This window comes from Burkholderia sp. Bp9143 (genome assembly GCF_003853645.1).
Classification (GTDB): domain Bacteria; phylum Pseudomonadota; class Gammaproteobacteria; order Burkholderiales; family Burkholderiaceae; genus Burkholderia.
On the sequence record NZ_QTPO01000049.1, the window covers coordinates 1 to 54,163 of the forward strand.

Sequence of the window (54,163 nt, forward strand, 5' to 3'; positions counted from 1 at the left end):
GCGGCCAGTCAGCAATCCTGACTCCAGAAAGACAAAACCCCACGCTTCGAAAAACGTGGGGTTCGTCAGCAGTCTGAAGCGCCCAGTTGGGCGCTTTTTTGTATGGACCGGTTGGTACTTAGCTGCCGGTCGTGAAGCTGAAGTTGCGAGAGAAGGCCGTGCCATTGACCGTACCATTAAGCGTGACGCTGTATGTCGTGTTCGGAGACAAAGGCGACGTCGGATAGGCCGCTGCTTGGTAGGTTCCCAACTCTTTGTTCGGATCGGTGCTGGCGTTTAGCACTTGAACGGCAACAGCGCCGGACGGCCCGGTTACAGATGCTGATTGCAACACTACCGCATCAGTCAGATTGCCCATCACTGCGATCGGCGTACCCCACCCGGAAGCGGAAATATTCGGCGGCATCGGGATTTCACTCGCCGCTTTGTACGGAACACCCGTAACACCTTCACACGGGAAAGTCGCTGGCGAATTCGCGATCTTCTGCATTTGGGTATTCAGGAGACTGAGCGACATCCAAGAGTTCGTGAACTGAAAACCGCCGCTTGAGGTCTGCGTTTCGCCCTCGCCGACCCCGACGGTATCCACTGGAAATGCAGCTACATCCGAGTGATAAACGCCGGCGAGCAGCGAGTACACTGCCTGCTGACCGAATTGCGTTGCGGTGAAGTTGCCAGTCCCCGTCGCAACTCCAACGCTAACGCCAATTCCGGTTGCACTGCTCGGGAAGCCTGCTGCGACCGCCCGATCGATGTAACTGGCACCGGTATAGCCTTGGCTTCCTGAGACTTCGGTATCGACCACTGCATTGTTCAGGCCCATGTACTTCGCGTGATTCTGCGCGGCCTGGTCAAGCACGGTGTTCTGTTTGAGAGCCGGGAAGCCGCATTGCGTGCGGTACTGGTTCAGCAGATTGAACGCGGCGAGCTGCGCGCTGCCTTGCGCATACTGCGGCGAATCGAGTGTCCCCGTAACGGCGACCGGCGTCGATCCGCCGCCCGATGTGCCGGACCCGCTGCCGGTCGAGCCCGTGGAGCTACTGCCGCCGTCACCGCCACCACCGCAGGCTGCGAGCGCCAGAAGTGCCGCGATCGAAAGGGCCGAAAGGGAGGTGGTCTTGATTTTCTTCATTCTGTTCCTCGTTTTGTTGGGCGTGCCCCTTGCACACCCTTAATTTCAACTTATCGACCGCCCGACGAAGTCAAGTCTGCGCCGCCGATCGTCGATTCTTGGTGCGGCCAGGCCGAGCCAAAAGATCGCCAGTTCCTGATATCGGCCGTTTTGGGTTAGGACTTGAATCGCGCGTACGGCGGGCACCATGGAATCCAGTGGCCCGTAGGACTTCGCCCGCCATGGTATCGCCAGACGCTCGAACCAGCATGCCTGTCTTGGCAAAATCACCCGCCTTTCGGGGTGCGTCCAGACCGGGTCGGTGCCAAAGTGGTGTCCAAGAAAAAGCCCGCCATAAGGGCGGGCATCAGCCGGATCGGTCACCTTCGTTTGCGGTGTCGCCAGTGGAAGATCCGAAGACCGACAAAGGTCGCGCCGAGAAGTACGGTACTGGCGCGCGGTGCCTGTCCCGCCATCGTCGGAACGAACTGGGCGGCCATGTACACGCAGAAAAACGCGACGAACACTTTACCGATCACGGGTCTGGCCAATAACGCGAGCAGACGCGGAGGCTGGCGTTGAACCCACGCGACATATTCCTCGTTGGTTCGCTCGAGATCGAATCCGCCGGCGCCGCCGCCGCACTGCGCGCGATAGAACTGCTCGTAGCGCTCGAAGCGCCCGTCACCTCGCCCGGAAAGCCACGCGGCATTGCTTTCGGCCACCAGATAAGCGTAATCGTCCATCGCGGAGCTCCTTCAGTGCGTGCGATTCGCCGCCCACGGCACCGCGCCGACCGCATCCCGTATCACCTCACCGGTTGCCTCGGAGAAGTACTGCTCGGTTTCAGGATTCAGCCAACCGAACTCGGCACGGCCGTCCGCACTGAACACGACGAGGCCGGCAGGCAGCGTCGGCTCCTGCTCATGACTTTCCATGGCCGGCCCGTGCACGTGCGTGACGCTTCTTCTCGCCGAGCTGCCGGTTGCAAGCCGGGCAGTCGAAGCTCTGGTGCATCTCGATCTTGGCGTCGTTGTTGCTGACCACATAATGGGTTCGGCACGAGCGGCACGGGGCAATCGTGAGGCGCGAGTCGGCCGCCATCGAACGGGTCAGGTTACAGCCGCGGTCTGCTGAAATTTCCGGCTTGCCGCCGAACAGTTGCTGGTAAATATCGTTTGTCGCGATCAGCGCCTCCGGCGCGTTCCCACCTGCAGCGAGCCCCGCGCGGTACAGCCACGTGTAGAAAGTGGCGTGCAGGCGGTTGTGCGGCGTTTCGACGAACCACGTCAGCGACGTCGGCACGTTCCCGCAAGGGGAGCTGACGCCGTGCATCTCGAAGTAGCGCTGGCGCATGGCGTTCTGGTTCAGGCGGAACAGGGCCGCAGCCGTCGACGCCCGGCACCGGTAGGCCATCATCGCGTATGCATAGGTTTCGTTGCGTTCACGCGGCAGGCGCAGCTCGCTCCAACCCGCCTTGCTGGGCAGTTCCCCGACGCGTATCGGCGAGGTCTCCATGATCAGGTGAGCGACCATTTCGTCGGTCAACGTGCTTGCCGTGAACTGGTACCAGAAGGTCGGCGCATTGAAACGCCAGCGGAAGAGTGGCAAACCACGCATACGCCCAAGTGCAAGGCGCAGCTTGTAAGTCGGCACCGACACGAGGTAGGCGGCCAGCTCGGTCGTAATGCCGAGCAGGGGCGCTGCGAGTACGCTCATGTGGATCACGCTCGTGACGAGGTCCAGGAACATGCGGTTGTGCTGTTGCACGGAGTACGTCGACAGCGCGTCCAGCTCCGGCAGTTTGCGGCGCAGCTCGTCAACCGCGACGGTGGTCGCGGTCTCGTCGATGAAGCAGCGCCAGTCCTCCACCGTTTGCAGCGTCGGCGCGACCATCAGGAACGGCGTGTGGAGCAAGTTGCGCAGCGACGACTCGTTGTGCTTGAAGTGGTCGATTTCCTTGCGCTCGACCGCGAGGATCTCGTTAAACCGAACATCTTTCTGGAGCAGCCATTTCATGTGGTCGACCAGATCGAAATTCGTGACCTGGATTCGTTCCGTCAGCCATTGAGGCACGTAAAGGCGTTCGACGGACCGGTAGGTCTCCCGGGCATTCTTTTTTTCCATTTGTAGTCTTCTCGTTTCCCTGCCATTTCGGGAGCGGCCGCTCCCGAACCATCATGCCGCGCGTGTCGCAGCCATCACTTCCCCGTGAAACTTGCCGATCAGGTCGCCGAGCGCCACAAACAGCGGCTGGAAGCGCGCGGGACGGCCGTCCGCGGTCGCCAGCAACTGCGCGCTGTGGTAGTCCTGAGCGAATGCGCCGAACTTCTCGATCAGCGCCCGAATCTTCTTTTCCAATGCTTCACCAGCCTCGAGCGCCGCTTTTTGCTGCTGAAGTTCGCCTTCGAGCGCCTGCTTTTCCGCCTGAATGGATTCGAGACTGGCGCGGGCTTCCTTTACTTCAGCGAGCTTGGTTGCGAGCGCATCTTCGAGATTCGTGAATTCGTCAGGAACCGTGGGGACCGGGACCTGTTCCTTCAACGGATTGGCCTTCAGGTGGGCAAGATCGTGTGTGATCTGCTTGACTTCATGCTCCCGCTTCGCCAGTTCGTGTTGCAGCGTGCTGACCTGCCTGCTCACGTTTGCCAACTCGACGGAGGTGGCTTGCGAGCTCTCGCGCTCGCGGGCCTGCTCTTGCCGCGTTCGATCAAGTTCCGCCGCAAGGCGATCGATTTCCGCCTGGGCGTCATCAAGCCGGCCGACGGTATTCGCGAGGTCGGTCGTGACCATTTCAACCTGATTGGCCTTCTCGGCGAGCTTGTCCTGGTAGTTCGCGATCAGCTGCTCGACTTGTCGCTTGCTCAGGTTCGGGTTCTCGCTTTTGGCGTCGATGACCATATCGACCACCTCGTTGCCAATGTCGTTACCGACCAGCAGCGCCATGTCGCTGTGCGAGAGGATCTCGACGGCGCGCATGTTGTTCGCGAACTTCTCGTAACAGCGGATGTACAGCCGAACCGACGACTTCGACTTGCGAAACACCTTCGTCAGATAGTCGTAAACGAGTTCCTTCGCGCGGTTGCGCACGGCGACAGTGTCACCTTTGTGCGTCACCTCATGACCCACAACGCCCGTGAGAATGTGCACGAAGTTGCCGCCGATCCGCATGTGCTCAAGCAGGATCTTGCGTGTCGAGTGCGCGACTTCCTCGCTTTCCTCGATGATCGTGCGGATCAGCGAGTCGGGCAGGCCGGCGAACATGTCGCGTGCGGCGGTGCCGAGCTCGAGCTGGGTCGGAATGTGGGCGAAGTTCGCTGTCAGATCGGCACTCGATTCGACGTCGTCGGCAGGAGTGCGGCCGCCTTCAGGAACGGTCGGGTTGAAATCGTCGTCGGACTGGATGGGTTTGGGCAGATTCTTGGACACGTGTTCACCCCAATGCGATGTTGCTCGCAAACTTCTCGTAGCAGCGGATATAGAGCCGAATGGTAGCGTTCGGCTTGTGGAATTCCCTCGTCAGAAAGTCGTAGGCAACTTTCCGCGCGCTTTCGCGCGTCGCTGGGGTATTGCCATGTTGGGCCACGTAACCATTGACGATGGCATCACGGATGGCGGAGAAGTGATAGCCGATGCGCAGGTACTCCTGCAGCTTGCTGCCTAGAATCGACGCCACTTCCTCGCTATGACGGATTACGCCGTTGAGGATATCGGTGGAGAGACTCGCCAAAGACGGGCCGGCGGCCTCTTGCTGTTCGCGCTGTACAGCGGCGTCACGACCCGATCGGAGGTCGAGGGGACTGCGCGCGTCGTCTCGGGGCGATGCAAATGCCTCGTCGAGGCGGGGTTTCTTGGACGGAAGGTTGGACACGTTTCCTCTCCGAAATGTCCGGTTGGGGCCATTGCCCGCGCAGGTCGGATTCCTCGGCTGCGCGTCAATGGCGACAAGTAGTTGGGGCGGGTGGCGAACCCAGCATACGCCGCGTTTTCACGTGGTCCCGGCGAAAAGCTGCACGAAACCACCCCGCTTTTAAACGGACTCGAATTGTTACGGATTATGAATTTGTCGGCAGAATTGACCGAAACATTAGGAGGATTCCCTCAGGTAGGTAAAGATTGCTGAACTTTGCGGCGATGGATTTCGATAGCCGCCCCCGTGGGATCGTCAACGCTGAGTCGGCGAATGGCGTCATGGGCAAGCTGGACCTTGATTGAAGGCCGGCCGGACAGCGCGTGGCGATTCTTCTTTTCGCGCAGCCAGTGACCCAGGTCCTGCGCACGAATGAGATCGATGGGCAGCGCCGGCGACAGCGTGCAGACGTCGCTAGAAAACACGCCGACACCGTGAACGTCCCACATAGCGGGCAGCATGCCGCGCAGGAACGCAACCTTTGACCGGTTCTGGTTCAGCGGCGAGCGCCGTTCCTCGAGCCTGCCGCCGGGCAGATGGCACAACAACTTGGTCGCGTCGCTGCCCGGTGCGATGCGAGCGGCCCAGTGTTTAGTTTCCACTACGAAAATTCCGAATGGCGCGATAACGAGATGGTCGACCTCAGCGGTCGGAAAGTCCGTACCCGGCGCGTGATTCAGCAGCAGCGCCGTCGGATGCACGTAGTAGTCGTCGCCGCAGAGCCACGCGAGCACGCGTTCGAGTTCCGTGCGCACGCGCGCTTCGCCGGCGTCGCCCGATGCGTGGCTGCGCGACACGGGCGGCTTGCTCGGTTGAGTGGGACGCCGCTTGCGAAACGCCATGTAGAGCGAGCCGCCGATGAACGCGAAGATCAGAATGGAAGACATTGATGAGCGCCTTGAAGTGAAGTGACGCTTTCAGTCTGCCGCGCGATTTGCGAAGTCAAGTCCGCGGAACCGGCAAAAGCTATACGATTTTCTGGAGCTTTCCGGGTTAGGCCCGTCAACCGGTTGAAGTGGACGCGCTCCGCCAAAGCTGTACGCGATTGCCGATCATTCGGGCGACCCGCCGCGTACGAAGCCGATACGCTAGGCCTATTACGCGTTTCCCCGACGCATCGACCTTCCGGACCTAACGGTCTCGACTCTTGCGGCCTGCCCGCATCCTTTCCTGATCGACGCCGAGCATTTTCGTGCGCGGGCCCGACGGCCGCGGACGAAAGCGCTTCGCGCCGATTTCCTTGCTCGCCTCGAGCATCGAAACCGCCGGACGTTGTCCGGACATCCTTCTGTAAATAACCTTTCTGGAGAGAGAGATGTTGACGCTACTGTTCAAGGGCGCATTCAAATCGCCGTTCAAGTTGCTGGCGCTTTGCCTGGTGCTGTATATCGCGACCATGTCGTTCTTCGTCGCCGGCATTGTGATGCTGGTCGTTGCCCATTGGGCGAAGACGGAATTCGACAAACGTCGCCGCGCGGCGCAAACGCCTGAACCTGCCGAACGTCCGGCTGGGTCGGACGCTGCTCAACAGTTGCATCGCTCCGCAAAAGTACCTGCGGCGAACGACGCGACCGAATCGACACCGAAGCGGCAGTACGCGAAATCGGCTGTCGTCATTCCCATCAAGACGGGCACCAAGTAAGTAAGGCGCCTGCCATCCCGTTGACCGTGCGAAGCAATTCGCGCGGCCAACGCCTCACCCCCGCCGGGAACCCCGTTCCCGGTTTCCGGAGATGAGGTTGCCCGGCACGACCGGAGCATTCTCATGGAACCGCATGTGGCTGCCTGGCAGCTCGACATGTTCGGCGACGCATCGCCGATCGTTATCCCCCCACCGAAACCCGACCCGCTTCCCGACCCATCCCAGTGGACACCTCACGTTCGCGAGCAGCTCGCCGAAGCGGTGTTCTTCCTCGCAGTCGACAGCCGCCACGGTGACAGCGTGCCGGAAGCGCTGATGGATTGTGCGGAGATCCTCCGGGATCGACTGTGCAATCGTCCGGTTGACAAGGCCGACTACTACGCGACGCTCGGATGGATCATGGAACTCTGGTCCGGTGCGATCCCGTATCCGCTCGTCTGTTCGCTCGGCCGGATTCGGTCGCGCTCGATGCAGGACGTGATCCGAGATAACCCGTTGCTCAACTTCGACTACATGCGGCTTAACCGCAGGTGTAGCGGGCAACTGTCCCTGGAGGCGCAATGGCAAGCGTAGCGATGTTCATCACGCGCGTGCTCGCAAATGCGTTCCCCGGCGAAGGGCGGAAGACGACCAACCAGTCGTCTTCGGGTGCGTGCGCAACGGACGGCGAGCGCGTGGTCGGAAAGGGCGCGTCGAACGAGACCCACGTCACGATCGACGGCATTCCCCACCTGTTCGTTGACGAGGGCGACTGTATCGTCGAATTCGAACCGGCTTTCGACGATCACACCGGCGACACGATGTTCGGTCTCAAGATCCTGCCGGACCTTGAACCGCACTGGGCGATGCGTGCTGAGCACCGGTCCGCGCTGAAGGATGCTATCGCAACCGCCATTCGGCGTGCGGCCGGCGTCCAAATGCCAACCGCCTCCAATGTGTCGTCAGTCGAGGCGGAGCCGATGGAAGTGGCGCCGGCCGATGAGCTTGAGCGCCCGGGCGACTCGTCTCGACGTCCGGCGCGATCGCGCCGCGACGAATCTACCAAGTCTGCGGCCGTGGTCGGTCGCATCACCTGGTGGGGCGAGGACGAATTCCCCGACCGTCGTTCGAACGGCTCACGCTTCTACAAGTCCTTTGCGATCCGTCTCGATACGTCGTATGGCGAACGCACGCTGCAAGGCGAAGGCTTGAAAGAGGCAATCTCGGAATGTGGGTGTCGCCTTGGCGACACCGTGAGCGTCAAACGTCTCAGGAAGATCAAGGTGCCGGCCATGCGGTCGGATGGTTCACCCAAGATCGTGAATGGCCAGCAAGTCATGTGGGACAAATGGCTCTGGTCGATTACTCAATAAAGGAGTTGTACATGGCATCTGTCAACAAGGTCATCCTCGTCGGCAATCTCGGCTCTGACCCGGAAGTCCGTTACCTGCCGAGCGGCGACGCCGTGGCGAACATCCGTCTCGCGACGACCGATCGCTACAAGGACAAGGCAAGCGGCGATTACAAGGAAATGACCGAATGGCACCGAGTTGCGTTCTTCGGCCGTCTCGCGGAAATCGTCAGCGAGTACCTGAAGAAGGGTTCGTCGATCTATATCGAAGGGCGCATCCGCACGCGCAAGTGGCAAGGCCAGGACGGTCAGGACCGTTACTCGACCGAGATTGTTGCCGACCAGATGCAGATGCTCGGCGGCCGCGGCGGAAACGCGCAGCGTGACGGCGGCGACGATGGGTTCGAGCAGGGCGCGAGCCGACCGGCTCCGGCCAATGCGGCGCGCGCGCCGGCTCGCGCGAATGGCTCGGGCCCGCGGCCTGCGGCTCCCCCGCCGGATCAGACGAGGTCGTACGGTGGTGGTGGCGGCTTCGACGAGATGGACGACGATATACCGTTCGAATCGTGGTACCCGCGCAAAGCGTGGGCCGCGATCTGATCCCGAAAACCCTCACTGATCCTCTTCGCGTTTCCCGTTTCCTCTCACCTTCGCGTGTGATGTGCCTCGCGGCACATCACACGCGGACCTTCTCCTCCCACCTGTTCATCCCACGACGTTGCTGAACCAAGCCGACGCGCCCGCGCGGCTTGGTTGAGCAAGCGTTTCCACGCCTGTCTCAGGCATCGACCAAAACCGCAATCCAAACAGGAGAGCAACTGATGAATGTGAAGTGGTTTCACCTTTCGCGCAGCGCAGTGCTCTCCATGTCACGTCGATTCGACGCGACGGCCGGGGGCGTGAAAAGCGAGAGGGCGTTTGATCCACCGGTGCTGGCTACCACATCGATTGATGGGGCTGCTGCTTCGTACGTTTTTGCCACAGCGCAAAAGGAGGCTGAATCATGCGAGAGCTGAAGAAGCTGGTTCTCGAGGACCTGAACTGGTCAAACATCTTTCCGCATTATCTCGATAGTCGTTATCTGGGGGACGCCAAGAAGCGTTGGTGGGCGTGCCCACTGTGTGATGGCGAGGAGACGTTTCGGCTCTATTCGCCCGAGAAGGATCCGAAGGGCGGCTGGTACTGCGCCCGCTGTGCGAAGGGCGGTACGGGCGTGCAGCTCATCCGTGAGGTGACGGGCAAGCCGTATCGCGAGATCTACTACGAGCTCGAGACCGGCAACTACAACGGTGGCATTCCCGTCGAGGTGGCGCGCAAGGTGAAACCTGTCCCGGTCCGGCCTGAGAAAAGCGACGAGCAGAAGTGTCGCGAGATGCAGGTCGCATGGGATGGCGCCGGGCCGGTCACGGCGGAGTCGCCGGTATGGACGTATTTGTCGACGCGAATCCCCGGGCTGCAAATCGAATGGATCGGGAAGGATGTGCGCTACCACCCTGGTATGGAGTACGTCGATGCATGGGGAAAGAAGCAAGGAAAGTTTCCCATCATGCTGCTGCGTGCGCGTTCGCCGGCCGGAAAACCGCGTCGCCTTCATCGAACCTACCTCGCGGCTGATGGCACGAAGGTTCCCTTCCTGACGAAGAAGGGGAAGCCGCGAGCCAAGCTGGAGATGAGCGCGCCGGACGGAAGTTTTGGCTCGTCCGTGTTGCTCAACACGACACGGTCGCGGACTCTCGCGCTGGTCGAGGGTTCGGAGACGGGGTTCGCGGTGGTTGCGCGGTATCAGAATCGTATCGAGGTTCGCAGCCTGCTGAACTGCGGCGGCCTTGAGCGTGCTGACATCCGTTGGGACGAATACGACCACGTGATTATCTACGCTGACCGTGATCGGGTCGATGTCCGCCACGGCTATCGGCCCGGCGAGCATCACGCCCAAATCCTGGCCGATCGCCTTCGTCGCCTCGGAAAGCGCGTCTCGATCGTCCGTTCGGTGGTCGAAGGCGTGGATTTCTGCGACGTGTGGGCTCAGCAGTACAAGCGCAGGACGCAACGTTACGAGCGAGCGTCCGCGAGACGGGCGATGCGTGATGAAGCGCGCCGGCGGAATCTCGCGCTCGTACATGGCAGAGGGTGCCGTGTAGTTTGAACTGAACGCCGGCGATCGCCGGCATTGCTTTGTTTGCCCGGTGGGGATACGTCCCCGCCGGGCCGTATTGCGCCGGGCCTCATTCGGAGACTGATGATGGCCTTTCGTATGTTGCTGGGGGAGTTCGAGATCGTCGCGACCACGGGTGCGGCGAATGGCAGGCAGCCGACGGTGTTGTCGAAAGCGGAAGCCTTCGATGTCATCGACCGGAAGTGCGAGGGTGAGGCCCGTTATGTGTTGCGGGACGAGCCATTCGAACCGGCCGTGGACTTCTGTATGGCATGGCTCGCGCAAAAGGCGGCCAGTCGTAGACATTGAACTTGAAGAAAAGCGGCTCACCATTTGGTGAGCCGCTTTTTTTTCGCCCATGGATTCCGCATCGGCAACGGCCTCCCGGAGCCTACAGCACGATCCGCAGGATCAGCAGGAAAAGCTTATAGGCGCCCGAAGCCCACACCGCGCCAATCGCTCCACCGATGAGAAACGGCTCGGCCAGACTCCCATAGTGGTGCGCATGCAAAACGATGCCGAAGAGCCAGACGAAGGCGAAGGCGTATGCCAGGATGAAGCGTCGGACCAGGAACGGCAGGCGCTTGTACAACTGGTGAGCTTCCGTCGCGATCGCTATTACCTTGTTGTTCATTCGTGGTCTCCAGAAACATGTTCCAGCTTGGCGAGCCCCGTGAAGAAGTATTCGATCGCGATGCGCATTGCAACGAAGCTGAGCCAGAGGTACGGCGACGACAGCTTGTGGATCAGTTCGCCGTGGCGAATCCAGTCGATGAGTTCCAGCATGGTGTGCATCCTAAATGCACCGGTGCATAGCGCGATGCGCGCCATGAACACCGGTGTTATGTATCAATCTTCGCAGTTCCAATCCAAAGTCAAGCTGCGATAGCGTGCTGCGGCGGCCCTGTCATTCGAAGTAGCCCGCAAGTTGTCCGCCTAGCTCGTCACCGAAGCCACTACTTTCGTGACCCGAGTCATCCACCCGAAGCACCTGGAATTCCTCGTTGTCGACCGCCGCCGGCGTGCGCGCCGCTGCCGCCGGAGGAGGCGAATACGCTTGCGTCGTCGCCTGAGCAGGCGCGCGTGCGTATCCGGTCAGCTCCTGACGGAGCGTTGCCTCCGCCAACGACCTCAGAATCGTGGCGCGATGGCGGGCTGATGTACACGCGCTCAGTCGCTCGAAGAGCAGCGGCGACACGAGCGGATTGATCGTGACAGTCATCTCGATCTTGTCGCTCATGCCGTCTCCTTAGCGACGTTCGCGAGCAAGGCCCGCTTCCCCGACCATCAGGAAGCCGCGCACGTTGGCGAGGCACGGTGCGTCGATCACCTCAATGAGAACGCGAGGAAACGCGCGTCGGATGACCGCCGCATAGAGCGCTGCGCCGCCGCCGGAAAGAATGATCGACCGCACGTTCGGCAAGCGGCCTACGTTGTTCTGCATTTCCTTGACGACGCCCGAAATGAGCGGTTGGGCCTGCTCAAGGTACGGCGCAAGATCAATGTTGGTTCCGTAGAAGAAGAACGGTGTCTGCTCCCGCAATGCCTTATCGATACGTTCGATGTCTTCGACTGCGTCGCCCTGGTCGCGCGCGACGAGGTTGGCGATGCGCTGGTAAATCTGCGATGCGCCGCCCGGCATGCCGCCGCTGCGGTTGTCATCCATCGTGAAGCCGTTCGCATATACCCAGTCGGTCGTGAAGTAGCCGACGTCGACGACGAGGTGGGCGACGTCTCGCCCGAACTCGTGCTGGCGATTGCTCGACGCGAGTACCAGCGAGCCGAGCGGCTGTGGGATCACCACGACCTTATCGACCGTGACCCGGCCAGCCCCGAAATCCAGTTCCCCAGCGAAGCGTTCCTTCAGCTCGGCCGAGTACTTTTTCATGTTGTGGACAGGCAGGCCGAGCACCAACCGTTCAATGTGCGTGACGCCAGAAAAGTGGATCGCGCCAAACAAGAGGGCGGCATAGTTGTCGGACAGCACGTAGTCGTCTGCCAGTGCTCGGCCGGTATTGCCGTAGGCTGCGGTAAGCGGCACATCGGGCCCGACTTCGTATTCGACCTGGTCGATGATGATCGTCGAGACCTTACGCGCGGTCAGTACGCTCTCGCCGTATCCGGATAGCGTGCGGCTCGCGGCGAGGGGAGTCAGCGACGGGAACATGCCGGTCGCGATCGTTCCACTTGCGGCGCGGTGAGCGTATTTCGTGTTGCCATAGCCGACATCGACGGCGAAGACTGCGGTTTTCAAAGGCGACTCCTATGGGATCGAATGGGGCGGTGCCACAAATCAAAGTCGGACTTGAAGTCGGACATTGAGCGCAGCGGGAAAGCGAAGTCGGACATGAAGTCGGACTTTGTCGAATGAGCGTCGCCAAAGTCCGACTTGATCTGGGGGTTTGCGCAGTGAGCCCCGCACAACTCCGAGTTGAAGTCCGAGATTGCTGAACCCAGTCTATCGAGCGATGCGCGAAGTCAAGTTGCGCAAAGCGCGCCGGTTCCCGTCAGCTTTCGGCCGGCGAGTCGGCGCAAATCGCTCTATTCTTCTTCTCACCTACCGCGTCTTCGACGCATCGAAACCGAGTGCAAGGCACTCGCTCGTCCTCTTGGCCCGCAACGGGCCCCAAAAAGCAGTCAAGTGTTCGGGCCGCACAACGAAGCGGCCTTTTTCTGAATCAGATCAAGTACACAGCGGTCCACAGTGAGGACCGCTGGACAGTGCGATATCCATACGATCGGCGACGGTTTGTCGCCACAGGACAGCACGAGAACATGTGGAGCCCCGGACACCGGACGCTCTACGGGTGCTCTGCATGTCTGAACACGCCCTTTCAGCGATCGATGCTGGGTGCACTCAGGAAGCCCGATACACCGCGGCGGACATGAGTGTGCTTGGGGGCGGGGGAAATCATGCGACCGGCAAAGGCCCGGTATCGCGATTCCCTGACAGGAAGAAAAAACGGTCTGAGCCGCCGTACCCGAAAGGTCTCACCAGGAATTACCCGGCATTCAGCCCGGCGTGCGCATTCGCGAAAGCAGCGGGTGTGGCGACGCGAGCGCGCTGGCCTGCAGGGTAGCCACGAAGCTGTACCCGCGCGGAGCTTCTTCGCGCAGCGCGACCGATGAGGGGGCGCACGAATGACGGCGTTTTGCGCGAAGCGCGGGGCGCGTTGTTCAGGCAGCAGGTTGGACAGTCGGCGTGCATGTACTTCCCATGCACCGGGCTGATCGGATGGACATCGCTAAAGGACAGGAAGACGCAAGACCGAGCCGGCGGAATCCGACGAAGCGGGATGAGCTGCAACGTGATCGCGCACGGCGTCAGGTAGGGGCGTCGCGAACGCGCTGCGGCAACGAATCAACGAAGGTGCGGCCGGGGCCGCAAGGAGCAAATGCATGGCAGTGATCCTCAACGTTCGAGCGGTTGTGGGCCGCTATCGACTGTCGCCCGAGTTTCGCGACGCGCTGCTGGTGCTTTTCGATCAGCACGTTGCAGCCATCCATAGCACCACACGCATCAGCACGCGGGCGCTCTCGATCAGGACGCAGGAAAACCGTGCGGCTGCACTGTGCAAGGCGTTCGTTGAGCTGCGCGAAGGCGGCTTCGCGTTGCAGAGCCCGTGGTCGCTGAAGGAAAAGCACGTGAAGTATCTCGTCACGCGGTGGGTCGATGCGGGGCAGTCGGGGGGGCGGATTGAGAACAAGCTCACCTACCTGCGCGCGATCGCCCTGTGGATGGGCAAGACCAATCTGGTCGGCACGCTCGGCGATTACGTGGACCGGCAAGCCGCGGGCCTGGTGCGCAGCTATGTGGCGACTGAGGACAAGTCGTGGGTCGCGCATGATGTGGACGCTGTAGCGAAGATCGATGAAATCGCGTCGACCTGTCCGTATACGGCGGTGCAACTCAAGCTGCAGGCAGCATTCGGGTTGCGGGTCGAGGAGAGTTTCATGCTGCGACCGCTCGAGGCGGTGCGCAATCCGCAGACACTGGCCGTTACGCGTGGCACGAAGGGTGGTCGGCCGCGTGAAGTGCCGATCGAACGGAAGATTTCGATTCTGGAAGAGGCGGCTCGGCTCAATAACGGCTCATCGGGTTCGACGATCCCGGCCGGCCGCACGCTCAAGCAATGGCGAGACTGGTACTACTACGTGCTCGGCAAGCATGGGGTGACGAAGACCGGGCTAGGGATTACGAGTCACGGCTTGCGGCACGAATACCTGCAGACGCTATACGAGCAGGTTGCCGAGGTGCCGGCGCCAATCAAGGGGGCATCGGTCCGGCCCGATCCCCAGGCGCACGAAGAGGCGAAGCGCCGCGTCGTGGCCGCCGCCGGGCATAGCCGCGAATCGAAGGCGAATGCCTATCTGTCGACGTTCGCGCGGCAGGAGGCAATGCGCAAGCAACTGCCCACTGTGGATGCGGTTGAGGCCGCACTGCGGGCCGCCGCAGGCAACAAAAGTCATGCAGCCGCAGCGCTCGGTATTTCGAGGCAAGCGCTCTATCGGTTGCTCGCGTCGGCTCAGGATCGGAAGTAAGCGGCGAAGAGGGCATCGTTCGACAGAATCGCATGCACGTCGAAATGAGCGGTGAAATGGGGCATGTTATGCCCGCTCGGCCGATGGCTCGTTCGGTAAGATGGACTTGTCTCTCAGGTTCTAGCTCGGCCCTCGGATATGGCTAGAACTCTTTTGAAGCCGGCTCGCGCCGGCTTTTTTTTCACCAGCGATCCCGATCGGGCATCGCGTCAACGGCCATCGCGATCCGGTCTTCGAACAGGAAGTCCATGTGTTCGGAAGGCGATGGAATCTTCGGGAACTGCACGTAGTCGTGGCCGTCGATTTCCATCCACTTTGCGAGCTGGACGAGCTTCCGGTATCGCGCGGCGTCTTCGAGCACCGGGGAGATCGGCCACGTGTCGATGGTGACGACGGCAGCGTCGACGATGCGTTGCGCGAGCATCTTGAAGACGGGGCCGAGCGTGGCCCAGTCGCCCTCAGCACGAGACAACAGGTCGAGGACCAACTGCGCATCGCATGCGCCGAGCTCGCGTTCGACAAGCGTTTGCAGATCGTTCTCGCCCGCTTTCGGGCGGCTCAGGCGCCGGTTCCACGTTTCCGCGCAGCGCGTCTTGGCCGCGATCTCGTCATCGCCGATCGGTTCCCACTGCGTCGACAAGCCGCACCCGGTGCAATGGATGCAGACGAGCTTTTCGGTCAGCGGTGCTTCGGGCGGGCGCGGGAGCACGTCTCCCAGGCATGGCGGCCCGCCAAAGCGACCGAACTGGCTGAAATCAAACGCGCGGTTCTCTGGGCAATCGATCAGCCGTTGCGATCGCCCGATCGTCGGCCGCCCTCCGCAGTGGTCGCAGGGATAAAGCTGCTCCAACATTTGTAATATGAAAATAAGGTCGTGACCGGCGCATTATTGCCGCTTTTGTGTGACAGACAAAGGGGAATTAAACAGAGAATGTCCCCATTATTAGATTCACGACTCGGTAACTTGCTCTCTCAGGCGGCTGCAGGCGACCAGACGGCCGTACTGCGCGCGGCGGCTTCGACGCGCTCCAGATACCGAAGATAATCGTCGGTATCGTGTCGGGTAACGGTTGTCGGAATGACGCTCACGGTGCGCTCGTCGCTCGGCGCGCGGGTGAAAATCCGGCGGATCGAGTCCGGCTGATCGACGATCCAGAAATTCCACTGGCGGACAAAATGCCACCAGGTGCGCGCCTGCTCCAGCTCGGCCCACGTCGCACTGAATTCCAGCACCGCGCCGAGGTTCGTGAAGAAGGTGCATCGAATGCCGTCATCGTCGGCGGCCGCAACTACCACCTGGCGGCCGCACGAAATCGAGCCGGCTTCGCGGCATGCCATCGACAGGGCGGGAAAGCGCGGCGCCCAGTCGTGGGAACGGGAGACTGCGCGGTCGAGAAAGAGTGACTTGCCTTGCATTTCGGCCTCCATGGGCATTGAGCATGCATCCATCTTGCCGGTCGCTACGGAATGTCAAGGTTCGTCGCCGCCGGTAGGCTAAAGCGTGCCCGTCGCGATGCCGTAATCACAGGACATTACAACCGCTTGCGCCTCCTCCATGAAGCCGAAGTCCGCGATTCGATCCAAGTCCGATCTGTTGCCCATCCCTGCCGCGGATCGTGACCGGATTGCACTTGAGTGCTATCTCGCGCTGAGCACGCTGCGAGCGGGTCAGGGCGATCGCCATACGCTGGCCGTGCTGACCCATGCGCTTGTTGCGACGTACTTCCTGTTGGAGGCGGGGGTAGGTGACGGAAGCGAGAGTCGAGCGACGTTAGCGGGCGCGCAGGACGCGATCAATGAAATCGACTCGGATGCGGCGGTCGCTGGACGATGTGCGGTGACGACGGGTTCCTCGGCAGGTGCGATCGGCGGGTTGCTGGCGCTCTACGATCGGCAACTGAGACGGGCGCCGCGCGCGACGGTAGTCCGAATCGTTGCGCAGGTGAATGCATATTGGCGCGAATCGTCCGGGGCGCTGAGCGAGCAGGAGCGGCTCGCGGCCTAGCAGCACAATGACGGGGCGACGCGCGGTGGTTCCGCATGCTCAAGGTCCCGGATACCATGCCGTAAGCCCGGTTGGAAAATTGGATTTCTTCTCCTCGTTGTGCTCCACCTCGCCCCGCACTTGGTATCCAAGGCGGGGTTTTTTTTGGTTCATCGCGGAATTCCGGGGGAACGCCGGGGAGGAACGTCGGCGTTCGGCCAGAAGGAGTTTGTGGCAAACGGCGGCTTTCGGGTACGCTAGCGCCATGCCGAACATTCCTGTTACTGACACGGTCGTACACGCATTTACCCAGTTGGTAGACGACTCGGGGAACAGCGGAAGCTATCGAGAGCCATCGCATTCGGACATCGAATTTCAAATCAACGCGTCCGGGCTGAGAGCCTTCGATCCCAAACAACAGGGGCAACTGATCGGGAAGGCCAAGCGGGTCAGGGCTGTGCTGTACGAGGCGATGACGGCCAATCCCACCGCCGCCTCGCAGTTCGCCATGGGTCTCCTGGGAAAGATTCGTGCGTGTGGCGGCTTCCGCGCTGGTGCACCAAACTTCGTTGGTTCCGAGGCGATTGCGAACGCCAAGTCGGCCTGCGACAGCGTTGGCTTTGTCCTCGCAGACGACGGAACGCTTGCCCCGAAAGTGCTCACAGCTCTTCGTGGCCCGGAGCTGACTGATGCACTGCTGGGCTACGCGCGGCGTGCACAGCGAGGCGCCGAGGATGCGGCCCTTGTGGCTGGAACGGGCAAGGACCTGCTTGAGGCCACTGCTGCCCACGTGCTCATGACAATACGGGGCAGCTATCCCACGGGTGCCAACTTTCAGGCTTTATTGGGCATGGCCTTCATTGCGCTGGACCTTGCGGTGCCGGAGATACCTGAAGTTCAGGGCGAGTCGCCTGTCCGCGCGATGGAGCGGGGCCTGTTCGCCACCGCGCTCGGTGTTAACCGCGTCCGGAACAAGCAGGGCTCTGGCCACGGCCGCCCGTGGCTACCGACGCTCACAGATCCTGAGGCCAAGGCAGCGATTGAGTCTGTTGGCACGGTCGCCAGCTACTTGCTAGCAAAGTTGGCGACACACGGAAGGTAGTTTCTACCATTAGGCCATGATTGACCTGCTTCCCGTCCTAGTTCAAGCCACTGCGACAACGCGATTGCAGCTGAAGCAGTGGTTCGCTCGCTATCCAGCTGGCATGCCATGGTCAGTGGTCTCGGACTACTGCATTGGCGACGTCAACAAGGGGAACGACGTCTTCAGCTTTGTAGTCGTCGCCCCGCACGACAAGGCCGAGAACATCTGCGAGTACATAGCCGGCGCGGCGCCCAAGGACCTGAAAAATACAAGCAAGGTTCCGCTCGGCCTAGTCCAGTACCTGACCTGCGAGGTGCCTGTGACGTTCAGCGTCTCGTTCCTCTTGAGGCGGGAGGCTGCGCTGCTGCGCGACTACCTGAGCGTAGACGCCATGAGCGCGCTGGTCGCCGGAGCCATATCCTTCATGGATGACCGCCTTTCGCTCTACCAGGATGCGCGCGACATCGACTATCACCAGAGCGCCATCAAGCGGCTGAAGGCCTTCGAACGAGACCTGGGCCACAAGGGCGTGAACGCAAAGTTAGCCAGGCAGATTCATCTGGTGGCTGCGATGGTGGCGACCCTCTGCAACATGCTCAACCAAGCGGTGAGCGCCAGGGCAATCCGTTGGATTTCTGATCGGGATGCACTTTTTGAGCGCCATGACGCCGTGGTGTCTGACCTGGCGTACGTCTACTACCTGACCCAGGCAATCGAGTTCGCCACACCTGAGCAGCGGGAGGCTCAGAATCTTGGCGCATCTCTGGCCACCCTTGGCTTTGAGATTCCTGAGAAGACCGGCAAGCACCGCTTCGACGAACTGGTCAGGCTCCCGGACTACCTAGCTGGCACGCTGGCTGACCTGAACAGCGAGACCATGGCCGTATCCAAGGAAAAGTTCGACGTCGTGCTGAACAACGTCTTCGTCAACTCCAATAACAACTGGCTGGTGCAGCTGCTGTCAACCGGTGAGCGCATCACGGCGCGCTCGGCCCTGTTCCGAGGCTGGAACTAGCAGCGGAAACGAAAAGCCTCCAAAGAGTCTTGATGTCATGGACGTCCACTTCTTCCTCAAGCAGCGCACCGCCCTCATCCGTCACTTCTACGATGCCGCCTCGGCACCGTTCGTCGAAACGAAGCGGTGCATTCAGAACGCACTCCCACCATTCGACGATCCGCCATACGACGACAGCGGAGAGCCGGCGTTCCTAAACGAATGGTTGCAAGCTGACGTCGAGCATGAGTTGGTTGGTCGGGCGGCAGTCTCGATGCTGTCCGAGGCCTTGAAGCAGTTCTTCGTCACGTGGGAGCGACGCACGTGGACCAAGCCGCCGTGCGCGAAGTGCTTCAAGAAAGCCTTCGAGTCCGGCTTCATCGCCGGCTATGTTGAATGCTTCACCGAAGGTTTCGAACTCGACTGGTCCACTTGCCCTGCCGACCTGGACGTGCTGAAGCAAGTTGTGCTGGCGCGGAATCGGGCGCAACACTCGGATCTCGTTCTGGATCACTTGACCCACGACGAGAAGTCACTGCAGGCGTATCCAAGGCCGTTTTTCGTCCGGCCTGAAGACGAAGGAATGGACCCTGCGGCCACCAGCTTCCTCTCCCCGACGATCCACATCAGCCGCGAGAAGCTGTTGGAGGCGATTGACCACGCTGAACAGCTGGCATCCTGGCTGCAGCAGAAGCTCGAAGAGCATTGGCACCTCAAATGGACGAACCGTCAGGCGACCTGAGCCTCAACCCTGATCTAGCAGAACCACGTGATGTGCATCGCACTGCTACCTCAAAGCAGGCCTCGATGGTGCGAATGTCAGCTCAAGGAAGTCCAATTCGATAGGGCGACTGTCGCTCTTGGCTCGGCAAGCGACGTCCACGGAAATCCACGAAGAACCTTTTTTTTCGGAGGGGCCGTGCTCAGGCGGCTGGGCGGCGTTGCGCGGTCGGCGGGAGTGTTACCGACGAGAGCGGGTCCTCGACGCTCCATTCGACGGCCGGGATCCCATCGCGCAGTCGCCGCGCGCGCTTGACTGCCTTCCGCGCTTCGTAGTCCGGCTGTCCGTTCATGCCGTAGACTTCAAGGTGGGTCGGCGTCGGGGTGTCCGTGAGCACGAAGTCGGGCAGCATCGCGGCGCCATCTTCCAGCCGGATGGGTTTGTTGAAGGCGCGGTGTTCCGCGACCAGGCGATTCGCCATCGCCACCTCGTGGATGGAGTCGCAGGCGATGTAGGTCGACGAGCAGAGCATCGCGGCAAAGTCCAGCACCACGTGGTGGCCCTTCGGCGTTCGCTCGATGGCAAGGATCGTGACGACTCTTGCGTTGCGGTCGCCCAGGGCGCGCCACGCGTGCGTAAATCGGTTCTGTGCGAAGGCGACCAGCTCGCTGCTGACGTAATAGCGTTTCGCGCTCTGGCGCAACGTAATCGAGCGTCCGTATGGTGTCGTGCCGATCTCCGCCATTTCTCCGACGACGATGCCGCGATGGTTCGCGCCGTCCCTGTGACCCACGCGTGAGAGGAAGGCGTCGAACTCAGCATTGATCGCGTCGCGGTCCGCCTCTTGAAAACGGCGCATCACGTGGAGCACCTGATCGGCAGGTTCGCCGTTCACAACCGCGTCTCACAGTCCGGCGAGGATGCGCGCATTGCACACGCCCCAGTTGCGTGCGCGCTCGGTACCGGACCAACGATTTAGTCCAGCGACTTGCCATAGCGTCTGCAGGAAGCCGAGGAGGGGCGCGGCGCGTCGCGAGGTGCCGGGCGTGCTGCCGCTTCTCGCCGCTTTCGATCCCGAGCTGACCTCGCGCTGTATCAATGCGACGTCAAGCTTCGCACGCAGTCCCGTCGGTGTGGCGACGATACCGGGCAGAGTTTGGCCGCCGTCAGCTCCGCCGGCGGTCGGATCTTTGTGAAACGGGCACGACGATCGATCGTGCAACGGGCCTTCCTCCGGCCAGCCGGCGAGATGCAGCAAATTGCCATACCGTCGGATCTGAAGTCGGAGGGGCGAGCCGGTGCCTTGGCAAAGACAGTGCGCGTGCCCAGGATTGATCTTGGCTTGCTCGAGGCGACGAACGAAACTCGCGGGCTGTTCCTGCACATCCTCGAGTGGCACGGTCACACCGGCGAAGGAAACATTGCTCATGTTCAGCTCCAGTTCAATCGGTCATCACGCATTGTGCGTGGCCGGCTCGGACGGGTGGTATTCGCGTCAGGTCGCCTTCTCGGTCAGAAACCAGTGGCCGCTCGACAGGCGTGTGACGTGGCAAAAAGGGAAACGCTGTTCCATCAGCATTTGCTCGTTGGCGTCGCGTTGGTCGCGCCAATGTCCAATGAGGCGAAGAATTTCTCCGATCGCCCACCCGCAGGCGAACAATCCTGCCAACGCGCATGCGCAGATCATCCTGGTGTGGGGGCTGAGCCGCGTGACGACCATCAGAAGGTCGACGATTAGCATGACGATGATCGTGATTGGAACAAGGCGTTGCATGATGGTTTTGGGCTCGGATTGGATGTCCCCGAAAGGCAAGCAGGCTGGCGTGAGGACCAGCCGGGCTTAGGAAGGCGGGGGCTTTGCCTGTCTAGTGGTTGCGCACCTGCGTCGCGCCGTCGACCGCGCAGTTCACGCGCTGTCTGAGCAGGCGGTGCAAGCGGTTGCGGAAGGTGTTCGGGATGAATTTGGCCGGCCAGAAAATTGTCAGTACGGCTGTTGCCAGCATCCAGATTGCTACGACGCATCGCTGCGTGGCTTGCGCGAACAGTTCGAACATCTCTTGCAACGCGCCGTGATTGGCGAGCGATTGAACCGTGCTGCTAAGGATCGAAACGGTCTGGGCCGCGTGGTGCGGGTCAATCCACACATTGAGGACGACCCGCCAGAAGATGGCAAGCGGCACGACGATCGCAGTGACCACAGCGCCGTGCAGCAAGGTTTTTCCGACCGCCAGGAATTGCGATACATACACGGCCGGGTCGAGTGCGACGCGCAGCTTCAACTCCGCGACTTCGCGTGCCGGGAGCGTGCCGACCTGAATCTCGTTCACGAAGATCCGGCGAACCGACGTCGCGTTGGCTGATTCGAGCTCACGCTCGATCCTTTCGATTTTTTTTCGGCGGATGAAGTCGAGCACGAGCGCGAAAGTAGCCGCGAGAATGACGCCGGCGTAGAGGTAGGCCTGTCCGCCCCAAAGGGCTAATAGGCACCACACGACACTCGTCACACTGGCGACGAACGCGATACTTCCGAGTTTGCGGGGATGGGACATCGAATGGAACATGGTTTCTCCTGAGAACGAAGCGCTGGGGCAACGGGCCGCCAGTTCGATTGTGGCCAGTGGCCACCACGTGCTCAGTCGGAAAGCCGTGTCAATTCGGTGAGCTTTCTCGCTACCGTCATAGCATCCGTCAACCGGTCGTCGAAGCTGGAAAAGCTATACGTTTTTTTCGAGCTTTCTGGGTTTGCCCCCTCAACCGGTTGAGCTGGATGGCGTCTTGCCTAAAAAATGTGCACGAGGCTCTCCGTCACGCCCGGTGCGGTCTTGCGGGACTTTTCCACAACGTTGTTCAGGGAAATTGTGAGTATCTTGCTCGCGCTGCCCCACGCGCGGCTGGCAAAAGCTCGTGCGATATCCCGCCCATTGCCCGGCCAGTGATGGGCGACCACGCGATACGATCTTTCCACCTACCGCGTCATCGACGCATCGACCAGAGTCCGCCGCCGGCGGCCTCCCATATCACCCAGACGGGACCACTCCCGTCGGGCGTGCTCTCCCGTTCATCCTGGAGAGCATCATGTCCCATCTGCATATCGGCGCCTGCGAGGTGCTTGCATGAGCCGCAAGAGCGCAGAACGCAAGCACGACCAGACCGCGGATCCGTATCAACGCGAGTTTGTGCAAATGATGAAGGCTTTCTCGTACGGCCAGCACACGCACACTGTGTTTGCCGACTTCGTCGAGTTGGCCGCGCTGTCGATCAGCAACAGCGTCGATCGTACGCAGTTCGAGGCGCGCGAGAAGCGTTACCTGGAAATCGTTGGGAAGTACGAGCGCGAAGACGTCGAGCGGTTTCCCCGCATGCTTGGCGCACTGACGCTGTCCTTCGAGCATCGGATGCAGGTGTGGGAGAAGGCCGGGGCGTACGCGGTACCCATCTTTGACGGTATGACCGACGTTCTTGGCGAAACCTACATGATGCTGGACCTGGGGAATGCCCGAGCCGGGCAGTTCTTCACCCCGTACCACGTGTCGCGCCTGATGGCGATGCTGACAACCGGCGACGGCCAGCCGCACATTCAGCAGCATGGATTCCTGCGGATGCGGGAACCGGCGTGCGGTGCCGGCGGAATGGTCATCGCGACGGCCGAGTCGCTCGCGGCCGCTGGTCACAACTATCAGCAGACGATGCATGCGACCTGCATCGACATCGACCCCGTCTGCGTACACATGACCTATCTGCAGCTGTCGTTGCTGAATATCCCCGCGATCGTCGTGCACGGCAACACGCTCACCGGCGAGGTATGGGGCGTTTGGTACACGCCGGCTCACATCATGGGTGGTTGGCGCTGGAAGCTTCGTCGACGCGAGTGCGAGCTCGCCAAGGCGGCGCTGGCTATCGAGGTGCCGACGGCGGACACCCCGCCGGCCGAAGACGTGCTCGAGCCTGAGGCGGCGGATATTGAGGCACTCGAGTCCGCAGCGTCGCGGCAACGGGTTGGTGACGACGTCGATGTTGCCGTCGCGGAGCCGGAAGTGATCGCGCAACCCATGACCGAACCGACGTCAATCTCCGACCTGTTCGAGGACGCAGTCGTGCAGACCAGTCCCGCCGCAATCTTTGCGGCAATCGACCAGATGACCTTGTTTTAGCAACTATCTCTTGAACCCAGCCCGATCTTCGTGATCGGGCTTTTTGTTGAAAGCTAGGCTGAAATTTAGCGCTTTCCTGGCACTCGCCCGTTATTCGAGCGGTATCGTTGTCCCATCCATCGCGTCTCTGACGCATCGACTCAGCCAGCATCGCTGGCATTCCTTTTAAACCCCATCGGGAACCACTCCCGAGCGGGGGCAGGTTCCCACATCGGAGAACCTGACATGCAACACGCACACCTGCAGCAACCCACCGTTAAGCTGGGTCGGATCAAACTCGGCCGAAACCCCCGAGTCTACTTCGACGACGCTGAGATGGAGGAGATGAGGGCGTCCGTCCGTGAACGCGGCGTCGACACCCCTGTCATCATTCGGCCGCTCGACGATGAGTACTTCGAGCTGATCGCCGGCGGGCGTCGCTACAAAGCCGCAATGGAAACGCGTGGCGAAGATTACGACATGCCGGTCACGGTGAAGGTCGTGGACGACGCCGAAGCGGAAGAAATCGCTCTCATCGAGAACATCCAGCGCGCGAACCTCTCCCCGGGCGAAGAAGCCGTTGACGCTGCCAGGCTGCTCGGACGGTGTAAGGGCGATCGGGAGGAGGCGGCCAAGCGGCTTGGCTGGAGCGTTGCCACCCTTAGCAGTCGCCTGGCCCTGCTCAATTGCAGCAGCGAGGTCCTCAATGCGCTGAACACGCGACAGATCTCTCTGGGGCACGCCGAGCTGCTTGCAGCGTTGTCCAAGGAAAATCAGGACCGTGTGCTCCCCGTGATCGTTGCAGAGAAGAAGTCTGTCGCGGATGTCCGGAAGCTTGTGGAAAGCGCGGCATGCTCACTGAGCGCCGCAATCTTCGACAAGACCGACTGCGCAGCCTGCCAGCACAACTCGGCTACGCAGGGTGAGATGTTCGGCGAATCGATCGCGACCGGGAACTGTACCAACCGCACCTGCTACAACGAGAAGACCGAGAAGCAACTCGAAGCGACGGCCGACGGCCTGCGCGACGAGTTTCCGCTCGTTCGGATCGTGCGCCCCGGTGATAACCACACGCGCGTGCAAATTGCGGTCGACGGTCCCAACGGTGTGGGCGAAGACCAGGCGAAGGCCTGTCACTCGTGCCAGAACTATGGCGCCGCGGTGAGTGCGTTGCCTGATTCGATCGGCAAGGTATTCCGCGGTCAATGCTTCGATACCGTGTGCAACATGAACAAGGTTGCGGCACGGATTCAAGCGGCGAAGGCGGCGAAAGAGTCAGCGGCAACCGCGAAAGCGGGAGCCGCGCCCGAGAAGGGCGCCGCAAAGGCAAGCGGCTCGAAGTCCGAGCCGGCAGCCGTCACGGTCGTCGCGGAATCCGACAAGGTGAAGCAATACCGTGTCGCGGTCTGGCGCAAGGCACTTCGCCGCGATATCGGGACCAACGGCATGCTCGCACGTCAGTACCTGATCGCGATCGTCCTGGCCGGATACGCTCGGCAGATCAAGGATGACACCTTCCGGCTCGTGTTCGAGAAGATGACCGAGGAGAAGGTGCCGTCTGGCGATCTCGCGAAGGCGATCGATCTGGTGCGAGCGACGAGCGAGCAGCAACAGGCGGATCTCGTGACCGGCATGCTGCTTTCCGCGATCGAAGGGCTCGACGTGTCGTACCTGACGCAGCTTTGCAAGCAACACAAGCTGGATCTGGCGAAGCACTGGAAGCTCGACAAGACCTTCCTCGAACTGTTGACCAAGGCCGAGATGATGGTCGTGGCTGACGAAATCGGGCTGCGCATCGCGATGGGCGACGACTTCAAGAAGGTGTTCTCAAAGTCGAAGTCAGAAGTAATCGAGGCGCTGCTCAACGTCAGCGGTTTCGATTACGTCGGCAAGATCCCGAAAGTTCTCAAGTTCTGACATGCGGGGCGGCCGTGCGCCGTTCCCGTCGTTCATTTGCGCCGCCATCGTGCGGCGCTTTTTCATCTTCCGGAGATTTTCATGTTTCAGGCACTCGAACCGCTGATTCGTTCGGCTGAGAAGTTGACGCTGTCGCTCGCAATGGACGGCGACAACGTAGTGGTGTTCCTGACGCCGCAAGGCGGGAAGGACGCCACGCTGCGTCAACCGCTCATTCTGAAGGCGACGGCTGCGGAGTTGGACGAAGGATTCGCCGCGGCAGTCACCTCCTACTCGACGGCGCACAAGTCGCTCGAGGAGCAGGTGGCGGCAACGAACGCGATCCTGGACGAGCAGAAGGCGACGCAGGTGACGAAGGCGCGGAAGGCCCTGACCAAGGGTTCGAAGGTACCGACGGCCGGCGCAGCAAGCGGCACGCAAGACGAGGACGACGACAACGACGACGGCACTCAGCCGACACCGTCCGCGCCGCAGGCCTCCGATGCCGAGTCGAAGCCGGCCGGCACCGATCTCGCGTCCTTGCTCATTTAGGAGATATGTCATGTCGATCAGCATCGCAGCGGTTGTTCGTGAATTCCTCTACAACGGCATGGCCTTGATGGATCCCGGCGCGGCGTTCTCGCCGGATCAGGTGCGGGATCTCTACACCGCCCAGTATCCGGAACTGACGACGGCCGCCGTCGACGGCCCGCAAATCAAGGGTGAGGTCATGTCCTACACGTTCGTTCGCGCGGCGGGCGCCAAAGGCGCCCATGCGTAAGGACGCTCTGCTCAAGGCCCTGTCCGATCCGGATGGTGGCTTCAACCAACAGGAACCGGCCGAAGGGCCGGTTTTTTTATATGACGAGGAAATGCGGAAATGTTCTTCGATCCTGCACTCCCTGATTCAAGCATCGCAGCAGGCTCGGCCGCGACCTGGCAACCGCCACGCGCTGCCGCTGCCCGACGTCGACCTGCCGCTGATCTTCTGACGCTTCCGTCGTTCTCGACGGAGGTGCCGGGGGCGGTGCGGTTGAAGTGGCGCGACGACGTGTACCTGTCGGATCTGGTCTTGAAGCATTTCCAGTACGGGCCGTTACGCGCAGGTGACGTTCATGATCCGGCCGACGCCGGCGACGCGTTCCAGCAGGCGTTTCATGCGTGGACGCAACGCCAGTATGGGCCTCTTTCCCGGCTCCGATTTACGCCGCGTCTGTTTGACGCGCATGCGGTTCGTGATGTTCTCGATGGCCTCGGTAACGGGAACAACGATGACGACCCTACGCCGCTATTCTTCGGGTTCGGTCTTGAGGATGAGTGGGTGTACTCGCTTGAAGGAGCGATCGAGACGCTTCGGTCCGTCCACCCGTTGCTCTTCCGGACGGTGATGACCGCGTTGTACCGCGCATCGGCTCGGACGATGTTCATCCGGCTGCCAGACTGGTTCATGTACGAGTTTTCGTGCTGGTACTGGGACGGCGATCCGAACATATCGGACGAGGATGCCGACGAAGTGCTGAAGGAACGCTTCGAGGACGACACCGCAACCCGTTCTGCGTATCTGCCGTCGGTTGTTCGGCCACAGCTGTGCCCCGACGATGCCGACCCGAGTGTGTTTAGCGGTGGCAAATGGCGTGAGCGACGCGCCCTGACAGACCCGAAGCTGCTTCGGCTTCGAGCTCGCAGCAGGGGCATGTCTCGGCGCGTCTGCACCGAGGTGCTCAAGCTCCGCGCGCTGATGCGCCGTAGCCGAACGCGAGATCTCTTTCACGTGAGCTACTCCGCAAATCCGGTTTACGCGCTTTGCTCGGTGATCGTCGAGGACAACCAGTTTATCGGCGACCTTCTCGATTGTCATTTCGACAATGAAGCCCAATCCGGTGATGCGACCACCTACAGCGGGTTCTCCCGGCTGGCGTTGACCCCGAAGGCTATTCGCCGCCAGTACGCCGACTTGGCGCTGGCGTTTCGCATTCTTACTCACCTTGACCGGCTTCTTGCGCTGGTGAGTCATCCCACTTAAAGGAGTTTTCATATGTCGGGTATCTCGGCCGGTCGCACCGGTTCAGATGTCGCGTTGTCGCAAGCGTTGTTGCTCTATACCGGCAAGGACGGTGCGCACTTTGCGACAGCCCACGCTGTCATCGCTGACCGCCAAAGCGGTCGGCCCATCATTGGCGCCGGTCGGCCGCTCGACCGGAAGGTGCTTGTTCAAACGCTTCAGCAGCTCGCGGAGCACGTCGCACCGCGGGCGGAGTTTTTGCCTGCAACGGTGCTCGGGGCCTCGCCTGATGCAGTTACGTGGTGGTGTCCGCCAGCGATGCGACGGGTATTCTTCGAATGCGCGAACCTGGGTAAGCGAAGCGCCGTGGTGCCGCATCCTGGGCTGGTGTTCCAGGCCTCGAATCAAGGCTTCCGCGTATTCGCGGTGGCATGCAGCGTTCGCCCCGTTCGCGAGACGCCGTTGTTCGAACCGCCGTACTTCAACACGTGGGACGTCGGCGCGATCTGTATCGGCAGCGCACGCGTGCCGAAGCGGGTCGATGTGGCGTCGATCGATGGCTGGGAAGCCGGATTCTTCAACTCGGCTTTCACGCATCCGAACGCCGGCGGCAAACGGATCGAGTACAAGGACGGCGAGTACGCGTTCTGGCGCGACATGCTCGACGGCAAGTTCGGCGAGACGTTTCCGCTCAACGCGCTGGTGCCGATGAAACGGACGGTCGAGCAGCTGGTAAGCGGCCAAATCGGGAGGGGCGAATGAATCCGCTCGATACCGTTCTCCAGCAGTCGTTCCCGTCGGTGATCGTTCCGTCGCGGGAGGCTGTTGTCCCGATGACGCGTTCGGGTGAGCGCCTGCTCATCGCATCGGACGGCGTCTATCTCGAAGTTCTGCGTCCCTGGGTGCGCGTGGTGCGTCGCATCGCGCAGTACCAAATCTCGACGGCTGTCCCGTACGGGAAGGCCGAAGAGATGACGGCGCTCTTGTGCGGGCAGATTCCGGCCACGCTCGTCGCGGAGTTTCTTGCGATGGCTCGGGCGGCGTTGCCAAACGAAGTCGGCGCGTGGATCGTCTGGCACAGCGTGACCTGTGCCTTCCGCATCGTTGCGCTGCCTTCGCTGTCGCACGGGCCAGGGCATCTGGTCTATGAGCGGCCGCGGCTTGCCGATGGCGAATGGCTGGTGGTGGATTGCCATTCCCATGGCACGGGCCCCGCGTTCTTCTCGCGCACGGACAACCAGGATGACCAGCATGACGTGAAGTTGGCGCTCGTGCTCGGCCATTGCGATCGTACGCCGTCCGTCGCGCTGCGGCTTTGCGCGAAGGGCATCTTCGAGAAGTTCGAACGCGCGCCGGAGTCGTGGGCGGTGGCGCTGTCGATGGAGGTGGTGTGATGAGCGAGGTGATCACTCACAGTATTCCGGCCGACATGATCCGCCGGTCGTGGCGCGTCGTGGTTGTCGGAGCCGGCGGGACCGGGAGCGCGTTTCTTCCCAGTCTCGCACGGCTGCATCACGCCATGATCGAGCTCGGCCACCCGGGCGGGATCGAATGCACGGTGTACGACGACGATATCGTCAGCGAGACAAATGTCGGGCGGCAGGGGTTCTATCCCAATGACGTCGGGCATTACAAGGCGCTGCTGCTCGTGAATCGCCTCAACAACCTGATGGGGACCAACTGGGTTGCGGAGCCGCGACGCGTCGATTCGTCGGTGCGGATCGTTGCCGACATCGTGGTGGGTTGCGTCGACTCACGTCGCGCGCGGCACGCCATCGTGCAGGCCGCGAAGCGGGGGAGTTGTCGTTACTACCTCGACTGCGGCAACGAGACCGACCGTGGTCAGGTCATTCTCGGGGAGTTCGGCAAGGCCCGACACGACCGGTTGCCCCTCGTGGGCGATCTGTTCCCGGAACTGCTGAACGCCAAGAACGACAAGGGCGACGACACACCGTCCTGCTCGATGGCCGATGCGCTGCGCAAGCAGTCTCTGGTCATCAATCAGGCGATCTCGGTGCAGGCCTACAACCTGCTCTGGACGCTGTATCGGACGGGGTCGCTCAAGTATTCGGGCAGTTTTGTGAACCTGGAAACGGGTCGCACAAGCCCGATACCGATCGATCCCGCCGCGTGGGCGCGCTTTGGCTACGACGCGCCTGCGCCGAAAAAGCCGAAGGCTCGCAAGAGCCGGAAGGCGACTGCAACAGATTGACTTGGCCGCCTCATTTTGAGGCGTTTTTTTCATCCAACGGGTGGTAGCCCGTTGGGCGCTACCCAAGTTCAAGGAGCATTACTCATGGGACGCTCGGGTACCGAGACCGTGCGGGACGTTGATTTGACGCATGCGGTGATACGCTTCAAGCGTGCGGTTCAGTTTCCACGGTTCAGCATGGCAGAAGGGGAGCGATGGGGGTTCGTCGTCTTCGGTAAGACGGCGGACCGAATCGCTGCGATCAAGGCGGGCGATCGATTCGATTTCGCAGGGGGCCAGTGTCTTGCGATCGACGTCGACATCATCTACGAATGGCCCGGCAACCTCGATTTCAGCCGGGCCGCAGGATACATCTAGGCAAGCCGCATTTTTCTGGTACCAGCGCCTCCCGAGTGATCGGGCAGGCGCTTTTTTTTCGTCCCGAGGAAAGCGGGGCGGTTTTCCCGACGATTTCGGCTGCCGCCGCGCGGCCACGCCCCTAAACTGGATCCACTTCTCGCGCATTCGCGCATCGACCTAACCGTACCGACTCAATCGGCACGTTCCTCGTTTCAACCCGTTCGGGAGTCCATCCCGTCGGGATCAGGCTCCCTCAATTCACCTTGGAGCCCTTTCATGAACACCTACCAACTTTCCGCACGCGGCCGAACGACTGGCTGGAACCCCTCGTGCAACGACGTGAACACGCGTAACGCCTTCCAGATGCTCCCGATCGAAGTCGCGGCGCAAGCGGCTGACGTTGACGAGTTTCGCGCGATCATGAACGACCCGGCGTTTGATCCGATCGGTGCACGGCCCCGCTTCTTCGCAGAGGTGGGTCGTAACGACCCGGATGACGAAGCCAATGCGCGCTACCAGCGCCTCGCCCCGTTGCTCGACGAATATCGTCGGCGCTTCCACTGATCGGCTCCTACCGATCTGTAACCCGTGAGCGTGCGGTCCAACGCACGCATGTAGTCGGATAGGCACGTCGCCTACCCATTTCTCCCGCTAGGGCAACTGCCCTGTCGGGCCGGTTGCCATTTCACTGAAGAGGCAACCAGCATGTTCAAGATCTTTATCTCCATCGTGATTCTGTCCTGTCTGAGCGCATGCGCGTCGGTGGACTTCGGTTCGCCGGACGTCTACCAGCGCTACGACGTACAACATGCAGGAACGATCGAGGTGGCCACGGTCGTCAGCGTTCGCACCATCACGATCGACAGCGGGTCCGATAACTCAGGCCTGTCATCGCTGCTCAGTGCAGGCGTGAGCGCTTTTCTCGGCTCCCGCACGATCGGCGGCGGTAACGGCCGCTATATCGCCGGCGCCATCGCCGGCGCGAGCGCCGGGTTTATCACGCAGAAGGTATCGGCTGTCCTGCAGCGTCACGCAGGCGTCGAGATCGTTGTCCGTACCGGCGCCGGCCGAGTGCTGGTTGTCGTGCAAACGGACGACCAGCGCTTCACCACGGGCGACCGTGTGATGCTGGTCAGTAGCAATTCCGGGCTGCGCGTCACGCGCTGAGCCCATTTTCAATTCCGGCGATCGCCGGCTTTCCCATGCATAGCGAGGCACTCCGAGAGGGGGCCTCGCTTTTTTTGTTTCGAGGGCAACATGTTCAAGGTACCAAAGGTTCTCTTCGCCGATCGGCGCGCGGCTGGCGCCGCGTCCGACCCGGCGCTGACGCACCACGCGACCCGAATGCTGCATCGCGTCGCGCGCGAGTTGCGGCTGCGTGCGGGCGAGCATGAGGTGGTGGCGGAGCCGGCGAACGCCGGTCGCGGCTGCCGTGTCACCCTGCGCACCAGCAAGATGATGCTCGAGGTCGCGGATTCGGCTTCGCGCCAGCGTGTCGCGATGTCGTTCCGCACGCGGCGCGGACACCGTGACCTGTCGGGTGGCGGCGATAACGCCGTCGTGCTCGCGCAGCTGGACACGGACGAGGGCTACCAGGCGTTGCTTGGGGGTTTGCGGCTCGTAGATGGCCTCGATAGTGATCGACGATAGGAGGCGCGATGCAATTCGTTGACGTTTGCATCGAGTTTCCGTCAGGGACGACGATCATCGATCGCGGGTCCTATGACGATCAGCTGGGCATGGTCTATGTATCGTCCCGCGTTCGCGCCTGCCTGGCAGTCGCGCAGGAAAGCGAATCTCCGCCGGAGATCACTGCATCATGGGACGGGTACGAGGCCAAGCTCATTCACTCGACAGGCGGCAGCTTCGCAGTCGTGTCGGTGGTGCCGCCGGCCGCCTCGCCGCGGTCCCGATTGGGGGCGCGGCTTGTCCGGGCGTCCTGGTCGAAGGACCAGCGGCAGCAGTTCGGGCGGTTTTGCCATACGCTCACGGTCTCGTCGATCGTGGGTGTCGTCGGCTACGTCCACGCCATCTCGGAGTTCTCGATCTGGGCCGCGATGAACGTTGCTGCCCTGGTCGTGATTGGTGTGATAACGTACGTTATAGGCATGGATTCCATGAACGGAGAATGAATATGTACTTCGGTCCTGTTGCACTGCTTCTGACGCTGATGTTCTGCGGCTACGGCATCGTCGCATGCGAACGCGGTCGCAAGGCGGAGCGTGACCAACGTCGTTCTCTGCGTCACCACACGCACTAAATCGTACTGACTGCCGCCGATCTCGGCGGCTTCTGTCCAATTAAGGGCTGCACCTCATGGTGCGGCCCTTTTTATTTTGAGGTTTCCATGTTCGAAGTTATGGAGCAGCCGGTATCGCGGCCGCTGGAGGCGCATAAATTCGCCGGCAAGACGGTGGAAGAGGTCGCTCGTTACTTGGAGCAGGCGTTACGAGCTGCTGGTCTTGAGCCGGAATGGGTGATCGTTGCCAACCAATCGAGGTATGCGAACGAGGCCGTTTTTGGTCGAAAGCCGTGGTCCAAGTGGCCGGTTGACGATGAGAATCGGCGGCGCAGTTCCGTGTCGATTCGGCGGGGTATGGTGGAAGGGTGGATCCTGCATATCGACACTATTTGGCGTGATGCAGAACTCGGCGTCGGCCACTGGCGAACTCAACCGCTCATTCGCATCAAGACACTGACGCGTTCCCATGGCTGGGCCGTCGCGGCGGTGGTGTCGAACCTGCTCGATATCGACTGACGTATCACCTTCTATTTTTCCCACTCTGGGGCAACCGCCCTGGATGGAGTGGTTGCCCCTTTCAGGAAGGACAACCACTGATGTACACGATCCATACCCCGAACGAAGCAATCCAGGTCGACACCCTGGCGCACGTGTTCCACGTCTTTTTTCACGACGCGTCGCTGTCCGCGTACGAAACGATGGAAATCTCGTTGACGCGTGGTGGTACTGCGCTGCCGATCCTGCGCTACAACGGGATCTTGACCGTCCGCCAGCCGGGCACCGCGCACGCGATCTTCACGTCGCTCTTTACCGAGCTTCGAGACCGCTGGTTCAGCAAAGACGGGAAGCAGCTGCAGCCCTGGCAGATCACGCGCAAGCGCTGGGAGATTTTCCAGTTCGTGTTCGAGCTCGCGTCGAGACCGGCGTGGCTGCTGTCTGGCGACCAGCTCGAGGCGGAGGTAGAGGCAGCACGAGCCGCTGGCCACCGCTTTCATCTGGGCGATGTTTGCGACCAGGTCGCGGACAGGCTGTTCGGCTACACGTCGCAAGGGCCGCGGCTCTCGCTCTCGGGTGGGGTCAACGGCCGGCACGAAGTGCATGTCGCCCATGCGCTGTTTCAGGATCAACCGATCCCGGACACGGTGCTCGCAGACTACCGCGGCGATACCAAGCACTTCCGGTACGACCTGCAGTGGTTTCCGGTTCTCCTGGACGGGCCGGCTCTTCGCAACTCGCTTCCATACGATGTCATGCAGCACGCGGTGGCGATCTTCCGGCACGAAAAGCGGCCGATCGACAGCGAACTCGGCACCGGCATCGTCGCGACGCTGCGGTCTGCACCGACTGGCATCAGCTACGTCGACGTGGACGATCGTTTGTTCGCTGCGGGGCTCCTGGGCAAGCTGGACCTTCCGGCGCAGTATCAGCGCCCGGTGGATCTTGGTGCTGCCGTTTCCCCCGTTGCCGAACGGTTGCGCGAGCTGATCGGGGATGCTGTCCTGAAGAAGTCTCTGGACAGGCTCGAAGCCGACCGCCGGAAAGGGCTCATCTCGCAGCGGCAGTATGGCCTGCAGACCGCTATGGCGGCGCTGGATCGAGGGCGTACGACGTTCGAATGGCCGAACCAGTTCGCGGCCGCGGTCGAAGCCCGCGACGTTAGCACCCTGCTGACGGTCGTGGATCACCCTGATGGCTGGAACGACCTCAGCAAGCAGGTACTGCGCGAGCAGTTTGGACTGTCGTTGCGTGGGTTGAATTCGGCCCGCCGGCGGCGCGCGATCTTCGCGTTTTGTGGGTACGACGAGGCGGCACTAACCGAGTGGGAGGCAAAGCAAGACGCCGCCCGAGCACAGCGGCGTGCGCAAGAGGCTGCGAATGATGCCAAGGCAAAGGCGGAGCGCGCGCGGTATCGCACGCCCGATAATGCGGTGATCACGGGCGTCGAGCATGTCGATAGCGCTATCGCTGACGGGTATTCCGAGATCCGCAGCTTTCGCCATGGCGCGGCGACGCGCTACGCATTGGCAAAGCCGGGTTCCACCGAGGGGCGAACGCTCCACGCGAAGAACGGTACGCTGGACTATGCGCGTTCCCGACTGACGCCACTTGCGGCTTGATCGAGGAGTGGAACATGCGATTCGATCGAACGGTGCGTTACGAGGCCTGCATCTGGACACCTCGAAAGGAGCAAGCGTTTCTTAATCGGCACAAGCGTGTCGCGCGGAAGCTCGAGCGCGAGTGCCCGTTGTTCGCAGACCAACTCGCGCCGCGGCCCGAAACGGACATCGAGGCTGAGAAGGCGCTGCGGATCGCCAGAGCCCGGAAGGGCGAGCAGCGAATGCGCGACCACGACGCAAGCGTTTGGCGAAAGGGGCGTGCGTCGTATTTCGCGTGCGATCTGGAGATGCGCGCGCGGATCATGGCTGAATGGCGACTGTGCCCAGGGCCCGCGAAACCGCTGTACTTTGTCTACGTCGTCGAGAAGCACAACGGGGTAGGCGACGAGCGAACGCGCAGAATGCGTGAGCGGGACGCCGAGCTCCGCGAGCGGCATCTCCCCATGTTGGACCCCCAAGGCGATCTGCTTGGGACATGAGGGCTGGAGCTTCAGCCAATTTCAAACAACCGGCGCCTCGTGCGCCGTTTTTTTCGTCCATTCGCGGTGTGGCTGATTCAAAGCCGCTTGCTTTTCCCGACCTTTCCGGCCGGCGTATGGCGCCGGGCCGCCTACACTGGCTTGACTTACCGCGTCATCGACGCATCGAACCCGCCGCGAAGCGGCCTTTTCGTGCCCCAGGGGATCACGTCCCTCAGGGCGTTGTTCACGGGGCGACACTTTCGATGTCACCCGTGAACCAACCTGACGTATCGACCCGCCTACCACCGGACGTCGTCTCGATCGCCGAGATCGAAGGCGCGATCAACGTGTGGCGCAATCGTTCGCCGGCGCCGGTCGGCCCCGACGAGCTGCTCGTACTTTGCCCGGAAGCCCGCGTGCTCGCGGACGTCTACGGGGTGATGATCGTGACGCGCGCGAAGTGCGTGCCGCGGTCATCGTTGACGGAAAAGCAGACCGCCGCGCTCTCGCGCGCGCACGCTTAAGCATCAAACAGCGTCTTCGGACGCATCGACACGCCGCATCGCGGCATCTCCAATCGCCCCGCAGGGTCACGTCCCTGCCGGGCGCGATCCCGTGGGGCCTTCTTTTCAAGGAACCCCCATGAAACTCTCTCCCGCGCAACTCACCGAGCTGCTCAGCGTCTACATTCCGCAGCGCTTCCCGGTGCTGATCAGTGGCCGACCTGGCATCGGCAAATCCGACATCGTCGAAGCTGCTGCGGCCGCGACCGACCACGATCTGCTCATCAGTCATCCGGTGGTCGAAGACCCGACGGACTCGAAGGGGCTGCCGTTCCCGTCATCGGACGGCGAACGTGCGCGTTTTCTGCCGTTCGGGGATCTCGAGCGCGCATTGAGCGCGCGCCGGCCGCTGCTTTGGTTTCTGGACGATCTTGGGCAAGCGTCGCCGGCCGTGCAGGCCGCAAAGATGCAACTGCTGCTCGCCCGTCGCATCGGCGAGCACAAGCTGCCGGATCAAGTGACGTTCGTGGCCGCTACCAACCGGCGCGGCGATAACGCCGGTGTCGCGGGGATTCTCGATCCGGTGATCTCGCGCTTTGCCGCGGTGGTCGAACTGGAGCCGACGATCAACGACTGGACGCGGTGGGCGGTTGCGCACAACGTACCGGCGGAGCTGATCGCATTTCTCCGGTTCCGGCCCGATCTGCTGTCGGTCGTTAAGACGAGCCGAGACATCGAGGCATCGCCGAGCCCGCGCAGCTGGGGCTTCGTTGCCAAGGTGTTCCGGTCCGTTCCCGCGCACTTGCTGACCCATGCGGTCAGTGGCGCGGTGGGCGAGGGTGCGGCGACCGAGTTCGTCAGCTTCCTCTCGATTTACCGGACGCTGCCGTCGGTCGACGCGATCCTGATGAACCCCGATCTCGGGCCGATTCCGGATGAGCCGAGCGTGCTGTATGCGCTGACGACGGCGCTTGCCTGCCAGGCCGGCGAAGGCAACTTCGAGCGGGTCCTGCGGTACGCGGATCGCCTCGTCGACGCCGGCCACCGCGAATTCACGGCAGTTCTGGTTCGCGACGCGACCGTGCGCAAGCCTGAGCTGCAGAGCCATCCTGCCTTCGTCCGCGCGCAAGGCGGGGAGATCGGCAAGATCATCCGCGGCGAAGACTGATCGCCACCTTCCTTCCATCGCAGTTCCTGTTGCCACGGCCCGCTCGCGCGCCGTGGCTTTTTTTCGCCTCATCCATTCACTTTCTATCTGGAGTCATTCCATGAACATCACCGATCTGAAGTCCAAGGTCATGCTGTCGTCCGTCACGATTTCCACGTGGGTTGCCCGTCGCTATGACGGCAAGGTCACGGAGGAGGTCGAGAAGAGCCACCACGCGCGCGGCATTGGCCGCTTCAACAAGCGCCTGCTGCCCGAGCACGCGCCGAGCTATGCCGAAGTGGTGTCGATCGGCAACCGGATCCGTTCCTACTACTACGGCCGGACGCTGAAGTACGACCAACTGGGCGTCCGCCTGCTGCCGACCATGATTTACATGGATGTGGCCGAGCGGATGCGCGCGATGAAGGACGAGTTCGATCTCGCAGTGTCCGTTTTCCTGACGAACTACCTGGATCTGAAGGAACAGGCGCGCGCCGAGATGAACGGTCTGTACAACGAGGCCGACTATCCGTCGCTGGCTGAGTTGTCCGGCAAATTCGGCATCAAGCTGTCGGTGCTGCCATTCCCGGACGCGAACCAGTTCGGCGTCGATCTGCCGAACGACGTGCTGACGAACCTGCGTACCGAGATCGACCAGCACGTGTTCGAGTCGATCAAGACGGCGAACAACGATCTGGTCGGCCGGCTGTACGAGGCCGTGTCGACGATGGCGAACCGTCTGTACGCATCCAGTAACGTTCGCATGGACGTCGCCAACCATGTCCGTGAGCTCTGCGAGCTGTTGCCGAAGCTGAATTTCAGCAACGATCCGAAGCTGGCGCACATTCTCGAGCAGGCCAAGACGCATCTGGCCACACACACCGGCGCGGAACTGAAGGAATCCAACGTCCTGCGTTCGCAAGTCGCTGCCAAGGCGACCGAGATCGAAGGGTTGATGGCGGCCTTCATGGGAGGCGCACCGGCGCCGATCGCGGATCAGGTGACCGATCAGGCGATCCAGCTTCCGCCGCTGCGCTTTGCCGCATGAGATCGCCATGGACGCGCGACTTTATGAACGCATCGCGAAGCAGCGCACGGCGCTTGTCCTCGACCACCCGTTCATCGGGGCGTTGGCGCTTCGGCTCAAGGTTGTCGAGGATCCGGGCTGCAAAACGTTCTGGACGGACAGCGAATCGCTGGGCTACAACCCGGTGTATGCGGCCGGCCTGAACGACCTGCAGGTTCGCGGCGTGCTCGCCCACGAGGTGTGGCACGTCGCGAACGGGCATTGTTGGCGTCAGGGCTACCGCGAGCACGAGGGTTGGAACGAGGCATGCGATTACGCCGTGAATCCGATCGTGCTCGATGCCGGGCTGCAGTTGCCGCCTGGTGGACTCGTCGACCCGCGCTTCAAGGGACGGTCGGCCGAGGAAATCTACGGTGCGCGGTTGAACGAGGCACGGCGGAAGGCCAAGCAGGGCGCTGGGAAGCAAGGCGACGGGCAATCGGGTAAAGCAGACGGGAATCAGCCGTCGGCCGGTCCCGGCGGCTCTCGTCTGCCACAACCCGCGAACGGCGCGAATCTTTCGTCCGCAGGCGCTGCGCCCGATGTTCAACCCGATGGCGGTCCGTCGTGCGGCGAGGTTCGCCGGTACGCGGGGCCCGACAAGGCGGCGAAGGAAGCCGAATGGAAGGTCGCGGTCCTGCAGGCGGCGAAAGCCGCCCAGGCCTCTGGCAAGCTCGGCGGTGCGCTGCAAGCTGGCATCGAGCAAGCCGTTGCACCGGTTGTCGATTGGCGCTCGCTCCTGCACCGGTTTGCGCAGGAAGCGGCACCGACCGACTACACGTGGGCGCAGCCGAATCGCCGCTACCTTCACGCCGGGCTGTATCTGCCGTCGTTGAATGAGCCGGCGGTAGGCGACGCGGTGTTCGTGCGTGACGCCAGCGGCTCGGTGTGGGATGCGACGCAGGCGCAGTTTGCCACCGAGATCGAGTCCATGTTCGATGCCGTACGACCTCGCCGTCTGGTTGTCATGGACTGTGACACGCGCGTCACGCAAGTGCAGGTGTTCGAGCGTGGCGAGCGGCTCGCCCTGGCTCCGCTGAAAGGTGGCGGGGGTACGTCGTTTGTCGATCCCTTCCGTCGCATTTTGGCGGAAGGAATCGATCCGGCGTTTCTCGTCTACCTGACCGACATGGATGGTACGTTTCCGTCCGATGAGCCGGCTTATCCGGTGCTTTGGGCGTCGACCACGCCGCTCAAGCGTGCGCGGCGCGCGCCGTTCGGTGAGATGGTCGAGGTCATCTGTTGAGCGCCGCGGTCAAGCGCCCATCTTCTCTCCCCCACCCGGTCCTCGTGACCGGGTTTTTTTTCGTCCGTACGAAACGGCAACCATGGAACGTTGGCGGGGAATCCCGAGAAAGCTATACGTTTTTCTGGAGCTTTCTCGGTTAGCCCCCTCAACCGGTTGACGCGGACGCATGCCAGAACCGTCGAATCCGCGAGCGTTTGGGGTGCGACGAAAGCTGCTGAAATTCGCCATTCTTTCGGTCCGCCGGCGGCGCGCGCAGCTTGAACAATAGCTGCATGTCCGAAATTGCCCAGAATCCGCCAACCCCGAATCAGCCGAGCGTTGAACGTCCGCTGGCTGATGCGCCGGCGTCTCGCCCGAGCGCGCAGATGACTGCCGAAGAGCTGCTCAAGGTCCGTCCGCTCGAAGACAACGCGGTGAAGCTGTTTTTCGCGTCGCTCGACCAACTGACCGGTCCGCTGGAAGCGCCCGACGTTGCCGAAATCATGATCAACGACTACGACAACGTCTGGATCGAGCGGCGAGGGGAGATGCACAAGCTCGACATGCGCTTCAATCCCGCGAAGCTGCAGGGCGCAATTCTGTCGCTCGCATCGTCGGTCGAAAAGTCCGCGAAAGCCGGTACTGCGCAGGGGATCATCAACGGCGGTCACAAGAATCTCCGCATCGCCTCCGTGATGCGGCCGACCGCGATTGACGGGCATGCGCTTGCGATCCGGAAGCATCGGGAATCGAACCTGTTGTTGTCGGACTACGTCGGCATGGGGGCGTTCTCGCTCGTTCACGCGCGCCGCGAGGTTGAGCGCGCGATCTTTCCGCCGGGTGCGCATGACGAGGTGCTGGGAGAAGCATTCCGTGCGCTGGTTCGATCGCGAGCGAACGTTCTCGTTGCCGGCGGCACGTCGACCGGCAAGACGACGTTCCTGAACGCGCTGAATGCGGAGATCCCACCCGAGGAGCGTGTCATCACGATCGAAGACACGATGGAACTGAAGCTGTCCGCGCCGAATCGTGTGCGGCTGCTGTCGAATCCCGACAAAGGTGTCACCACGCAGGTCTTGGTCGCGCTATGTCTGCGCTTCCGGCCCGACCGAATCATCGTCGGTGAGGTTCGCGGCGGCGAAGCCTACGACTTTATTCAGGCACTGAGCACCGGCCACGACGGTGGCATGGGCTCGATCCACTCGAACGATGCGCGCGGCGCGCTGAGTCGTCTCGAGAGTCTGGCGATGCTCGGTATTCCCACGGGGAGCCGCTGGGAGCTTGCCGACATGCGCAAGGCCATCGCGGATTGCTTTCACTACGTCGTGCACCTGCGTCGCACGGGCGAGCTGCGCCACGCGTCGGAAGTGCTCGCCATCAAGGGTTTCAAAAACGGGGACTACGTCCTCGAGCGCGTTTTCTAACCATACGGGGTTTCCAATGAAGAAGTTGTTCAATGCTTTTGCTCTCTCGGCGCTCGCCAAAACTGCCAGCGCCTTCCTTCGACCGGTGACCGCCAAAGTACGCAGCGCGGCGCACTACCTGTTCGGTCGCGGCCAGATCCGCTCCACGTTGATCGCGGCTGCGATCGCGTTTGCCACACCGGCGGCCCATGCAGTGGATCTGAGCGATCTCGGCAACGCGGCGTCGATGATCTGTCTGATCCAGGCCTATGTGAGCGGGCCGGTGCTGTTCTGTATCGGCATCGTGGTGATCATCATGGCGGCCATCATGATCGCGAACTCCGAGAGCAACATCGTCAAGTTTCTCGCGACCGTCTTCATCGGCCTCGGCGTGGCGGCGTGTGCGATTCCGATCGTGAAGAACCGCATGCACATCGACTACACCTGTGCGTAAGCCGAAAAAGGTCAGCCGTTCGCTGTCGCTGCCCCGCCAGCTGGGCGGGGCGGAGCGCGGACTCGCCATCGCGAACGGGACGATCACGACGCTGCTCTGCTACAGCGCGATGACGCCCGCGTTCCTCCTCGTCGGAATTGGCATCCATTGGGTGCTCCGATGGCTGTCGTCGACCGATCCGTGGTGGAAGGAAGTGCTCATCGTCTACAACCGCTATCCGGACGTACACGAGCCACTGCCCACGACGAAGTTTTCGGTTCGGTTTAAGCGTCCCTACGGGTTCGATCAGGATCTGCAATGTTGAGTTCGAAAATCAAGCGCGGCCCCGTGCAGGAGATCGCGCCGTGGGCGACGATGGTCACCCCTGAGCTGGTCCTGAACAAGGATGGGTCGCTGCTGACGCTATTCACGTTCGACGGGATCGACGCCGACTCGCCGAACAAGGCTGATATTTCGGCGGCGCGAGACAACCTCGATCATGCGTGCAAGAACTTCGACCACCGTGTAACGGCGTGGTGGCGACTGTCGCATCGGCGTGTCCGTGGAGACATACAGGGCGGATTCTCGTCCCGGATCGACGAGCGCATTGATGCCATCAACCGCGCGCACGTCGGCAGCGGCAAGTTCTTCCGCAATACCCATTCGCTGGCGCTGGCTTATACGCCCGAGACCGGGATCAACAAGATCTTCGAGAAAGTGGCTTACCACATGACGGTCGGCGGCAAGTCGGTGCCGGTCGCTCTGTGGGAAACCCTCCGTGACGTGCTCTTTGCACGCAGCGCCTTCGCGTTCGACATGGACCGGATCACGTCGGACATCAAGCGGTTCGAGGGGGTTATCGACGCTTTCAAGGGGGGCGTGACGCGTCTCAAGATGAAGCGCCTGCAACTGCAGAACGCCATGGCGTTCCTGCACCAGACCGCGAACCCGTCCGTTCCGCCGCGCCGCGTTCGCTACCCGGTCACGATGCTGGACACCCATTTGACCGAGACGTTCGTAACGTACGGCACGGAACATCTGATGTTCGAGTCGGCGTACGGAAAACGGTACGCGAAGATCGTGTCCGTGAAGGAATGGATGGGGTTTCAGGAGGCCGCCCTCGATGTCCTGGCTGACGTCGACGCTGAGCTCGACATCTGCGTCATGTTCCGCTTCCTGTCGACCCACAAGGCACGGGTCTACATCGAGAAGATGCGCAAGTTCTACAAGGTCGCGGCGTTCAACCCGCTTGCGATCCTGAAGAGTTTCTTCTCGAAGGATGAAAAGCAGGAGGCGGAAAAGAACGACAAGGGCCGTGAAATCCTTGCCGAAGAGGCCGAGAACGCACTGGCGAAGCTGGTGGCCGATGGGACGCAGTATGGGTTCGCCAACATCTCGGTGGTCGTCTATGGGGACACGGTCGAGGAGTGCGACGACAATACGCGCGAAGTCGTCGGCCGTATCGGTAATGCGGGGTTTGGCGTCATCCTGGAGACCCGCAACATCCCGGCGGCATGGGCAACCACGTTGCCCGGACGGTGGGATCAGCAAAAGCGCCTGCAGTTCGTCGAAACACCGTGCGTTTCCGACATAGCGCCGTTGCGCGGGGTCGAGGAAGGCAGTCCGGTCAACCAGTGGCTGACCCAACAGACCGGCGAGCAGACGGGGCCGCTTACCGTTCTGCCTACGCGTCACCGCACGCTGCAGCGCGTGACGCTGCACCAACCGGGCGGCAAGTCGCACACGCTCGTGGTCGGCCCGATCGGCGCGGGCAAGACCATCTTCCTGAACTTTCTCGTGTCGCAGTCGGGGCGCCACAACCCTCGCCGGATCAAGTTCGACAAGAACCGGTCGACGCGGATTCCGACCGTGATGGCCAACGGCCGCTTTGTCGATGCGACGGGCCGGTTCGGCGCGGCCACGCCGGTCAATCCGCTTTCGCTGCTGGCGGACAAGCGGCACTGGACCTATGTGGCGGAATGGGTGCAGATGGCGATCGAGGATGAGGACTTCCACTGCACGCCGCAGCAGCAGACCGATATCTATCAGGCTGTCGCGACGCTCGGCGGCGGCGAGTACGACCGCGAACTCTGGACGCTGTCGATGCTGAACACGTTGTTGCCGATGGAACTGCGTGAGCGGCTCCAGATCTGGACGCAGGGCGAGAAGAACGGTCGCTTCTTCGATCACGTCGAGGATGCGTTCTCGCTGTCGGACGATATCGCGATCGAGATGGGTGACCTGTTCGAGAAGTACCCGGTCGCCGCCGCGCTATTCATGGATTACGCGTTCTACCGCATTTCGCAATGGCTGGACGGGAAGCGCTTCACGATCATCGAGGTCGAAGAGTGCGGGTTCTTCTTCCAGTATGAGCGCTTCTATGCTCGCCTGGAACTGTGGGCCGTCACGATCCGCGGCTTGAACGGGACCCTCGTGATGGCAACCCAGTCGCTCGGGCAGCTTGCCCGCGTGAAGAACTTCGAGATTCTCAAGGAGAACATCCCGAACTTCTTCTTCCTGCCGAACCGGGACGCGCGCAACAACAAGCACCTGTATCGGGATGTGTTCGGCCTGACCGACGACCTGATCGACATGATTGCCGACGCGGTGCCGAACCGCGATTACCTGTGGGTGACCCCTGACCACGCACGGATGCTACAGGCGCAATTCCCGAAAGAAGCACTCGCCGTGTTGCGCGCCGACGGCGCCGCCCAACGGGTGCTCGACAAACACCACGAATCTGGCTCGCCGCACTGGCGTGAAGAGTACCTCCAAGAAATGATGACTCTCGACTGACTGGGGACCCCATGAATATCCGCTATTTCCGCGCGGCGGTAGCCGCCGTCATGTTTCTCGTGGCCGGACGCGCGTCGGCGACGGGCATGCCTGTGTTCGACGCAGCCAACTTCGCGCAAAACATCATCACGGCGGCGAAGGCGGTGCGTGGCGAGATTTACCAGAACACCAACATCATCTACCAGTACCAGATGATGGCGAACCAGCTGTTGCAGGCGAAGAATCTCGATCCAGCCGCGTGGAAGGCCGCGTATGACCAGATCGCCGGCGACATCAACAAGGTCAAGACTCTGGTCGGGACCATGCAAGACCTTTATGGCGATCTGAAGCAGGGGCGCGAGTGGGTGTCTCAGGTGCAGACCTTGGTGAGTCGGTCAGGCAAGACCAATGAGCAGTGGTTTGCCGACATGAACACGCTCTATCAGCAGAACGACAAGGTGGTGCGCAACCTGTTCCAGATGGGATCGAACATCATGCAGCACACGAACGATCTGGCGAAGCGTCGACAAGAGTTGCAGTCTCAACTGTCGTTGTCGCCGACCGCGCAGGCGACGGCGGAGATCACGACGCACTACCTCGACATCGTGACGAGCCAGAACGCCGACATTCTTCAACTCAACGCGGCGAAGGCGCAACGCGACTCGCAGAAAGATGCGCAGCAGGTTGAAGACGACAAGGAGAAGGCGGCTGACGCGAACCGCTTCATCTCGAAGCAGCAGGCCGAGCGGTCCGCATATGGGTTCTGAGGTGGGAATGGCGAACGATTCTGCGAAGTGGTTGCGTCGCGGTGCCTTGACGCTGCTCGCGGTGATGCTGCTGGGCGTCGTCACGGCTTCGAGCGCGCACGCCGCCGATTGGCCGCCGATCACTACGGGATGGAGCTCGAGCTACCAACCGGGCGAGGTGGCAAAGGGTGCAATGGCAGCGATCGAGGAGATCGCGAAGATCATGAAGGATCTGATCGACCTCGCGGTGACGCTGAGTCAACCGCTCGATCAGTACGCGAACAAGATGGCTGGCGGGCTGGCAGGCATCACGATCGCACTCGCGGGCGTTCGGTATGCCGCAACCAGGGATCCCGTGCCGGCGTGGCAGTCCCTGATTGAAGACCTGGCGATTCTCGGCATCTTCGGTTCGATCTTCCTGATGTATGCCACCTGGGCGCCCGGGTTCTATAAATGGTTTAACGATATGGCGGTCGCGGTGTCTGGCACCGATGCACAGTCGCTTCCGACTGCGATGGTCAAATCCGCTGGATCGATCTTCGATGCCGTTATCGAGGCTTTCCAGGCCGCGCATTGGTGGAGCTACATCGCGCTGGCGATCAATCTCATGCCATTGTTGTTCGCGTGGGGCTTTCTGATGATCGCGTCGCTCGTATTTCTCTTCTTCATCTCACTTGGGACCATTCAGATGGCCGTCGGCATCGTGATGGGCAAGATCGCCTTGGCGTTGGGCATATCGGAGTTCACCCGCGGCTACTTCAAGACCTGGTTTGATTACATGATCAGTGCGGGCATGTATATGGTTGTCGCGGCGATCCTTCAGCGTTTGGTCACGACCACGATTACGAGCGCGTTTACCAACGCGATCTCGAAGGGCTTAACCACACCTTATGCCGGGTCGCTCACGCTCGATCTGTCGATCTTCGTCCTGATTCTGTCGTTCGAGGTTCCGAAGTTCGCCTCCATGTTCGGCGGTGGCGCGAATGCGAGCGGCGGGGCGTTCAAGAGTCTGACGAAGGTTGCGACGAAGGGCCTGGCATGATGAGTGAGCCACGTCTCTTTCAGTCGGTCGATCGCAGCGTGCTGGTCGCGAACAACGAACGGCGGATCGATCTGATCGCGCAATGCGCAAACGAAGTCAGCCAAGCGGACTTCGACCGCAAGTGGCGTACGCTCGTGCATCGGTGCGCCGACTGGTTCTCGTCCGTGCCGCTCAGTCCGGAGCTGTACCGGGAGCCCGGCGGTGCATTCCGCTGCACGATCGAGACGGCCTTCTATGCGATGCGCCTGGCCGGCGGGCAGAAGTTCGGCACAAACCTCCCGTCGGAACGCCGGCGGCGCATCGAGCCGCAATACAACTATGGCGTGTTCCTCGCCGCAATCTGCTCGTGGCTGGATGAACCGTATCGGCATTTCGAGGTGGTACGTGAAGCCGATCAGCTGGTCTGGAATCCGTCGATTCACGGGCCGGCCGGGCCATGGCTGGGGGATCAGCCCTACCGGGTAACGCGCCGGGCGGCGCCGCTTGCGGTCGAGCGGATGCGCACCGGTATGCTCGCGCAGGCGCTGGTCGGCAGTGGACTGCTATCGGGCCTGGATGCGGAGGTGCTGGCCGAGGTGTTCGGGGCGATGAACCCGACGGCCAGTCCGGTCGGTGTCGAATCGTTGACCCATCGGGTGGTCCGCCAGGCGATTTCGACGGCGGCCGAGTTCGACCGGAAAGCGCAGCGCGGCGTGTTCGAACCGGTGAAGTTTGCCGTGCCGTCTGCGATCCACGTCGCGGGCGAGCTCGAGCCGGTGGTGACGCCGGCCGCCGCCCCAGCCTCGTCGACGGTTGCCGCGCCGACGCCGGCTAGTCCGACGGCGACAGGACGTCCGCCGTCACCGATTACGCCCACCACTCCAGCGGCGACCACTGCGGAAGGGGCGACGGCGAGCGCGGTCAGCGTGCCTAGCCCGGCGCCGCCGCCGCCCACAGGCACACCTCAACTGGCCGCGCCAACGCCTGCCGGATCACGCGAGCTGGTCGCGCAGCCGGCGCAATCCGGCGACCCGTCAGCGGTGATCGATCCGGCCGCGACGCACGTGGCAGGGGAGCGTCGAGTTGAGCCCTCCCCGGAAGCCTTCGACGCGGTGCTCAAGGGCGCGCCGCGCATGATCGTGGATTTCTTCCGCGCGCTCGGTCAGGATGTTCAGGCGGGGAAGGCCAAGGTGCGGTGGAGCGAGCTGGGCCTGGTGCTGCCCAAGCGCCTGATCGGTAGCTACGGCATCGCGAGCGACACCCTGATCGAGCACATGCGTCGCCGCAGTCTGTTGCTTGCCAACGAGCCGATGGAAGTCACGCTCGCACCGCGCGCCGGTGAGCTGATTCAGGGGCGTGGCCTATGAACGGCTACATCAACCATTTCCGGCCGATCTACGAGCTCAGGGCCGCGCTCGCATGGCTGCTTGCGATTGTCATGTTGCCCCTGTCCGGGATGCCGCATGCGTGGGCATTCGCGCTGATAGCGCTGGTGGCGCTTGCGATTCGATCGGGGCAGGTCTGGCGCGCGCTGAAATTTCGCATGGCCATCTCGACGAAATGGCTGACGACGCTCGCGGTGCCCAAGCTGCTCGCGATCCAGGCGCGCATGAAAGCGGAAGCGAATGCGATGTTTCTTGGCACGGGCTTTGAGTGGACACAGAAGCACTGCCAGATTGCGCATGACATTCTTCGCATGCCGTCGACAGATATCCCGGGCCTTCCGAAGTGGTTGCCGAAGACCAAAACCGGGCGCCAGTTCGAGGAGATGATCGAACGGCTCTTTGCTCCGAAAGACAGTATCAGGGACCGCATGCCGCAAGGGGTCTCGTGGATCCACGGGCTGGAACCGGCGAAGGGCTACGTGCCATTCCACTACAAGGCGATGGGCGGCCATACCGCGGTGGGCGGCACGACCGGTGCGGGGAAGACGCGTACCTACGAGTGCATTTCCACCCAGGTGATCCATCTCGGCGATGTGTTGCTCGACTTCGATCCGAAAAACGACAAGGAATGGAAGCTGCGGGTGGAGCGGGAGTGCCAGCGGGCCGGCCGGAAGTTCCTGTACTTCAATCAGGCGAAGCCGTCGGAATCGATTCGCCTGGAGCCGCTCGATAGTTGGTCGCAACCGTCGGAAATCCCGAGCCGCATCGCGCAGCTGATGGAAGAGGGGCCGTTCCGGGATTTTGCGTACCTGTTCATCAGCCGCTCGGTAAACGGCGAGCTGTACATCGGCGACAAGCCGAACCTGCGGTCGATCCTCAAGTATGCCCAGTCGGGCATCGCGACGCTGCTCGAGAAGGCGCTGAAGCGCTTCTTCCTCGAACAGGGCCTGACGGATTGGGAAACGCAGGTCGCAGCCGACACCGTGAAGATGGCCAACAAGCCCGGTGTCTCCAAAGTTGACGGCATGGCCGCGCTGTACCAGGCACGGTTCGCGGCACTCGACCGCGGCCACGAGGCGATCGATGGCCTGATCTCGACGCACACGCACGACCGCGAACACTACATGCGGATCATCGCGTCGGCGCTCCCGCTGCTGCAGATGCTCGCGACCGGCGAAACCGGCCTGATGCTGGCGCCGAAGGTCGACGACTTCGAGGACGAGCGCGAAATCTGGACCATTGAGAAGATCATTCGCCAGAAGGCGGTGCTCCACGTGGGGGCCGACTCGCTGTCGAACAGCATCGTGGCGAAGGCGATCATGTCGGTGCTGCTCGCCGACGTGTCGGCGGTGTGCGGCTCGATCTACAACTTCTACGAGACCCCGCCTGAAGTCGTGCTGATCATCGACGAGGTCGCGGAGGCGATCAACGAACAGGTGATCCAGATCCTGAACAAGGGGCGTGGTGCAGGTTTCAAGGCGTTCGTCGCATTCCAGACGCGCTCGGACATCGAGGCGAAGCTCGGGAATGCCGCAAAAATGCTGCAGGTTTTGGGCAATTTGAACAACCAGATCATCTTACGCTTAGAGGACACCGACACGGCGGACTGGTTCTCCGACAAGGTCGGGGAGACGGCGATTCGCAACCTGGTGATGTCGAGTTCGACCAGCACGGGTAGCGAGTCGCACGTCGGTGAATTTACGGGATCGGTGTCTCGCTCGCTCCAACTGGAGAAAGTACCGCTGATTCCATCCCGTCTGATACAGAGCCTTCCGAACCTGCAGTACTTCATGCGGATTTCGGGCGGCGCGGTGTATCAGGGACGCATTCCAATCCTAAATGGCTGAAAACCAAAGCATGTCTGTCGTCTTCAAAAAAATCATCCGCGACCATAAGCTTTCGGCCCGCCTGATCCCGGTGTTCACACTGGCGCCGGAACTGGAGCTCGCGTGCACGCGTGTGGCCGACTTCATCGGTGAGAAATTCATCGGCAAGTCGGGCCCGCTCGTCAAGGAGATGCTCACGGAGGGACTCGATGGTGTCAGGCGCGTTCGAAAAACCGGCGATCCGCACGTTGCGTTCATGCAGGGGCTGTTCGCGTCGGCGCACCTGCTCTATGCCCGACGCTACGTTGCACGCGACGGCGAGCGCTGCCATGTGTGGTCACCGATGTTCGAGCCGGTCACGGTGTTCGAGGCGCGTCATGCACATCTGCCGACCGAGGTGGTCGACGAACGCTGCCCGGAGAACATCAGCCAGCGCTCCGCCGCATTCCAGCTCGCCGCGCGTGCGCTGACGGGCGAGAACTTCCGACTCTACTTCGAGGGATACGATGTCGCTCACGCGTTTTCTGATTCGGACGCTGGCCAGGGTTGACGACGACGTCGTGCGCCGCGTGATGTCGACCGCGTCCGCCCAGGATGACGCGAACGCGCCGGTACCGGCCGAGTTCGCGCGTGGGCGCAATGCGATGGCCTATGCGCTCGCGATGTTCATCGATCGCCGCCCACTTCACTTCTACGTCGGGCTGTTTGGTCTCGTCGCGTTTCCGAGCTATCTGGCCTGTCAGGCAATTGCATCCCTGCTGGCGCTGATCGGAGGCAGCCATGGCGGATAGTCGGTTTGTCCGGCATGTGAAGGTGTGGTTCTTCTTCGTGCCACTGGTGGCCGTCGCGATCATGCCGGCCGTGCCGAAGCGATCGCTATTCGAGATTCCGGAGGCGGAAACTCGCTCGGTGGTGGCGACGATCGGCGAGGATAGGGCGGATCAGGCAGTGGCGACCACGAACCGGCTGTTCAGGCGGTACTTCGTGGACACCGGGGTCGTGGCGGCATCGCTCGAAACCACACGGGGCTCGGACGCAGATGACGGCGGGATGACCAATCTGGCCAGCACGTGGGTTCACAACTTCTGGCGGCTGGTTTATCGCGTGGTGTACCGGCTCACGATCATGAAGCTTTGGCTATTCGGTACGTTGGCCTTCTGCGTTGCCATGTTCGTCGACGGGACAGTGCGTCGGAAGATCCGGGCTGCTGCTGCCGGGTATGTGAGTCCGGTTTCGTTTCACCTGGCGGGTCACGGCATCCTGCTGGTGTTCGGCGTCGCATTCTCGGTGTTGATCGCGCCGATTCCGTTGTTGGCACCGTACTGGATCGCGATCGCCGGGTGCCTCGGTGTGCTGCTCTGGAAGGCAGCATCGTCGTACCAGTAACGCCGTTCCTCGCGGCATACCTCCCACATCCGCCTGCGGCCAAGACGAAATACGACAGAAAGCGATACGAATTTGTGGAGCTTTCCGCCAAATGCCCCTCAACCGGTTGAGGGGCATTGTTTTTGTGACAACACATCGATCGCGCCGATGCCGCGCGACCACGGGCAAAAGCGTGCCGAAATCGTCCATGTTTCGGGCCGATTCCTGGCCGCCACCTCGCAAGAATAGAAGCATGCCGCGCGTGCGGTTACTCACCATCCAAAGGACCATGATGACCACGATTGACAACGAGACGCACGTCCTCGATGACGAGGCACGAGAGAGGACGGCGGAGCATCCGACGAACGGGCCGGTCCCGACTGCGGCCGCCGGCGGAACCGAAAGTACCTCCATCGACGCGGCCGCGCGGCCGACGACCGACGGTGCGGACGACGTCGAGCTCGAGAACGAGCTGGCGCAGATGGAATCGGATGCGGCGACGCTGCAACGGGAGGGCATGATCAGTGCCGCCGAAGCCGATGAGAAGCGCGAGCAGGTCGCGCGCACGCGCAAGCTGTTCCGCGAATTGCCGCCGGCCGAGCGGGTCCGCATCATTCAGCGCCGCCGCGAAATCGGCCGCGAGCTGATGAACAAGCAACTGTCCGGCGCGGCGGTCGTGTCGACTGACGTTCGACTGAAGCACACGCGGCTCAAGCCGCTGTTTGAGCAATGGTGGCCGTATCTGAACCGGATGAGCATCAACATGCAGCGGTTCGGCCGGGCGACGTTCGGCGCTGACGATCAAGAGACGGTGACGACCTTTTTCGATAAGCAGCTGAACGACCTCGAAGCGTACGTCAATGAGCAGCTGGAAGTCGCGCACGGCTTTCGGGAGCGAACCGAGACCGAGATGCGCGAGCGCGGCGACATCGTGTTCTCGCCGACGGTGACGAAGCCGTCCCTCGACATCACGGTCGAGGCGTATTCGCGTTTCTCGATGCGGCTGCTGTCGGTGATGCTGAGGTACGACCAGGTGATGGACCACTTCGACTTTCTGGTCTGGAACGGCGTGCGTGATCAGTCGGACGCCGACGAGGAAACGTCGCGCTTCCTGCGCAAGTTCCATCCGATCGGCGTGCGGGGCTACATGACGCACCTGCGCCTGATGACGACCGTCCGCGGTCGATAAGGGGGCGCGGTGAGTGCCATGCTCGACGAGCTGAACCCCCAACAGCGCGAGGTGGCACTCCTGCGCCGCCATTGCGTCGCGATCGCGTGTCCGGGCGCGGGGAAAACCAAGACGATCGCGACCAAGGCCGCGCGCCTCCTGGAGGATCCGGCCGCGGTGGTAGGTGCGGTGACGTTCAGTAAGGACGCGGCGGTCGAACTGCGCGAGCGGATCCTGGCGATCGCCGTGCCGGACGCGAAGCGGCGGCTCATCGCCGGGACGTTCCATTCACTGGCGTTCAGGCAGATCGGTCAGCCCGGCCGTGCGCGCCACGATATCGCGTCCGACGGCGACCGGTTGGGCATGCTGGGCCGTGTGATCGCGGAGCTCGGCTTCGAGTGGAAGGTTGAGGAAGCCGTGCCGATCATCGAGCGGATCAAGACGAACTTCGGTCGGTCTGAGCCGGGATCGTCTGAAGCGAGGCTCTATGCCGCCTATCAGGAGGCGCTCGAGCGCAACGGCAAGATCGATTTCCAGGACATGCTGCGGTTGGCCGTGGCAGGCATGGAAAGCGGCGATATCCGTCCATATCGCTTCACGGACCTGCTCGTCGACGAGTTTCAGGACACTGACCCGCTTCAGTATAGGTGGGTCGAGTTGCACGCGCGCGCCGGCGCGCAGGTCACCGTGGTCGGTGATGACGACCAGAGCATCTACGGTTTCCGCTCGGCCTTGGGCGTCCGCGGCATGGAGAGCTTCTCCGGGACGTTCGACGCGCAGAAGATCGTGCTCGGCAGCAATTACCGTTGCCGCTCGGAGATCCTGTCGGCAGCCGACCGAGTGATCCGCAACAACGTCGACCGGATTCCGAAGGTGCTGCACGCCGACCGCGGCGGCGGCGGCGCAGTGTCGTCGCAGCGCTTCGAGGACGAATACGCAGACGCCGTTGCCGCAGTCGAGGCGCTGCAGGCACAACTGGCGGCAGGCCGCACGTGTGCGATTCTCGCGCGCACCAACCGCAACCTCGATCCGATCGAATCGGTCTGCCGGTCGCACGGTGTGCCGTACTACCGTGCGTCCGGCGGTTCGGTGCTCAACCGGCCGCAGGCGGCACTGATGTGCAATCTCCTCCAGATCGTCGAAGGTCGGAAGCAGAATGGTGTCGACGCGGTGCTGGGATACATGGGGATCAGTTCGCACGATCTGCGCGCACTCCATCGGGACATGGGCACCGAGTTCGTTCAGCGCCAGAAACAGGATCTGGTCGCGCTCGGCCTGACCGAGGACACAGCGACCGCGTATCGAGCCTTCATGAAGCGTCTGGCTGAATGGCAGTCGCTCTGCGAGCGAGAATTCCACTCGCTCGCGCTCGAGGGCGTGTTCGAATGGATGATCGGGTACGCGAAAGGGGACGCAGCCATCCGCGCGCTCCAGTGCACCTACGACGTGATCAGCCGCCTGAACGGCCCGTTTTCCAATCGCATCGAGTTCCTGCAGCGGGATAACAACAAGCCGGGCGACGGTGTATTGGTGCTCACGACGATGCACGGCTCCAAGGGGCTTGAGTGGGATCACGTGTGGATTAGCCGCGCGGAGGAGGGCGTCGTGCCGGACGACAAGAGCCCAGAATCCGAGGAGCGCCGGCTTTTCTATGTGGCGATGACGCGCGCGCGGGAGAATCTTGTCATCACGTCGATCCAGAAGAACGCCGTTTCGCGGTTCGTGATCGAGTCCGGAATCGAATAGAAATCGGCCACGCGAGGTGGCCGACCTGCGGCGAAATTCGAAGCCTTATGGCGCCGTGTTTACGTCGTGTGATTCGGCTTTTTCGTGGCACATCTCCCACAGTTCAACAGCTAAACATCCGATGAACAACGGGACCGCGGTCATCAGGAGGTAGGTGATGAGCGCGATCGGAGCCTGGAGAAGCCAGATGTCGGCTACGTCTTCGTTGCGCCAGGCAAGCACGTAAGCAACGAAATGGACAGTGTTCCCAATCGCCTCAGTCGTAATATTGCCGGGCGATCCCCATAACCGTGCGAGACCGCTGACAGCAAGGCTCGCCGAAGCAGCGATCGACGAGATGACGATCGCCAAAGGTACCGACCGCCGGATAATCGTGCCGAGGAGTTTTCGCGCTTTGGTCATGACGTGGCGAGTGCCGAAGTATTGGTGTTGTCGGTGATGGGTGCGCCGGTGGTCGGCGCTTCAATGGTCAATTCACGCGGGACGCGTTTGAGCTGACCGTTGAGGGCGGCTTGCGGCCCAAGCCGGATCGTGCCGCAGTAGTAGACATTGCCCTTGACCACCCCGTTGATCTCAAGCATGTCGCGGGCATGCACATCGCCTTCCACGACGCCGTCGATGCGTACGATCTCGCCTTGCACCTTACCCTTGATCATTCCGCCTTGCCCGATATGCAGCAGGCCGGCCGTCGAGATGATGCTGCCGCTCACGAGCGCGAACGTGCTCATCCCGTGATCGAGGATCAGATCGCCCTGAACAACCAGGCCGGTGGCCAGCAGTGTCACGTTGATGGTTTTGGGATTCATGGTCGCCTCGTTAGAAGAGTTGGACGTCGCCGGACTTGGCTGCTGCCGGCGCTTTGGCGGCAGGCGCCGGCGCCTGCATGGACGCAGGCGAGGCAGGTTCGGTATGTTCTGCCGGTGTGGCGTGCGGCCGCGTAGTGCCACGGTGGATATGCCGGGGAGCGGTCTTCGGCGCGGCGGCCGGTGGACGTGCCGGTTCGGTCGTTGCGGAAGCCGCGGCCGCCGCTGCAGTCGGCGCGACGGGCGCGGCCCGCGGCGCACGGATCGGTGCTGCTGCCGCCTTGTCCGAGTCGCTCGGCGCGGGCTGCTCTCGCGGCGATGGATTGCCGGGTGGCGCATCATGACGGGTCGTCAACGAGCGCGGATCGACGCTCGCGAGAGCTCCCGTTGGCGCGCTGGTCGAACCGGCGAAGTCGGCGGCTGTCAGGGCGTGGGCGCCGGTGACAGCGGAAGCGGCGGCCGGCGCAGGGCGGGGAGCTGGCGTAGTGGCTTCGTGCGCCAGCTCGGCGTGCGATGGTGCGCGCAGAGCCCGCCACAGCTTGGCGGCACTCACGCCGCCGCCCGCAGCGATCGCGGCGGCTGCCACGGCAATGGCGACGGGCCTGATCAGCCGTTTGAACCGGCCGAGGCGGGGCAGTGCAATTCGTCTGCGATTTCCCTCGGGAGCCGGGAGTGC

The 54,163-nt window shown here is 62.0% G+C and carries 63 protein-coding genes and 1 pseudogene (1 of these 64 cut by a window edge); 45 read left to right on the forward strand and 19 right to left on the reverse strand.

The genetic code is table 11. From position 1 onward, the window contains the following. Positions 1-118 precede the first annotated feature (118 nt). From DIE23_RS29985 to DIE23_RS30015, 7 genes are all read right to left on the reverse strand, one after another. Entirely contained in the window at positions 119-1,132 is a 1,014-nt protein-coding gene (locus tag DIE23_RS29985; protein ID WP_124615422.1) for a CAP domain-containing protein, read from the reverse strand. Positions 1,133-1,491: 359 nt separating this feature from the next. Continuing rightward, positions 1,492-1,857: a hypothetical protein gene (locus DIE23_RS29990; RefSeq protein WP_124615423.1), complete on the reverse strand. Its 366-nt coding sequence runs from the start codon at positions 1,855-1,857 to the stop codon at positions 1,492-1,494. 12 nt (positions 1,858-1,869) lie between these two features. Further along, positions 1,870-2,049 carry a hypothetical protein gene (locus DIE23_RS29995; protein WP_124615424.1) on the reverse strand — a complete coding sequence of 60 codons (180 nt, stop codon included), beginning with the start codon at positions 2,047-2,049 and terminating at the stop codon, positions 1,870-1,872. Then, entirely contained in the window at positions 2,036-3,238 is a 1,203-nt protein-coding gene (locus DIE23_RS30000; RefSeq protein WP_124615425.1) for a FlhC family transcriptional regulator, read from the reverse strand. The genes DIE23_RS29995 and DIE23_RS30000 overlap by 14 nt, the downstream gene beginning before the upstream one ends. 51 nt (positions 3,239-3,289) lie before the next feature. Beyond that, on the reverse strand, positions 3,290-4,540 hold the full coding sequence (locus DIE23_RS30005) for a hypothetical protein (RefSeq protein ID WP_124615426.1): 1,251 nt from the start codon (positions 4,538-4,540) through the stop codon (positions 3,290-3,292). A 4-nt stretch (positions 4,541-4,544) separates the two neighbouring features. Next, positions 4,545-4,982, reverse strand: coding sequence for a hypothetical protein (locus DIE23_RS30010; RefSeq protein WP_124615427.1), 438 nt, complete (start codon positions 4,980-4,982; stop codon positions 4,545-4,547). A 230-nt stretch (positions 4,983-5,212) separates the two neighbouring features. Beyond that, positions 5,213-5,863, reverse strand: a complete 651-nt coding sequence (locus tag DIE23_RS30015) for a nuclease-related domain-containing protein (protein ID WP_260436207.1) — start codon at positions 5,861-5,863, stop codon at positions 5,213-5,215. A 473-nt stretch (positions 5,864-6,336) separates the two neighbouring features. Here DIE23_RS30015 and DIE23_RS30020 point away from each other — a divergent pair, with 473 nt between their 5' ends. The 6 genes from DIE23_RS30020 to DIE23_RS30045 all read left to right on the forward strand — a co-directional run bounded on the left by DIE23_RS30020 (position 6,337) and on the right by DIE23_RS30045 (position 10,457). Beyond that, positions 6,337-6,663, forward strand: a complete 327-nt coding sequence (locus DIE23_RS30020; protein ID WP_124615429.1) for a hypothetical protein — start codon at positions 6,337-6,339, stop codon at positions 6,661-6,663. A 123-nt stretch (positions 6,664-6,786) separates the two neighbouring features. Beyond that, complete coding sequence (locus DIE23_RS30025; RefSeq protein ID WP_124615430.1) at positions 6,787-7,236, forward strand: hypothetical protein; 450 nt, start codon at positions 6,787-6,789, stop codon at positions 7,234-7,236. Further along, on the forward strand, positions 7,224-8,015 hold the full coding sequence (locus tag DIE23_RS30030; RefSeq protein ID WP_124615431.1) for a hypothetical protein: 792 nt from the start codon (positions 7,224-7,226) through the stop codon (positions 8,013-8,015). Before DIE23_RS30025 ends, DIE23_RS30030 begins: the two co-directional genes overlap by 13 nt. 11 nt (positions 8,016-8,026) lie before the next feature. Next, positions 8,027-8,593: a single-stranded DNA-binding protein gene (locus DIE23_RS30035; RefSeq protein WP_124615487.1), complete on the forward strand. Its 567-nt coding sequence runs from the start codon at positions 8,027-8,029 to the stop codon at positions 8,591-8,593. 403 nt (positions 8,594-8,996) lie between these two features. Beyond that, complete coding sequence (locus tag DIE23_RS30040) at positions 8,997-10,139, forward strand: primase-helicase zinc-binding domain-containing protein (RefSeq protein ID WP_124615432.1); 1,143 nt, start codon at positions 8,997-8,999, stop codon at positions 10,137-10,139. Positions 10,140-10,232: 93 nt separating this feature from the next. Further along, complete coding sequence (locus DIE23_RS30045) at positions 10,233-10,457, forward strand: hypothetical protein (RefSeq protein ID WP_185646562.1); 225 nt, start codon at positions 10,233-10,235, stop codon at positions 10,455-10,457. Between the two features lie 82 nt (positions 10,458-10,539). Here the strand turns inward: DIE23_RS30045 and DIE23_RS30050 are convergent, their stop codons facing one another. The 4 genes from DIE23_RS30050 to DIE23_RS30060 all read right to left on the reverse strand — a co-directional run bounded on the left by DIE23_RS30050 (position 10,540) and on the right by DIE23_RS30060 (position 12,402). Next, positions 10,540-10,782 carry a hypothetical protein gene (locus DIE23_RS30050; RefSeq protein WP_124615433.1) on the reverse strand — a complete coding sequence of 81 codons (243 nt, stop codon included), beginning with the start codon at positions 10,780-10,782 and terminating at the stop codon, positions 10,540-10,542. Next, positions 10,779-10,934: a hypothetical protein gene (locus DIE23_RS39735; RefSeq protein ID WP_185646563.1), complete on the reverse strand. Its 156-nt coding sequence runs from the start codon at positions 10,932-10,934 to the stop codon at positions 10,779-10,781. The genes DIE23_RS30050 and DIE23_RS39735 overlap by 4 nt, the downstream gene beginning before the upstream one ends. A gap of 121 nt (positions 10,935-11,055) precedes the next feature. Further along, positions 11,056-11,388: a hypothetical protein gene (locus tag DIE23_RS30055; protein ID WP_124615434.1), complete on the reverse strand. Its 333-nt coding sequence runs from the start codon at positions 11,386-11,388 to the stop codon at positions 11,056-11,058. A gap of 9 nt (positions 11,389-11,397) precedes the next feature. Further along, a complete protein-coding gene (locus DIE23_RS30060) occupies positions 11,398-12,402 on the reverse strand; it encodes a PRTRC system protein D (RefSeq protein ID WP_124615435.1) in 1,005 nt (334 codons plus the stop codon). Positions 12,403-13,547: 1,145 nt separating this feature from the next. On the opposite strand from DIE23_RS30060, the gene DIE23_RS30065 reads away from it, so the two are divergent. After that, positions 13,548-14,690: an integrase domain-containing protein gene (locus tag DIE23_RS30065; RefSeq protein WP_124615436.1), complete on the forward strand. Its 1,143-nt coding sequence runs from the start codon at positions 13,548-13,550 to the stop codon at positions 14,688-14,690. A 181-nt stretch (positions 14,691-14,871) separates the two neighbouring features. Here the strand turns inward: DIE23_RS30065 and DIE23_RS30070 are convergent, their stop codons facing one another. After that, entirely contained in the window at positions 14,872-15,543 is a 672-nt protein-coding gene (locus tag DIE23_RS30070) for a Lar family restriction alleviation protein (RefSeq protein ID WP_124615437.1), read from the reverse strand. Positions 15,544-15,662: 119 nt separating this feature from the next. Then, positions 15,663-16,106, reverse strand: coding sequence for a hypothetical protein (locus DIE23_RS30075; RefSeq protein WP_124615438.1), 444 nt, complete (start codon positions 16,104-16,106; stop codon positions 15,663-15,665). A 139-nt stretch (positions 16,107-16,245) separates the two neighbouring features. On the opposite strand from DIE23_RS30075, the gene DIE23_RS30080 reads away from it, so the two are divergent. The 4 genes from DIE23_RS30080 (at position 16,246) to DIE23_RS30095 (ending at position 19,494) form a co-directional block, all read left to right on the forward strand. Then, the gene (locus tag DIE23_RS30080; protein ID WP_124615439.1) at positions 16,246-16,695 is read left to right on the forward strand and encodes a hypothetical protein; all 450 of its coding nucleotides are present in this window, start codon (positions 16,246-16,248) and stop codon (positions 16,693-16,695) included. Positions 16,696-16,939: 244 nt separating this feature from the next. Continuing rightward, a complete protein-coding gene (locus tag DIE23_RS30085; RefSeq protein WP_124615440.1) occupies positions 16,940-17,776 on the forward strand; it encodes an abortive infection family protein in 837 nt (278 codons plus the stop codon). Between the two features lie 16 nt (positions 17,777-17,792). Then, the gene (locus tag DIE23_RS30090; protein ID WP_124615441.1) at positions 17,793-18,773 is read left to right on the forward strand and encodes a hypothetical protein; all 981 of its coding nucleotides are present in this window, start codon (positions 17,793-17,795) and stop codon (positions 18,771-18,773) included. Between the two features lie 37 nt (positions 18,774-18,810). Next, positions 18,811-19,494 carry a hypothetical protein gene (locus DIE23_RS30095; protein ID WP_124615442.1) on the forward strand — a complete coding sequence of 228 codons (684 nt, stop codon included), beginning with the start codon at positions 18,811-18,813 and terminating at the stop codon, positions 19,492-19,494. Between the two features lie 181 nt (positions 19,495-19,675). Here the strand turns inward: DIE23_RS30095 and DIE23_RS30100 are convergent. From DIE23_RS30100 to DIE23_RS30110, 3 genes and pseudogenes are all read right to left on the reverse strand, one after another. Beyond that, positions 19,676-20,902: pseudogene (locus DIE23_RS30100) on the reverse strand (DUF1173 family protein). Between the two features lie 66 nt (positions 20,903-20,968). Next, positions 20,969-21,247 (reverse strand): hypothetical protein, encoded by a 279-nt coding sequence (locus DIE23_RS30105; RefSeq protein WP_124615443.1) that lies wholly within the window; start codon positions 21,245-21,247, stop codon positions 20,969-20,971. A 91-nt stretch (positions 21,248-21,338) separates the two neighbouring features. Continuing rightward, positions 21,339-22,034: a hypothetical protein gene (locus DIE23_RS30110; protein WP_124615444.1), complete on the reverse strand. Its 696-nt coding sequence runs from the start codon at positions 22,032-22,034 to the stop codon at positions 21,339-21,341. Positions 22,035-22,586: 552 nt separating this feature from the next. On the opposite strand from DIE23_RS30110, the gene DIE23_RS30115 reads away from it, so the two are divergent. The 34 genes from DIE23_RS30115 to DIE23_RS30275 all read left to right on the forward strand — a co-directional run bounded on the left by DIE23_RS30115 (position 22,587) and on the right by DIE23_RS30275 (position 52,684). Further along, positions 22,587-23,624, forward strand: a complete 1,038-nt coding sequence (locus tag DIE23_RS30115) for an N-6 DNA methylase (RefSeq protein WP_124615445.1) — start codon at positions 22,587-22,589, stop codon at positions 23,622-23,624. Positions 23,625-23,849: 225 nt separating this feature from the next. Next, a complete protein-coding gene (locus DIE23_RS30120) occupies positions 23,850-25,520 on the forward strand; it encodes a PRTRC system ParB family protein (RefSeq protein WP_124615446.1) in 1,671 nt (556 codons plus the stop codon). An 81-nt stretch (positions 25,521-25,601) separates the two neighbouring features. After that, complete coding sequence (locus DIE23_RS30125; RefSeq protein ID WP_124615447.1) at positions 25,602-26,051, forward strand: PRTRC system protein E; 450 nt, start codon at positions 25,602-25,604, stop codon at positions 26,049-26,051. 10 nt (positions 26,052-26,061) lie between these two features. Then, complete coding sequence (locus tag DIE23_RS30130) at positions 26,062-26,280, forward strand: PRTRC system protein C (RefSeq protein ID WP_012367187.1); 219 nt, start codon at positions 26,062-26,064, stop codon at positions 26,278-26,280. Then, complete coding sequence (locus tag DIE23_RS40445; RefSeq protein WP_260436208.1) at positions 26,273-26,491, forward strand: hypothetical protein; 219 nt, start codon at positions 26,273-26,275, stop codon at positions 26,489-26,491. The genes DIE23_RS30130 and DIE23_RS40445 overlap by 8 nt, the downstream gene beginning before the upstream one ends. Next, complete coding sequence (locus DIE23_RS30135; RefSeq protein ID WP_260436212.1) at positions 26,413-27,522, forward strand: PRTRC system protein F; 1,110 nt, start codon at positions 26,413-26,415, stop codon at positions 27,520-27,522. The genes DIE23_RS40445 and DIE23_RS30135 overlap by 79 nt, the downstream gene beginning before the upstream one ends. A gap of 12 nt (positions 27,523-27,534) precedes the next feature. Beyond that, a complete protein-coding gene (locus DIE23_RS30140) occupies positions 27,535-28,263 on the forward strand; it encodes a PRTRC system protein B (RefSeq protein WP_124615449.1) in 729 nt (242 codons plus the stop codon). Then, positions 28,260-28,895: a PRTRC system protein A gene (locus tag DIE23_RS30145; protein ID WP_124615450.1), complete on the forward strand. Its 636-nt coding sequence runs from the start codon at positions 28,260-28,262 to the stop codon at positions 28,893-28,895. The genes DIE23_RS30140 and DIE23_RS30145 overlap by 4 nt, the downstream gene beginning before the upstream one ends. Beyond that, positions 28,895-29,713, forward strand: a complete 819-nt coding sequence (locus DIE23_RS30150) for a PRTRC system ThiF family protein (protein ID WP_124615451.1) — start codon at positions 28,895-28,897, stop codon at positions 29,711-29,713. The genes DIE23_RS30145 and DIE23_RS30150 overlap by 1 nt, the downstream gene beginning before the upstream one ends. Before the next feature lie 84 nt (positions 29,714-29,797). Next, complete coding sequence (locus tag DIE23_RS30155) at positions 29,798-30,070, forward strand: hypothetical protein (protein ID WP_124615452.1); 273 nt, start codon at positions 29,798-29,800, stop codon at positions 30,068-30,070. Between the two features lie 258 nt (positions 30,071-30,328). Further along, positions 30,329-30,616, forward strand: coding sequence for a hypothetical protein (locus DIE23_RS30160; protein ID WP_124615453.1), 288 nt, complete (start codon positions 30,329-30,331; stop codon positions 30,614-30,616). A gap of 141 nt (positions 30,617-30,757) precedes the next feature. After that, positions 30,758-31,219, forward strand: coding sequence for a hypothetical protein (locus tag DIE23_RS30165; protein ID WP_124615454.1), 462 nt, complete (start codon positions 30,758-30,760; stop codon positions 31,217-31,219). 90 nt (positions 31,220-31,309) lie between these two features. Then, the gene (locus tag DIE23_RS30170; RefSeq protein ID WP_124615455.1) at positions 31,310-31,702 is read left to right on the forward strand and encodes a hypothetical protein; all 393 of its coding nucleotides are present in this window, start codon (positions 31,310-31,312) and stop codon (positions 31,700-31,702) included. An 8-nt stretch (positions 31,703-31,710) separates the two neighbouring features. Next, positions 31,711-32,184: a hypothetical protein gene (locus tag DIE23_RS30175; protein ID WP_124615456.1), complete on the forward strand. Its 474-nt coding sequence runs from the start codon at positions 31,711-31,713 to the stop codon at positions 32,182-32,184. 215 nt (positions 32,185-32,399) lie between these two features. Then, entirely contained in the window at positions 32,400-32,810 is a 411-nt protein-coding gene (locus tag DIE23_RS30180) for a hypothetical protein (RefSeq protein WP_124615457.1), read from the forward strand. Positions 32,811-32,890: 80 nt separating this feature from the next. Beyond that, the gene (locus DIE23_RS30185; protein ID WP_124615458.1) at positions 32,891-34,411 is read left to right on the forward strand and encodes a hypothetical protein; all 1,521 of its coding nucleotides are present in this window, start codon (positions 32,891-32,893) and stop codon (positions 34,409-34,411) included. A 14-nt stretch (positions 34,412-34,425) separates the two neighbouring features. After that, positions 34,426-34,890, forward strand: a complete 465-nt coding sequence (locus DIE23_RS30190; protein ID WP_124615459.1) for a hypothetical protein — start codon at positions 34,426-34,428, stop codon at positions 34,888-34,890. A 254-nt stretch (positions 34,891-35,144) separates the two neighbouring features. Next, a complete protein-coding gene (locus DIE23_RS30195; RefSeq protein WP_124615460.1) occupies positions 35,145-35,396 on the forward strand; it encodes a DUF3717 domain-containing protein in 252 nt (83 codons plus the stop codon). A gap of 118 nt (positions 35,397-35,514) precedes the next feature. Next, positions 35,515-36,543 carry an ATP-binding protein gene (locus DIE23_RS30200; protein WP_124615461.1) on the forward strand — a complete coding sequence of 343 codons (1,029 nt, stop codon included), beginning with the start codon at positions 35,515-35,517 and terminating at the stop codon, positions 36,541-36,543. 100 nt (positions 36,544-36,643) lie between these two features. After that, the gene (locus DIE23_RS30205) at positions 36,644-37,570 is read left to right on the forward strand and encodes a hypothetical protein (protein ID WP_124615462.1); all 927 of its coding nucleotides are present in this window, start codon (positions 36,644-36,646) and stop codon (positions 37,568-37,570) included. A 7-nt stretch (positions 37,571-37,577) separates the two neighbouring features. After that, positions 37,578-38,834 (forward strand): DUF2201 family putative metallopeptidase, encoded by a 1,257-nt coding sequence (locus tag DIE23_RS30210; RefSeq protein WP_124615463.1) that lies wholly within the window; start codon positions 37,578-37,580, stop codon positions 38,832-38,834. 368 nt (positions 38,835-39,202) lie between these two features. After that, the gene (locus DIE23_RS30215) at positions 39,203-40,240 is read left to right on the forward strand and encodes a CpaF family protein (protein WP_124615489.1); all 1,038 of its coding nucleotides are present in this window, start codon (positions 39,203-39,205) and stop codon (positions 40,238-40,240) included. Between the two features lie 16 nt (positions 40,241-40,256). Beyond that, entirely contained in the window at positions 40,257-40,673 is a 417-nt protein-coding gene (locus tag DIE23_RS30220; RefSeq protein ID WP_185646564.1) for a TrbC/VirB2 family protein, read from the forward strand. Further along, on the forward strand, positions 40,666-40,977 hold the full coding sequence (locus DIE23_RS30225; RefSeq protein WP_124615464.1) for a VirB3 family type IV secretion system protein: 312 nt from the start codon (positions 40,666-40,668) through the stop codon (positions 40,975-40,977). The genes DIE23_RS30220 and DIE23_RS30225 overlap by 8 nt, the downstream gene beginning before the upstream one ends. Beyond that, complete coding sequence (locus DIE23_RS30230; RefSeq protein ID WP_124615465.1) at positions 40,971-43,448, forward strand: VirB4 family type IV secretion system protein; 2,478 nt, start codon at positions 40,971-40,973, stop codon at positions 43,446-43,448. Before DIE23_RS30225 ends, DIE23_RS30230 begins: the two co-directional genes overlap by 7 nt. A gap of 11 nt (positions 43,449-43,459) precedes the next feature. After that, a complete protein-coding gene (locus tag DIE23_RS30235) occupies positions 43,460-44,194 on the forward strand; it encodes a type VI secretion protein (protein WP_124615466.1) in 735 nt (244 codons plus the stop codon). Positions 44,195-44,201: 7 nt separating this feature from the next. Then, on the forward strand, positions 44,202-45,215 hold the full coding sequence (locus DIE23_RS30240) for a type IV secretion system protein (RefSeq protein ID WP_124615467.1): 1,014 nt from the start codon (positions 44,202-44,204) through the stop codon (positions 45,213-45,215). Continuing rightward, on the forward strand, positions 45,215-46,561 hold the full coding sequence (locus DIE23_RS30245; protein ID WP_185646565.1) for a TraI domain-containing protein: 1,347 nt from the start codon (positions 45,215-45,217) through the stop codon (positions 46,559-46,561). Before DIE23_RS30240 ends, DIE23_RS30245 begins: the two co-directional genes overlap by 1 nt. Beyond that, positions 46,558-48,426 (forward strand): conjugative transfer system coupling protein TraD, encoded by a 1,869-nt coding sequence (gene traD, locus DIE23_RS30250; protein WP_124615469.1) that lies wholly within the window; start codon positions 46,558-46,560, stop codon positions 48,424-48,426. The genes DIE23_RS30245 and traD overlap by 4 nt, the downstream gene beginning before the upstream one ends. A gap of 10 nt (positions 48,427-48,436) precedes the next feature. Next, entirely contained in the window at positions 48,437-48,955 is a 519-nt protein-coding gene (locus DIE23_RS30255) for a hypothetical protein (RefSeq protein WP_124615491.1), read from the forward strand. Further along, a complete protein-coding gene (locus DIE23_RS30260; protein WP_124615470.1) occupies positions 48,912-49,196 on the forward strand; it encodes a hypothetical protein in 285 nt (94 codons plus the stop codon). Before DIE23_RS30255 ends, DIE23_RS30260 begins: the two co-directional genes overlap by 44 nt. Continuing rightward, a complete protein-coding gene (locus tag DIE23_RS30265) occupies positions 49,186-49,791 on the forward strand; it encodes a DUF4400 domain-containing protein (protein WP_124615471.1) in 606 nt (201 codons plus the stop codon). Before DIE23_RS30260 ends, DIE23_RS30265 begins: the two co-directional genes overlap by 11 nt. Positions 49,792-50,023: 232 nt before the next feature. After that, complete coding sequence (locus DIE23_RS30270; RefSeq protein WP_260436210.1) at positions 50,024-50,959, forward strand: ATPase; 936 nt, start codon at positions 50,024-50,026, stop codon at positions 50,957-50,959. A gap of 18 nt (positions 50,960-50,977) precedes the next feature. Next, on the forward strand, positions 50,978-52,684 hold the full coding sequence (locus tag DIE23_RS30275) for an ATP-dependent helicase (protein ID WP_124615472.1): 1,707 nt from the start codon (positions 50,978-50,980) through the stop codon (positions 52,682-52,684). Between the two features lie 45 nt (positions 52,685-52,729). Here the strand turns inward: DIE23_RS30275 and DIE23_RS30280 are convergent, their stop codons facing one another. The 3 genes in view from DIE23_RS30280 to DIE23_RS30290 are tightly spaced (at most 10 nt apart) and all read right to left on the reverse strand, a layout consistent with a single transcriptional unit that may run on beyond the window. Then, entirely contained in the window at positions 52,730-53,086 is a 357-nt protein-coding gene (locus DIE23_RS30280) for a hypothetical protein (RefSeq protein WP_124615473.1), read from the reverse strand. Continuing rightward, the gene (locus DIE23_RS30285; RefSeq protein WP_124615474.1) at positions 53,083-53,490 is read right to left on the reverse strand and encodes a polymer-forming cytoskeletal protein; all 408 of its coding nucleotides are present in this window, start codon (positions 53,488-53,490) and stop codon (positions 53,083-53,085) included. The genes DIE23_RS30280 and DIE23_RS30285 overlap by 4 nt, the downstream gene beginning before the upstream one ends. A gap of 10 nt (positions 53,491-53,500) precedes the next feature. After that, positions 53,501-54,163: the 3' portion of a hypothetical protein gene (locus DIE23_RS30290; protein ID WP_124615475.1), read on the reverse strand. It continues 90 nt past the right edge of the window; the window shows 663 of its 753 coding nt (coding positions 91-753); the start codon falls outside the window, past its right edge; its stop codon occupies positions 53,501-53,503.

What these genes read in the sequence shown, in the direction of transcription:
- DIE23_RS30275 (WP_124615472.1), top strand. Translation starts at nt 50,978, where the DNA reads ATGCTCGACGAGCTGAACCCCCAACAGCGCGAGGTGGCACTCCTGCGC.
- DIE23_RS30035 (WP_124615487.1), top strand. Translation starts at nt 8,027, where the DNA reads ATGGCATCTGTCAACAAGGTCATCCTCGTCGGCAATCTCGGCTCTGAC.
- DIE23_RS30155 (WP_124615452.1), top strand. Translation starts at nt 29,798, where the DNA reads ATGGGACGCTCGGGTACCGAGACCGTGCGGGACGTTGATTTGACGCAT.
- DIE23_RS30120 (WP_124615446.1), top strand. Translation starts at nt 23,850, where the DNA reads ATGCAACACGCACACCTGCAGCAACCCACCGTTAAGCTGGGTCGGATC.
- DIE23_RS30080 (WP_124615439.1), top strand. Translation starts at nt 16,246, where the DNA reads ATGAAGCCGAAGTCCGCGATTCGATCCAAGTCCGATCTGTTGCCCATC.
- DIE23_RS30180 (WP_124615457.1), top strand. Translation starts at nt 32,400, where the DNA reads ATGTTCGAAGTTATGGAGCAGCCGGTATCGCGGCCGCTGGAGGCGCAT.
- DIE23_RS30050 (WP_124615433.1), bottom strand. Translation starts at nt 10,782, where the DNA reads ATGAACAACAAGGTAATAGCGATCGCGACGGAAGCTCACCAGTTGTAC.
- DIE23_RS30265 (WP_124615471.1), top strand. Translation starts at nt 49,186, where the DNA reads ATGGCGGATAGTCGGTTTGTCCGGCATGTGAAGGTGTGGTTCTTCTTC.
- DIE23_RS30245 (WP_185646565.1), top strand. Translation starts at nt 45,215, where the DNA reads ATGAGTGAGCCACGTCTCTTTCAGTCGGTCGATCGCAGCGTGCTGGTC.
- DIE23_RS30110 (WP_124615444.1), bottom strand. Translation starts at nt 22,034, where the DNA reads ATGTTCCATTCGATGTCCCATCCCCGCAAACTCGGAAGTATCGCGTTC.
- DIE23_RS30235 (WP_124615466.1), top strand. Translation starts at nt 43,460, where the DNA reads ATGAATATCCGCTATTTCCGCGCGGCGGTAGCCGCCGTCATGTTTCTC.
- DIE23_RS40445 (WP_260436208.1), top strand. Translation starts at nt 26,273, where the DNA reads ATGCGTAAGGACGCTCTGCTCAAGGCCCTGTCCGATCCGGATGGTGGC.
- traD (WP_124615469.1), top strand. Translation starts at nt 46,558, where the DNA reads ATGAACGGCTACATCAACCATTTCCGGCCGATCTACGAGCTCAGGGCC.
- DIE23_RS30215 (WP_124615489.1), top strand. Translation starts at nt 39,203, where the DNA reads ATGACTGCCGAAGAGCTGCTCAAGGTCCGTCCGCTCGAAGACAACGCG.
- DIE23_RS30140 (WP_124615449.1), top strand. Translation starts at nt 27,535, where the DNA reads ATGTCGGGTATCTCGGCCGGTCGCACCGGTTCAGATGTCGCGTTGTCG.
- DIE23_RS30270 (WP_260436210.1), top strand. Translation starts at nt 50,024, where the DNA reads ATGCCGCGCGTGCGGTTACTCACCATCCAAAGGACCATGATGACCACG.
- DIE23_RS30070 (WP_124615437.1), bottom strand. Translation starts at nt 15,543, where the DNA reads ATGTTGGAGCAGCTTTATCCCTGCGACCACTGCGGAGGGCGGCCGACG.
- DIE23_RS30185 (WP_124615458.1), top strand. Translation starts at nt 32,891, where the DNA reads ATGTACACGATCCATACCCCGAACGAAGCAATCCAGGTCGACACCCTG.
- DIE23_RS30065 (WP_124615436.1), top strand. Translation starts at nt 13,548, where the DNA reads ATGGCAGTGATCCTCAACGTTCGAGCGGTTGTGGGCCGCTATCGACTG.
- DIE23_RS30280 (WP_124615473.1), bottom strand. Translation starts at nt 53,086, where the DNA reads ATGACCAAAGCGCGAAAACTCCTCGGCACGATTATCCGGCGGTCGGTA.
- DIE23_RS29990 (WP_124615423.1), bottom strand. Translation starts at nt 1,857, where the DNA reads ATGGACGATTACGCTTATCTGGTGGCCGAAAGCAATGCCGCGTGGCTT.
- DIE23_RS30230 (WP_124615465.1), top strand. Translation starts at nt 40,971, where the DNA reads ATGTTGAGTTCGAAAATCAAGCGCGGCCCCGTGCAGGAGATCGCGCCG.
- DIE23_RS30145 (WP_124615450.1), top strand. Translation starts at nt 28,260, where the DNA reads ATGAATCCGCTCGATACCGTTCTCCAGCAGTCGTTCCCGTCGGTGATC.
- DIE23_RS30125 (WP_124615447.1), top strand. Translation starts at nt 25,602, where the DNA reads ATGTTTCAGGCACTCGAACCGCTGATTCGTTCGGCTGAGAAGTTGACG.
- DIE23_RS30260 (WP_124615470.1), top strand. Translation starts at nt 48,912, where the DNA reads ATGTCGCTCACGCGTTTTCTGATTCGGACGCTGGCCAGGGTTGACGAC.
- DIE23_RS30115 (WP_124615445.1), top strand. Translation starts at nt 22,587, where the DNA reads ATGAGCCGCAAGAGCGCAGAACGCAAGCACGACCAGACCGCGGATCCG.
- DIE23_RS30160 (WP_124615453.1), top strand. Translation starts at nt 30,329, where the DNA reads ATGAACACCTACCAACTTTCCGCACGCGGCCGAACGACTGGCTGGAAC.
- DIE23_RS30095 (WP_124615442.1), top strand. Translation starts at nt 18,811, where the DNA reads ATGGACGTCCACTTCTTCCTCAAGCAGCGCACCGCCCTCATCCGTCAC.
- DIE23_RS30165 (WP_124615454.1), top strand. Translation starts at nt 30,758, where the DNA reads ATGTTCAAGATCTTTATCTCCATCGTGATTCTGTCCTGTCTGAGCGCA.
- DIE23_RS30170 (WP_124615455.1), top strand. Translation starts at nt 31,310, where the DNA reads ATGTTCAAGGTACCAAAGGTTCTCTTCGCCGATCGGCGCGCGGCTGGC.
- DIE23_RS30020 (WP_124615429.1), top strand. Translation starts at nt 6,337, where the DNA reads ATGTTGACGCTACTGTTCAAGGGCGCATTCAAATCGCCGTTCAAGTTG.
- DIE23_RS30015 (WP_260436207.1), bottom strand. Translation starts at nt 5,863, where the DNA reads ATGGCGTTTCGCAAGCGGCGTCCCACTCAACCGAGCAAGCCGCCCGTG.
- DIE23_RS29995 (WP_124615424.1), bottom strand. Translation starts at nt 2,049, where the DNA reads ATGGAAAGTCATGAGCAGGAGCCGACGCTGCCTGCCGGCCTCGTCGTG.
- DIE23_RS30285 (WP_124615474.1), bottom strand. Translation starts at nt 53,490, where the DNA reads ATGAATCCCAAAACCATCAACGTGACACTGCTGGCCACCGGCCTGGTT.
- DIE23_RS30085 (WP_124615440.1), top strand. Translation starts at nt 16,940, where the DNA reads ATGCCGAACATTCCTGTTACTGACACGGTCGTACACGCATTTACCCAG.
- DIE23_RS30210 (WP_124615463.1), top strand. Translation starts at nt 37,578, where the DNA reads ATGGACGCGCGACTTTATGAACGCATCGCGAAGCAGCGCACGGCGCTT.
- DIE23_RS30030 (WP_124615431.1), top strand. Translation starts at nt 7,224, where the DNA reads ATGGCAAGCGTAGCGATGTTCATCACGCGCGTGCTCGCAAATGCGTTC.
- DIE23_RS30200 (WP_124615461.1), top strand. Translation starts at nt 35,515, where the DNA reads ATGAAACTCTCTCCCGCGCAACTCACCGAGCTGCTCAGCGTCTACATT.
- DIE23_RS30090 (WP_124615441.1), top strand. Translation starts at nt 17,793, where the DNA reads ATGATTGACCTGCTTCCCGTCCTAGTTCAAGCCACTGCGACAACGCGA.
- DIE23_RS39735 (WP_185646563.1), bottom strand. Translation starts at nt 10,934, where the DNA reads ATGCTGGAACTCATCGACTGGATTCGCCACGGCGAACTGATCCACAAG.
- DIE23_RS30075 (WP_124615438.1), bottom strand. Translation starts at nt 16,106, where the DNA reads ATGCAAGGCAAGTCACTCTTTCTCGACCGCGCAGTCTCCCGTTCCCAC.
- DIE23_RS30240 (WP_124615467.1), top strand. Translation starts at nt 44,202, where the DNA reads ATGGCGAACGATTCTGCGAAGTGGTTGCGTCGCGGTGCCTTGACGCTG.
- DIE23_RS30150 (WP_124615451.1), top strand. Translation starts at nt 28,895, where the DNA reads ATGAGCGAGGTGATCACTCACAGTATTCCGGCCGACATGATCCGCCGG.
- DIE23_RS30190 (WP_124615459.1), top strand. Translation starts at nt 34,426, where the DNA reads ATGCGATTCGATCGAACGGTGCGTTACGAGGCCTGCATCTGGACACCT.
- DIE23_RS29985 (WP_124615422.1), bottom strand. Translation starts at nt 1,132, where the DNA reads ATGAAGAAAATCAAGACCACCTCCCTTTCGGCCCTTTCGATCGCGGCA.
- DIE23_RS30045 (WP_185646562.1), top strand. Translation starts at nt 10,233, where the DNA reads ATGATGGCCTTTCGTATGTTGCTGGGGGAGTTCGAGATCGTCGCGACC.
- DIE23_RS30040 (WP_124615432.1), top strand. Translation starts at nt 8,997, where the DNA reads ATGCGAGAGCTGAAGAAGCTGGTTCTCGAGGACCTGAACTGGTCAAAC.
- DIE23_RS30205 (WP_124615462.1), top strand. Translation starts at nt 36,644, where the DNA reads ATGAACATCACCGATCTGAAGTCCAAGGTCATGCTGTCGTCCGTCACG.
- DIE23_RS30055 (WP_124615434.1), bottom strand. Translation starts at nt 11,388, where the DNA reads ATGAGCGACAAGATCGAGATGACTGTCACGATCAATCCGCTCGTGTCG.
- DIE23_RS30130 (WP_012367187.1), top strand. Translation starts at nt 26,062, where the DNA reads ATGTCGATCAGCATCGCAGCGGTTGTTCGTGAATTCCTCTACAACGGC.
- DIE23_RS30025 (WP_124615430.1), top strand. Translation starts at nt 6,787, where the DNA reads ATGGAACCGCATGTGGCTGCCTGGCAGCTCGACATGTTCGGCGACGCA.
- DIE23_RS30000 (WP_124615425.1), bottom strand. Translation starts at nt 3,238, where the DNA reads ATGGAAAAAAAGAATGCCCGGGAGACCTACCGGTCCGTCGAACGCCTT.
- DIE23_RS30175 (WP_124615456.1), top strand. Translation starts at nt 31,711, where the DNA reads ATGCAATTCGTTGACGTTTGCATCGAGTTTCCGTCAGGGACGACGATC.
- DIE23_RS30105 (WP_124615443.1), bottom strand. Translation starts at nt 21,247, where the DNA reads ATGCAACGCCTTGTTCCAATCACGATCATCGTCATGCTAATCGTCGAC.
- DIE23_RS30255 (WP_124615491.1), top strand. Translation starts at nt 48,437, where the DNA reads ATGTCTGTCGTCTTCAAAAAAATCATCCGCGACCATAAGCTTTCGGCC.
- DIE23_RS30220 (WP_185646564.1), top strand. Translation starts at nt 40,257, where the DNA reads ATGAAGAAGTTGTTCAATGCTTTTGCTCTCTCGGCGCTCGCCAAAACT.